Annotated in this window: 52 protein-coding genes (2 of these 52 only partly in view); 34 read left to right on the plus strand and 18 right to left on the minus strand. The window is 73.9% G+C overall.

The genetic code is table 11. The annotated features are described in order from the left end of the window. Positions 1-1467: the 3' portion of a DEAD/DEAH box helicase gene (locus ACIOFR_RS17020; protein WP_400997561.1), read on the plus strand. Its footprint begins 1404 nt before the window's first position; the window shows 1467 of its 2871 coding nt (coding positions 1405-2871); its start codon lies off the left edge, out of view; its stop codon occupies positions 1465-1467. A gap of 85 nt (positions 1468-1552) precedes the next feature. On the opposite strand, the gene ACIOFR_RS17025 is transcribed toward ACIOFR_RS17020, so the two are convergent. From ACIOFR_RS17025 to ACIOFR_RS17045, 5 genes are all read right to left on the minus strand, one after another. Continuing rightward, entirely contained in the window at positions 1553-2080 is a 528-nt protein-coding gene (locus ACIOFR_RS17025; protein WP_400997563.1) for a GNAT family N-acetyltransferase, read from the minus strand. A gap of 124 nt (positions 2081-2204) precedes the next feature. After that, positions 2205-3116: a 5'-3' exonuclease H3TH domain-containing protein gene (locus ACIOFR_RS17030; RefSeq protein WP_400997978.1), complete on the minus strand. Its 912-nt coding sequence runs from the start codon at positions 3114-3116 to the stop codon at positions 2205-2207. Positions 3117-3181: 65 nt separating this feature from the next. Continuing rightward, positions 3182-5173, minus strand: a complete 1992-nt coding sequence (locus ACIOFR_RS17035) for an esterase/lipase family protein (protein WP_400997566.1) — start codon at positions 5171-5173, stop codon at positions 3182-3184. Between the two features lie 710 nt (positions 5174-5883). Continuing rightward, positions 5884-6915: a cation diffusion facilitator family transporter gene (locus ACIOFR_RS17040; RefSeq protein ID WP_400997569.1), complete on the minus strand. Its 1032-nt coding sequence runs from the start codon at positions 6913-6915 to the stop codon at positions 5884-5886. A 250-nt stretch (positions 6916-7165) separates the two neighbouring features. Further along, entirely contained in the window at positions 7166-7936 is a 771-nt protein-coding gene (locus tag ACIOFR_RS17045; RefSeq protein WP_400997572.1) for a gamma-glutamyl-gamma-aminobutyrate hydrolase family protein, read from the minus strand. A 151-nt stretch (positions 7937-8087) separates the two neighbouring features. Here ACIOFR_RS17045 and ACIOFR_RS17050 point away from each other — a divergent pair, with 151 nt between their 5' ends. Next, on the plus strand, positions 8088-9149 hold the full coding sequence (locus ACIOFR_RS17050; RefSeq protein WP_400997575.1) for a DUF2510 domain-containing protein: 1062 nt from the start codon (positions 8088-8090) through the stop codon (positions 9147-9149). 153 nt (positions 9150-9302) lie between these two features. Here the strand turns inward: ACIOFR_RS17050 and ACIOFR_RS17055 are convergent, their stop codons facing one another. From ACIOFR_RS17055 to ACIOFR_RS17065, 3 genes are read right to left on the minus strand one after another with little or no spacing between them, the layout of a single operon-like run. Next, positions 9303-9725 carry a hypothetical protein gene (locus ACIOFR_RS17055; RefSeq protein ID WP_400997578.1) on the minus strand — a complete coding sequence of 141 codons (423 nt, stop codon included), beginning with the start codon at positions 9723-9725 and terminating at the stop codon, positions 9303-9305. Between the two features lie 58 nt (positions 9726-9783). Then, on the minus strand, positions 9784-10998 hold the full coding sequence (locus ACIOFR_RS17060) for an amino acid deaminase/aldolase (RefSeq protein ID WP_400997581.1): 1215 nt from the start codon (positions 10996-10998) through the stop codon (positions 9784-9786). 22 nt (positions 10999-11020) lie between these two features. Then, positions 11021-11902, minus strand: a complete 882-nt coding sequence (locus ACIOFR_RS17065) for a hypothetical protein (protein WP_400997584.1) — start codon at positions 11900-11902, stop codon at positions 11021-11023. A gap of 157 nt (positions 11903-12059) precedes the next feature. Here ACIOFR_RS17065 and ACIOFR_RS17070 point away from each other — a divergent pair, with 157 nt between their 5' ends. Further along, positions 12060-12803, plus strand: coding sequence for an SseB family protein (locus tag ACIOFR_RS17070; RefSeq protein ID WP_400997586.1), 744 nt, complete (start codon positions 12060-12062; stop codon positions 12801-12803). 219 nt (positions 12804-13022) lie between these two features. Here the strand turns inward: ACIOFR_RS17070 and ACIOFR_RS17075 are convergent, their stop codons facing one another. Continuing rightward, positions 13023-13403, minus strand: coding sequence for a DUF1844 domain-containing protein (locus ACIOFR_RS17075; RefSeq protein ID WP_400997589.1), 381 nt, complete (start codon positions 13401-13403; stop codon positions 13023-13025). A 414-nt stretch (positions 13404-13817) separates the two neighbouring features. Here ACIOFR_RS17075 and infC point away from each other — a divergent pair, with 414 nt between their 5' ends. From infC to ACIOFR_RS17120, 9 genes are all read left to right on the plus strand, one after another. Beyond that, a complete protein-coding gene (gene infC / locus ACIOFR_RS17080; protein WP_400997981.1) occupies positions 13818-14618 on the plus strand; it encodes a translation initiation factor IF-3 in 801 nt (266 codons plus the stop codon). 174 nt (positions 14619-14792) lie between these two features. After that, positions 14793-14987: a 50S ribosomal protein L35 gene (gene rpmI / locus ACIOFR_RS17085; RefSeq protein ID WP_400997592.1), complete on the plus strand. Its 195-nt coding sequence runs from the start codon at positions 14793-14795 to the stop codon at positions 14985-14987. 103 nt (positions 14988-15090) lie between these two features. Continuing rightward, positions 15091-15480 (plus strand): 50S ribosomal protein L20, encoded by a 390-nt coding sequence (rplT, locus tag ACIOFR_RS17090; RefSeq protein ID WP_033825492.1) that lies wholly within the window; start codon positions 15091-15093, stop codon positions 15478-15480. A 115-nt stretch (positions 15481-15595) separates the two neighbouring features. Next, positions 15596-16462: a TrmH family RNA methyltransferase gene (locus ACIOFR_RS17095; RefSeq protein ID WP_400997595.1), complete on the plus strand. Its 867-nt coding sequence runs from the start codon at positions 15596-15598 to the stop codon at positions 16460-16462. A 55-nt stretch (positions 16463-16517) separates the two neighbouring features. Next, entirely contained in the window at positions 16518-17621 is a 1104-nt protein-coding gene (locus ACIOFR_RS17100; RefSeq protein ID WP_400997598.1) for an ATP-binding protein, read from the plus strand. A 249-nt stretch (positions 17622-17870) separates the two neighbouring features. After that, entirely contained in the window at positions 17871-18992 is a 1122-nt protein-coding gene (gene pheS, locus ACIOFR_RS17105; protein WP_400997601.1) for a phenylalanine--tRNA ligase subunit alpha, read from the plus strand. Further along, positions 18992-21505: a phenylalanine--tRNA ligase subunit beta gene (gene pheT / locus ACIOFR_RS17110; RefSeq protein WP_400997604.1), complete on the plus strand. Its 2514-nt coding sequence runs from the start codon at positions 18992-18994 to the stop codon at positions 21503-21505. The genes pheS and pheT overlap by 1 nt, the downstream gene beginning before the upstream one ends. 301 nt (positions 21506-21806) lie before the next feature. Next, complete coding sequence (locus ACIOFR_RS17115; RefSeq protein WP_400997607.1) at positions 21807-22640, plus strand: chitosanase; 834 nt, start codon at positions 21807-21809, stop codon at positions 22638-22640. A 101-nt stretch (positions 22641-22741) separates the two neighbouring features. Continuing rightward, entirely contained in the window at positions 22742-23473 is a 732-nt protein-coding gene (locus tag ACIOFR_RS17120; RefSeq protein WP_400997610.1) for a hypothetical protein, read from the plus strand. A gap of 454 nt (positions 23474-23927) precedes the next feature. Here the strand turns inward: ACIOFR_RS17120 and ACIOFR_RS17125 are convergent, their stop codons facing one another. Beyond that, positions 23928-24728, minus strand: a complete 801-nt coding sequence (locus ACIOFR_RS17125; RefSeq protein WP_400997613.1) for an SDR family oxidoreductase — start codon at positions 24726-24728, stop codon at positions 23928-23930. Positions 24729-24867: 139 nt separating this feature from the next. Continuing rightward, on the minus strand, positions 24868-25737 hold the full coding sequence (locus ACIOFR_RS17130) for a 3-hydroxybutyryl-CoA dehydrogenase (protein WP_400997616.1): 870 nt from the start codon (positions 25735-25737) through the stop codon (positions 24868-24870). 254 nt (positions 25738-25991) lie between these two features. On the opposite strand from ACIOFR_RS17130, the gene ACIOFR_RS17135 reads away from it, so the two are divergent. Beyond that, positions 25992-26810, plus strand: coding sequence for an SDR family NAD(P)-dependent oxidoreductase (locus ACIOFR_RS17135; protein ID WP_400997619.1), 819 nt, complete (start codon positions 25992-25994; stop codon positions 26808-26810). A gap of 14 nt (positions 26811-26824) precedes the next feature. On the opposite strand, the gene ACIOFR_RS17140 is transcribed toward ACIOFR_RS17135, so the two are convergent. Together ACIOFR_RS17140 and ACIOFR_RS17145 are read right to left on the minus strand one after the other, a co-directional pair. Continuing rightward, a complete protein-coding gene (locus tag ACIOFR_RS17140) occupies positions 26825-27673 on the minus strand; it encodes a polysaccharide deacetylase family protein (protein ID WP_400997622.1) in 849 nt (282 codons plus the stop codon). Between the two features lie 60 nt (positions 27674-27733). Then, positions 27734-28615 (minus strand): arylamine N-acetyltransferase, encoded by an 882-nt coding sequence (locus ACIOFR_RS17145; RefSeq protein WP_400997625.1) that lies wholly within the window; start codon positions 28613-28615, stop codon positions 27734-27736. A 20-nt stretch (positions 28616-28635) separates the two neighbouring features. On the opposite strand from ACIOFR_RS17145, the gene ACIOFR_RS17150 reads away from it, so the two are divergent. Further along, positions 28636-29208, plus strand: a complete 573-nt coding sequence (locus ACIOFR_RS17150) for an HD domain-containing protein (RefSeq protein WP_400997628.1) — start codon at positions 28636-28638, stop codon at positions 29206-29208. A gap of 63 nt (positions 29209-29271) precedes the next feature. On the opposite strand, the gene ACIOFR_RS17155 is transcribed toward ACIOFR_RS17150, so the two are convergent. Together ACIOFR_RS17155 and ACIOFR_RS17160 are read right to left on the minus strand one after the other, a co-directional pair. Continuing rightward, positions 29272-30759: an alpha/beta hydrolase gene (locus tag ACIOFR_RS17155; protein WP_400997631.1), complete on the minus strand. Its 1488-nt coding sequence runs from the start codon at positions 30757-30759 to the stop codon at positions 29272-29274. An 82-nt stretch (positions 30760-30841) separates the two neighbouring features. Beyond that, positions 30842-31768: an EamA family transporter gene (locus ACIOFR_RS17160; protein WP_400997634.1), complete on the minus strand. Its 927-nt coding sequence runs from the start codon at positions 31766-31768 to the stop codon at positions 30842-30844. 69 nt (positions 31769-31837) lie between these two features. Between ACIOFR_RS17160 and ACIOFR_RS17165 the strand changes: the two genes are divergently transcribed. Further along, the gene (locus ACIOFR_RS17165; RefSeq protein WP_400997637.1) at positions 31838-33208 is read left to right on the plus strand and encodes a PLP-dependent aminotransferase family protein; all 1371 of its coding nucleotides are present in this window, start codon (positions 31838-31840) and stop codon (positions 33206-33208) included. A 136-nt stretch (positions 33209-33344) separates the two neighbouring features. Here ACIOFR_RS17165 and ACIOFR_RS17170 read toward each other — a convergent pair whose 3' ends face one another. The 3 genes from ACIOFR_RS17170 to ACIOFR_RS17180 all read right to left on the minus strand — a co-directional run bounded on the left by ACIOFR_RS17170 (position 33345) and on the right by ACIOFR_RS17180 (position 35142). Further along, a complete protein-coding gene (locus ACIOFR_RS17170) occupies positions 33345-33542 on the minus strand; it encodes a hypothetical protein (protein WP_400997640.1) in 198 nt (65 codons plus the stop codon). A 96-nt stretch (positions 33543-33638) separates the two neighbouring features. Then, the gene (locus tag ACIOFR_RS17175; protein ID WP_400997643.1) at positions 33639-34160 is read right to left on the minus strand and encodes a GNAT family N-acetyltransferase; all 522 of its coding nucleotides are present in this window, start codon (positions 34158-34160) and stop codon (positions 33639-33641) included. A gap of 16 nt (positions 34161-34176) precedes the next feature. Then, positions 34177-35142: a rhomboid family intramembrane serine protease gene (locus tag ACIOFR_RS17180; protein ID WP_400997646.1), complete on the minus strand. Its 966-nt coding sequence runs from the start codon at positions 35140-35142 to the stop codon at positions 34177-34179. A 225-nt stretch (positions 35143-35367) separates the two neighbouring features. Here ACIOFR_RS17180 and ACIOFR_RS17185 point away from each other — a divergent pair, with 225 nt between their 5' ends. From ACIOFR_RS17185 to cobA, 19 genes are all read left to right on the plus strand, one after another. Next, positions 35368-35694 carry an antibiotic biosynthesis monooxygenase family protein gene (locus ACIOFR_RS17185; protein WP_400997649.1) on the plus strand — a complete coding sequence of 109 codons (327 nt, stop codon included), beginning with the start codon at positions 35368-35370 and terminating at the stop codon, positions 35692-35694. A 36-nt stretch (positions 35695-35730) separates the two neighbouring features. Further along, positions 35731-36888, plus strand: coding sequence for a methyltransferase (locus ACIOFR_RS17190; RefSeq protein WP_400997652.1), 1158 nt, complete (start codon positions 35731-35733; stop codon positions 36886-36888). A 12-nt stretch (positions 36889-36900) separates the two neighbouring features. Then, complete coding sequence (locus ACIOFR_RS17195) at positions 36901-37827, plus strand: ADP-ribosylglycohydrolase family protein (protein WP_400997984.1); 927 nt, start codon at positions 36901-36903, stop codon at positions 37825-37827. A 132-nt stretch (positions 37828-37959) separates the two neighbouring features. Beyond that, complete coding sequence (gene argC / locus ACIOFR_RS17200) at positions 37960-38988, plus strand: N-acetyl-gamma-glutamyl-phosphate reductase (protein ID WP_400997655.1); 1029 nt, start codon at positions 37960-37962, stop codon at positions 38986-38988. Positions 38989-39002: 14 nt separating this feature from the next. Next, the gene (gene argJ / locus ACIOFR_RS17205) at positions 39003-40157 is read left to right on the plus strand and encodes a bifunctional glutamate N-acetyltransferase/amino-acid acetyltransferase ArgJ (protein ID WP_400997987.1); all 1155 of its coding nucleotides are present in this window, start codon (positions 39003-39005) and stop codon (positions 40155-40157) included. 13 nt (positions 40158-40170) lie between these two features. Beyond that, positions 40171-41103, plus strand: a complete 933-nt coding sequence (gene argB / locus ACIOFR_RS17210) for an acetylglutamate kinase (protein ID WP_400997658.1) — start codon at positions 40171-40173, stop codon at positions 41101-41103. Then, entirely contained in the window at positions 41100-42305 is a 1206-nt protein-coding gene (locus ACIOFR_RS17215) for an acetylornithine transaminase (RefSeq protein ID WP_400997661.1), read from the plus strand. The genes argB and ACIOFR_RS17215 overlap by 4 nt, the downstream gene beginning before the upstream one ends. A gap of 23 nt (positions 42306-42328) precedes the next feature. Next, the gene (locus tag ACIOFR_RS17220; RefSeq protein ID WP_400997664.1) at positions 42329-42877 is read left to right on the plus strand and encodes an arginine repressor; all 549 of its coding nucleotides are present in this window, start codon (positions 42329-42331) and stop codon (positions 42875-42877) included. A gap of 157 nt (positions 42878-43034) precedes the next feature. Further along, on the plus strand, positions 43035-44228 hold the full coding sequence (locus ACIOFR_RS17225; RefSeq protein ID WP_400997667.1) for an argininosuccinate synthase: 1194 nt from the start codon (positions 43035-43037) through the stop codon (positions 44226-44228). 72 nt (positions 44229-44300) lie between these two features. Further along, on the plus strand, positions 44301-45725 hold the full coding sequence (gene argH, locus ACIOFR_RS17230; RefSeq protein ID WP_400997670.1) for an argininosuccinate lyase: 1425 nt from the start codon (positions 44301-44303) through the stop codon (positions 45723-45725). Positions 45726-45948: 223 nt separating this feature from the next. Next, a complete protein-coding gene (locus ACIOFR_RS17235) occupies positions 45949-46455 on the plus strand; it encodes an RNA polymerase sigma factor (RefSeq protein ID WP_400997673.1) in 507 nt (168 codons plus the stop codon). Positions 46456-46726: 271 nt separating this feature from the next. After that, entirely contained in the window at positions 46727-47221 is a 495-nt protein-coding gene (locus ACIOFR_RS17240) for a GNAT family N-acetyltransferase (RefSeq protein ID WP_400997676.1), read from the plus strand. Between the two features lie 518 nt (positions 47222-47739). Further along, positions 47740-48762, plus strand: a complete 1023-nt coding sequence (locus ACIOFR_RS17245) for a methionine ABC transporter ATP-binding protein (protein ID WP_400997679.1) — start codon at positions 47740-47742, stop codon at positions 48760-48762. 8 nt (positions 48763-48770) lie between these two features. Next, positions 48771-49505: a methionine ABC transporter permease gene (locus ACIOFR_RS17250; protein WP_400997990.1), complete on the plus strand. Its 735-nt coding sequence runs from the start codon at positions 48771-48773 to the stop codon at positions 49503-49505. A 96-nt stretch (positions 49506-49601) separates the two neighbouring features. Beyond that, positions 49602-50438 (plus strand): MetQ/NlpA family ABC transporter substrate-binding protein, encoded by an 837-nt coding sequence (locus ACIOFR_RS17255; protein WP_400997682.1) that lies wholly within the window; start codon positions 49602-49604, stop codon positions 50436-50438. A 218-nt stretch (positions 50439-50656) separates the two neighbouring features. After that, positions 50657-51301, plus strand: coding sequence for a GNAT family N-acetyltransferase (locus ACIOFR_RS17260; protein WP_400997685.1), 645 nt, complete (start codon positions 50657-50659; stop codon positions 51299-51301). Between the two features lie 216 nt (positions 51302-51517). After that, positions 51518-52780 carry a precorrin-6y C5,15-methyltransferase (decarboxylating) subunit CbiE gene (gene cbiE / locus ACIOFR_RS17265; RefSeq protein WP_400997688.1) on the plus strand — a complete coding sequence of 421 codons (1263 nt, stop codon included), beginning with the start codon at positions 51518-51520 and terminating at the stop codon, positions 52778-52780. Positions 52781-53244: 464 nt separating this feature from the next. Then, positions 53245-56997 carry a nicotinate-nucleotide--dimethylbenzimidazole phosphoribosyltransferase gene (gene cobT, locus ACIOFR_RS17270; protein ID WP_400997691.1) on the plus strand — a complete coding sequence of 1251 codons (3753 nt, stop codon included), beginning with the start codon at positions 53245-53247 and terminating at the stop codon, positions 56995-56997. Between the two features lie 94 nt (positions 56998-57091). Beyond that, positions 57092-57671, plus strand: the 5' portion of a protein-coding gene (gene cobA / locus ACIOFR_RS17275; RefSeq protein ID WP_400997694.1) for a uroporphyrinogen-III C-methyltransferase. 653 nt of this gene lie beyond the right edge of the window; 580 of the gene's 1233 nt are visible here — the first part of the coding sequence; the start codon lies at positions 57092-57094; the stop codon falls past the right edge of the window.

A 57671-nucleotide genomic window follows, 5' to 3' on the forward strand; every position in this document is an offset into this window, starting at 1 on the left:
CTCTGGCAGCGCGGCCTCGACCCGGAGGCCCTGGCCGGCCTCGCCGGCACCCGCACCTATCCGCTGCGGTCCTCCTTCCGCCCCTCCTACAACATGGCCGTCAACCTGGTCGGCCAGTTCGGACGGCACCGCTCCCGGGAGCTGCTGGAGACCTCCTTCGCGCAGTTCCAGGCCGACCGCTCGGTGGTCGGCATCGCCCGCCAGGTCCAGCGCAACGAGGAGGGCCTGGACGGCTACCGCGAATCCATGACCTGTCACCTCGGCGACTTCGACGAGTACATGGGACTGCGCAGAGCCCTCAAGGACCGCGAGAACGAGCTCGCCCGCGAGGGCACCACCCAGCGCCGGGCCGCGGCCGTCGAGGCGATCGAGCAGCTCAAGCCCGGCGACGTGATCCACGTCCCGACCGGCAAGTTCGCCGGCCTCGCCCTCGTCCTCGACCCCGGACTGCCGCCGGTCAGCCGCTCCCCGCGGACCAGCCGCCACCCCGACTACCAGGACGGCCCGCGCCCGGTGGTGCTCACCGCCGAGCGGCAGGTCAAGCGGCTCGCGATGATCGACTTCCCGTACCCCGTCCAGGCCCTGGAACGGGTCAAGATCCCGAAGTCCTTCAACCCCCGCAGCCCGCAGTCCCGGCGCGACCTGGCCTCCGCCCTGCGCACCAAGGCCGGCCACCTGGAACCCGAGCGCTACCGCAAGGGCCGCACCGCCGCCGCCGACGACCACCGGATCGCCGAACTGCGCGCCGAACTGCGCCGCCACCCCTGCCACGGCTGCGACGAGCGCGAGGACCACGCCCGCTGGGCCGAGCGCTACCACCGCCTGCACCGCGACACCGAACTGCTCGAACGCCGGATGCGTTCCCGTACCCACACCATCGCCCGCACCTTCGACCGCGTCTGCGGCCTGCTCACCGACCTCGGCTACCTCACCGGCGACACCGTCACCGACGACGGCAAGCGGCTCGGCCGGCTCTACGGCGAGCTCGACCTGCTCGCCTCCGAGTGCATCCGCGAAGGCGTCTGGTCCGACCTCGCCGCCGCCGAACTCGCGGCCTGCGCCTCGGCGCTGGTCTTCGAGGCCCGGCAGTCCGACGACGCCACCGCCCCCCGGGTCCCCGAAGGGGCGGCCAAGGAGGCACTCGGCAAGATGGTCCGGATCTGGGGCCACCTCGACGCCCTGGAGGAACAGCACCGGATCTCCACCGCCGAAGGTGTCGGCCAGCGCGAACCCGACCTCGGCTTCGCCTGGGCCGCCTACCGCTGGGCGCTCGGCCACAACCTCGACTCGGTCCTGCGCGACGCCGACATGCCGGCCGGCGACTTCGTCCGCTGGACCAAGCAACTGATCGACGTCCTCGGCCAGATCCAGGACGCGGCCGGCGAGGACGCCGCCCTGCGCTCCACCGCCCGCAAGGCCGTCGACGGCCTGCGCCGAGGCATCATCGCCTACTCCTCGGTCGGCTGACCGCCCCGGGGGCGCGGGGACCGCGCGACGACGGCAGGCACCTACCGGCGCCCTGCCGCCGCGCGCGGTGGCGCGCCCCCGGGGGTCAGCGCGAGCGGACCATGACGGTGAGCCGGGGCGAGTCGGGCGTGGGCCGCTGGCTGTTGACGGCCCGGTAGCCCCAGGTCTCGTACAGGGCCCGGACCTTGCCGTCCCCGGCGAGCGGATTCACCATGAGGGTGACGCGGCCCTCGGCGCGGTGGGCGAGCAGTTCGTCGTGGATCCGGCGGGCGGTGCCGGTCCCGCGCCAGGCGGTGCGGACGCCGATCTCCTTGACGGCCAGCACGGGGGTGTCGGTGAAGCCCGCCGGCAGCGGTTCGGCCATGCGCCTCCAGTACCGGTCGCCGGCGTCGACGGTGTTGCCGTAGGCGTACCCGACCGGGACGTCGCCGTCGTAGCCGAGCACGAGCCCGAAGCCGGGCTCGCCGACATGCCGGTCGAGGCGCCCGACGAACGCCTCGACCCGGTAGTTGGCCAGGTGCAGCAGCGGTGCCCGCACCTCCGCGTAGACGTCCACCAGGTCCCGGCGGGCCCGGGCGGTGAGGTCGGTGTGGTGGCGGAGCTCTACGGTCACGCGGTGGTCCTCCCGTGTCGTGCGCCTCCTCGGCTCGGCCACCCGGCGAACGGGTACCGCCTTCACGTGGGGCGCCGCCGCGCCGGCCGAGCTGCCGGGGCACTGGTTCGCAGAACCGCAGGCGCTACGCGGTTCCCGCCTGGGCGAGGGTGTCGAGGAGGCGGGTGAGGGAGGCGCCGAGGCCCCAGCGGGTGGCGAGGTCTTCGAGGGTCATCGGGTCGAGGGGTTCGCGGGGGAGGGCCGGGTCGAGGTCGGGGACGGCGACGTCGGTGGCGACGCGGACGACGGTGGGGGCCACGTCCAGGTAGGGGGCGCCTTCGAGGATGTTCCTGCGGCGGGCGGGGGTGAGCTTGGAGAGCGGATCGGCGGCCGCGGCACGGATGCCGGGGAGGTCGCCGTACTCGCGGATGAGCTGGGCGGCGGTCTTCTCGCCGATGCCCTTGACGCCGGGCAGCCCGTCGCTGGCGTCGCCGCGCAGGGCGGCCATGTCGGCGTACTCGGCGCCGGTGACGCCGTACTTCTCGCGCAGGTCGGCCTCGTCGATGACCTGGGCGTTGCCGACGCCCTTGAGCGGGTACAGCACGGTGACCGCCCGGCCGTCGTCGACCAGTTGGAAGAGGTCGCGGTCGCCGGTGACGATCTGCACCGGCCCGGCCGCCCGCGTGGTGAGCGTGCCGATGACGTCGTCGGCCTCGTAGCCGGGGCAGCCGACCCGGGCGATGCCCAGGGCGTCCAGCACCTGTTCGATCACCGGCACCTGCGGCGCCAGGGTGTCCGGGACCTCCTCCTCGTTCCCGGTGGTCTCCGGGGCGAGCCGGTGGGTCTTGTAGGAGGGGATCAGGTCGACCCGCCACTGCGGGCGCCAGTCGGCGTCCATGCAGGCCACCAGGTGGTCCGGGCGGTGGTCGTGGACGAGCCGGGCGATGAAGTCGAGCAGCCCGCGGACGGCGTTCACCGGCTGCCCGTCGGGGGACTTCACGGACTCCGGCACGCCGAAGTACGCGCGGAAGTAGAGGCTGGCGGTGTCGAGCAGCATCAGTCGGGGTGCGGTCACCCTCAGATCATGCCGCACCGGACGGACACAACGGTGGTGGCTGTGCTTCAGTGCGGACAGGGCCCGAGGTAGGCCCACTCCCGAAGGCCCGCGCTGAACCCGTTGACCTGGCCACCGGTGACGTCGAAGACGATCACCTTTCCGGCGAACCGAGCCGCCGACGGCGCGAAGACGAGTTCGTCCAGACTGTTGTCGACATGGGCCGGACCTACCTCACCGGCATACGTCTTCTCGACCGCCGAAGCGGGGCTCCCGACTTTGATCCCTGAGGCAGTGGAAACTGACGCCGGTTGCCGGACCGATACGGCTACCAGCCGGTCCTGGACGAACCGCAGCGCCAGCCCGTCGGGCCCACCGGCCACCGCCAGGTCCTCGCAGGCGAGGCCGGCGTCGGGGATGGGGGCCCCGACCGCCTGTTCGGCCTGGGCGCGACTCATCCCGAGGGTGAGCGGACCGATTCCGTCGACAGTGACGTGCTGATCGCCGAGGACGCCCGGTGTGGCCGCTCCGGCTGACGGGTTGTTGCCTGCGTCCGCTGTGAACCGTCGGCCGTCCCAGGTCCAGCTGAGGTGGCGGTCGATGGACGGCCCGCTGGCGTGACTGTCGCCCGGCCCGTAGAACTTGGCCTCCACGGAGACGCGCCCGTGGTCAACGGTGAGCGACGGTGGCTGGTACTGCGGGGGCAGTTCCGGCCCGGTGCTGTCGGCGGCCGGCATCGGTACCTGTCCGATCTCGGTGCCGTCGGCCGTTCGGTAGACCCGGATCTCCTGCACGTACCAGTTGCTCGGCTGCGGACTGCAGTAGAACAGCACCGCGGTGACCTCGCCGGCTGGGCCGAGGGAGCCGGCGGCGGTCTGCTGGACCTGCACGTCCCAGTGGTCGGCCGAGCCGATCCCTGGACCGTGCACCGTCGCCTTTCCGTCCCTGACCGCCACCGGCACGGGGCTCGTGACGGTGTCGGAGCAGGTGAGGCCGTAGGTTCGGTTGTTCCAGTCGACCGGTGTGGCTGACCGGCTCGGCGAGGGTGTCGACGGGTGGTCCCTGACCGTGGCGACCACCTGGTCCAGGAGATCACGGTATCTGGGCTCGTTCCAGTGAGCGCAGACCAGGTCCAGTGAGGCCCAGAGCACCTGTGGGCCGGAGGTGCCGAGGCTGGATTCGCAGGTGCGTGTGTAGCCGGCACCGGACGGATTCTGCGACTGCTTACCGACGACCAGGTCGCCGACGCCCCCGAGGTCGAGGGACACCGGGAGCGGCCAGACCGGCCGCCACTGTCCGCGGGTGTCCGCGGCCAGGGTGTACACCGGAAGGCCTTGGGGCCAGCTCGGCAGCGCTCTGACCTTGGCGGATGCGTCGGTCCGCATGCCGGTGATCCCGGAGTCGTTGCGTTCCAGGTACGCCTTGCAGGGCAGCTGGTCGACGTGTTGCCAGCAGAAGGACGAGAGGCCGTCGTCGAGGAAGGCTGGAATGCCGTGGGCCGCGGGCCCCGCGTCGGCCACCGGCGCCCCCTCGAACGGCGTACCGAGGGTGAACACCGAGGCGATGTCCTCGGGGTGTTGGTTGCTCGCGAACTTCGTGAGCAGTCCGCCCATGGAGTGGGCGACGATCACGACCGGCCGTCCGGAGGCTTGGGCCAGGCAGTGGATCGCCTCGGCCAACCGGTCGCCGGTGCTGTGCTCACCACTGGCGGGCGGTGAGGGCTTGTCGTCCACCCACGGGATCGGGCCGCCAGGAGGCCCGGCCCTGTCCGACCAGTCGAAGGTGTAGCCGGTGGCCCGGTCGGCTCCGAGCTGACTCACCACGTAGGGCAGTGGCGCCAGATGGGATCCCTCGACCGTGCCGCTGGTCCAGGCGGCGGGACCGGAGTTGATGCCGTGGACGAAGAGCACAGGTGTGGTTCCGGTGGTGACGGCCGACGGCGCGCTGGGACAGGTGGCCGACGCCGTGACCGCGGTGGCCGGAGTCCACGGGAGTACGGCGAGCAGGAGAGCGAGAACGCATCCGAGGATCAGCGGGATTCGGTCATCAGGACGTGCCATCCTCCCTCCTCCCGGATCAGGTAGATCAGCACGGGAGCCGGCGCTTGCCCCGGAACGGACACCACGGCTGCCAGGGTGGCTCGGTCGCCGTCTTGGTGCCAGCTGCCCGGGGAGAGGTCGATTCGCGTACCGGGCGGTGCCAAGGTGTCGGCGTTCACCGAATCGGCCAGGCTGCCGACGAGCGCGGCCCGTACGGCTGCAGGGTCCTGCGAGACGGTGTCGGCGACGGCTTTGGCCGCCTCTGCGGGCGGTGCGTCCGAAGGCCCGGTCGGAGAGTCCGTGGGGCGTGGTGACGGGCTCCCGCCACGAGTCGCAGCCGAGCCGCCGGCCGTGGAGCCGCCGACCGAAGGTGAGACGGTTTGGTGGGATCCCGTGGAGCGTGTACCCGCCGCCGTACCGGGTTGCGCGGCCGTTCCCCCGGACAGCGGGGTGGGTGCGGTTGCCGTCGCGCTGCCCGAGGACAGCGACGAGGTGGGGGAGGAAGGGCGGTCTGACCGGGCCGACGCGCACGCGCCGCAGCCGATGACCACCGCCGTCGTGAGCGCCGCCACCGCTGCGGTGAGGCGTTTCATGCCGTCACCCGCCTCTCAGAGCCGGGGGTGAACCTGCTTCGGCGCCGAAAGAGAGGATGTGCCTGTCACATCCAGCATCCGTCCGGCTCTGCAGGCCTGCAACCGCTCATGTCTGACGACGGCTCAGCGGTGCAGATCTCAGTGCTCGTGCGGCCCGCTGCGGTGGACGGGGCCGTGGGCGTCCGCGCAGTGGTCCCAGGGTTCGGCGGCGTCGGGGCCGGTGATCTGGAGCAGTCCGTCGAACTCCTCCTCGCCGACGTGGTCGACCTGGAGGGTGCTGTGGCTGATCCGGTAGTCCTCGCGCAGCTGGCGCTGGAGCCGGCGGCGGACGGCGTGGCAGTCACCCCCGGGGGTGACGAGGATGTGGGCCGAAAGGGCGGGCTGGCCCGAGGTGATCTCCCAGATGTGCAGGTCGTGGATCTCTTCGACCTGCGGGTCGACCACCATCCGGTCGGCGACGGCGTCCGGGTCGATGCCGGCCGGGGCGGCCTCCAGGAAGATCCGTCCGGAGTCCCGGACCAGGCCGACGCCGGCCTTGAGCATCAGCACCACCACGATCAGCGAGGCGATCGCGTCCGCCTGCACGAACCCGGTGACGAGCATCACCGCACCGGCCACGGCGGTGGCGATGAAGGCGTAGAGGTCGGTGACCACGTGCTGGAAGGCGCCCTCGACGTTCAGTGAGCTGCGGTTGGCCCGGGACATGCACCAGGCGGCCGCGATGTTGACGACGATGCCGACCAGCGCGGTGATCAGCACCAGCGCGCCGGCCACCTCGGGCGGGTGGATCAGCCGCTGGACGGCCTCGTAGCCGAGCCAGGCGGACAGCACCAGCAGGGTGACGCCGTTGGCCTGCGCGGAGAGGATCTCCGCCCGCTTGAGCCCGTAGGTGTAGCCGCCGCGGGCCGGCCGGGCGGACAGCCGCATGGCGATCAGGGCCAGCACGATCGAGGCGGCGTCGGTGAGCATGTGCGCCGCGTCCGAGATCAGGGCCAGCGACTGGGCGGCGAAGCCGACCACCACCTCGCCGGCCATGAAGACGACGATCAGGGCCAGCGCGCTGAGCAGCCAGCGGCGGTCGGCGTCGGCGGCCACCGCGTGCGAGTGCCCGCTGTGCCCGCCGTGGCCGTCCTGGCCCTGGTGGTCGTGCTGGTGGTCGTGGCCGCCCATCGAGATCCTCTCCCGCACGCTTCGTCGCCGGGACGAACTGCCCGTCCACGAAGTGAACCCCAGATCGGACGAAGATCCAAAGGCTGCACTGGTGACCGTTGTCGTTCCCGTCGGACGGCCGTACGGGCGGTCGCACGGGTGTCAGTACGGCCTTGCGTACGGCCTTGCGTGCGGCCGCGTGCACCGCCGTGCGGACACCCGCTCGTACGGGAGTTCCGCGCCGAGGACGCCGAGCCGTGCGGCCGCCGGGTCAGCCGACCGGGACGGGCACGGCGGCCGGTGCCACGGCCGGCGCCGGCGCGGCGGGGCGCGCCGCCGCGGCCGCCCGGACCAGGGCCTGCATCACCCGCAGGTCCTCGCCCTGTTCGGGGTGCCACTGCACCCCCAGGACGAAGCAGCCGCCGGTGGTGTCCTCCACGGCCTCGACCGTGCCGTCCTCGGCCAGGGCGCCGACCGTCAGCCGTTCGCCGAGCCGGTCCACCGCCTGGTGGTGCGAGGTCGGCACCACGACGCTCTCCTCCGGCAGCAGGCCGCCCAGCAGCGTCCCGGCGACCGGCCGGACCGGGTGCCGGCCGTAGCTGCCCTCACCACCCGCATGGCCCTCGTGGTGCACCCGGTCGGGGAGGTGCTGGACCAGTGAGCCGCCGCGGACCACGTTGAGCAGCTGCATCCCCCGGCAGATGCCGAGCACCGGTACCCCGGCCGCCAGCCCGGCCCGCAGCAGGGCGGCCTCCCAGACGTCGCGCTCGGGGGCGACGGCCTCGGTGCGGGGGTGCGGCTGCTCGCCGTACAGGGCCGGATCGACGTCCTCGCCGCCCGCGATGACCAGGGCGTCCAGCCGGGCGACGGCGGTGGCCGCGTGCTCGGGTGCGTCCGGCGGGAGCAGGACGGCCAGGCCGCCGGCCGCCCGGACCAGGGCGGGGTAGCGCTCGGGCAGCATGACCGCGGGCCGGCGGTCGAAGCGGCCCCAGGCCGCCGTGGTGAGGTAGGTGCTGATGCCGATGACGGGCCGTTGGGTCATGCGGGAATTCTGCCGCCTCCCGGGGCGCGGCGCGGCTGCTGGGGCGATCCGGGTGAGGGGTGTGTCTTTCTCATCGGAATCTCATCGCGGAAAGACCGTTCTCAGGTCGAGCTGATTCCGTGTTTACCCGCGTGCGCCTAGATTCTCTGGCGTGAGCGAGCAGATTCCCGCCGGGTGGTACCCGGACCCGAAGGACACGACCACCGACCCGCGGCCGGAACGCTGGTGGGACGGCACCGGATGGACCACCACGACCCGGCCCGCGCAGGTCGAGGACGCCGCCGGCGGCCCCGAGGACCGGGTGCTGGAGGGACACGTCCTGGGCACCGAGCCGACCGTCCAGTACCCCGGGCTGCCGCTCGCCGCCGCCCAGGCGCCCGCGGCGAAGGTGCGGACCGGCCCGGGCCGGGCGGTGCTGCTGGCCGCGTCGGTGGCCGCGCTGATCGGCCTGGCGGTCGGTTCCGGCGTGACCTACCTGGTGATGGACGGACGCTCCGGTGACCACCGGGCGGTGGACCGTCCGGGCGGGCGTCCCGGCTCCCAGGACCTCCGAGGTCCGGGCGGCGGCCCCGGCGGCACGGACGGCGGCGGGGAGGGCGCCGGCCGGGGCGGGGGCAAGGGTGGCGGCCCCGGGAGCGGTCGCGGCGGCGGCCAGGGCGGCGGTCCCAACCAGGGCGGCCCGGGCGGTGGCGGCAAGGCCGGCGGGCCCGCCGTCGACTCGGTGAACCGGATCAGTCTGCCCGTCCCGGACGGCTGGAAGGGCGGCACCACCTCGGACGGCTTCGCGGCCCTCACCATCGGCGCGTACACCTGCTCCGACGGCACCGGCTCGTGCTCACTGGGCGGCGTGGTGACGGGGAAGCTGGCCGGCACCGACGCCAAGCAGGCGGCCCAGGCCGACATCGTGAACGCGGTGAAGGAGTCCTACGGGGACGTCAAGTCGCACGAGGAGCTGAAGTCGGAGCAGGTCACCGTGGCCGGCCACAGCGGGTACCTGGTCCGCTGGAAGGTCGACGCGGCGCAGGGCAACGACGGCTACGTCGAGACGGTGGTCTTCCCGACCGCCGACGGCAAGCAGCTGACCACCGTGCACCTGGGCTTCGACATCGACGGCAAGGCCCCGGACGTGAAGGTGATGGACACCATCGTCACCGGCATCGCCGCCTACGACGGCCCCGGCCCGGACGGCGGTTCGGGCGGCACCCGCACCTGACCGGCACCCGCCGCCGACACCGCGCGAACCGCACCCGCCGCACCCGCCGCACCCGCCGCACGTGCCGCGCGAACCGCACGGCCCCGGTCCCCGGCACTCCTGCCGGGGACCGGGGCCGTCGCACCGTCGGACGGCCTCACCGCCGGAACGTGTTCACTGCCCGGTGTGCAGGTTCTGGATGTTGCCGCTCTGGATCACGGTGCCGTGGTACCGGCCGTTCTCCACGGTGTTGTGGACGTTGGTGATGTGCACCGACGGGCCCGCCGCCGGGTCCTGCGCGGCCGGGCTGAGCTCGTCGAGCAGTGCCCGGAGCTTGGCCGCGGCCGCCGGGTCGGCCGCGAGCGCCCGCCGCAGCCGGTTGCTCCACTCGGCCTCCGTGCCGGCCGCCACGGCCGACGGGTCGTCGGAGGCCAGGAGTTCGGCCCGGGCCTCGTCGAGGTCCGCGCCGACGTCCTCGCTGCGACGGCCGAACAGCGACGCGAACCGGCCGCGCGCCTCCGACCAGAGCTCGGTCACCATCAGCGAGACCAGTGTGGTCGCTCCTGACGTGGCCAGTGCGACGATCTCTGCCTCCACAACCGCCCCTCCCGCTCGACTTCTGGACTGGCCGTCAGCCTAGGGCAGGCCACCGACGTCAGAGGAAGGTTTTCCCCTCACCGCGGTAGGTGGGCACGGTGTCGGTCACCCGGTCGCCCTCGATCAGGTGCAACTCGGCGAAGCGCTCGCACAGTTCGCCGGCCTTGGCGTGCCGGAACCAGACCCGGTCGCCGATCAGCAGGTCGTCGGCGGCGGAGCCGAGCAGCGGGGTCTGCACCTCGCCGGCCCCCTCCTGCGGGTCGTAGCGCAGCCCGGTGGGCAGGTACGGGACGGGGGAGCGGTCCGGCCCGGCCGCGCCCGAGGCGGGGTAGCCGCCGCCGAGCACCGTCACCACGCCGACGCCGGGCCGCCGGACCACCGGCTGGGCGAACAGCGCGGCCGGACGGCCCTGGAACGAGCGGTAGTTGTCGAACAGCCGCGGCACGTACAGTCCCGACCCGGCGGCCACCTCGGTGACCGCCCGCTCGGCCACCGTGCTCTCCACGCTCCCGGTGCCGCCGCCGTTGACGAACTCCAGCTCGGCGACCTGCCGCAGCCGCCGCACCACCGCGGCCCGCCGCTGGGCGAGCTCGGTCCTGGACCTGGCCTGCATCACCCGGATCGCCCGGGACCGCAGCGGCCGCCCGGGGATCCGGTCGCCCACCCCGGCGACGTGCCCCTCGTACGCCATCAGGCCGACCACCCTGAACCCGGGCCGGGTGTGCACCAGTTCGGCGAAGGCGCCGAGCTCCTCCGGCGTCCGCATCGGGGCGCGTCGCGCGCCGACGCGGACCCGGCCGCCCAGCAGGTGCAGGGAGGTGTCCAGCTCCAGGCAGACCCGGACCTCCTCGGTGCCCTCACGGGCGCGGTCGATCAGGTCCAGCTGGGACAGGTCGTCGACCAGGACGGTGACGGCGGCGGCCAGTTTGGGGTCGGAGGTGAGCTCGGCGTAGCCGGACCGGTCGGCGGACGGGTAGGCGAGCAGGACGTCCTCGAAGCCGGAACGGGCCAGCCAGAGGGATTCGGCCAGGGTGAAGCTCATGATCCCGGCGAAGCCGTCCATGCCCAGCACCCGTTCCAGCAGCGCCCGGCAGCGCACCGACTTGCTGGCCACCCGGATCGGCTTCCCGGCCGCCCGCCGGACCAGGTCGGCGGCGTTGGCGTCGAAGGCCGCGAGGTCGACGATGGCCAGCGGTGCGTCGAGGTGGGCGGTGGCCCGGTCGTAGCGGGCACGGTCCGAGGCGGGGCCCGGGGCGGGCGGCAGGTTGGCCATGGGCGCAGACTGCCACACGGGACTACTGCTGGGTAGGCCCCGAGCCGGAGATCTCGGCGGCCGGCCCGGCGGGCACCTCAGCGGTCACCTCGGCGGTCGACTCGGCGGTCAACTCCGCCGTCAGGAAGCCCGTGGCGGCGACGGCCAGCGACTCGACCACGGCGATGCCCCGGCTCAGGTCGGGCGAACCGTCGGAGAGCACGGCGACCAGCAGCCGGCGCTGCCCCACCGTCACCCGGCCGATGCTGTTGACCACCCAGAGCCCGGTGTCGTCGCGCGGCAGCCAGCCGTTCTTGAGCAGCGCCGGCCCGGCCGCCGAGACGCCCCAGCCCTGGCCGCCGCTGATCCGGCCCATCAGCCCCTGGAGGTACGCCTGCGCGTCGGCGTCCAGCGGCGAATCGGGGCCGAAGACGACCTGGAGCAGGCGCAGCTGGTCGGCCGCGGTGGTGCTGGTCAGCCCCCAGTAGCCGTCCGCGCCGGCCGAGGTCCCGGTGAGCCCGAACACCGCGTTGGCCTCGTCCAGTCCGGCCGCGCCGCCGATCTGCCGGTACAGCTCGCTCGCGGAGTCGTTGTCGCTCCGCTCGATCATCAGCTCGGCGGCCGTCCGCTGCGCCGCGGTGAGCCCGGTCTGCGGGGCGCGCAGCAGCAGGGCGGCCAGGATGTCCGCCTTGACGATGCTGGCGGTGACGAAGGCGTCCTCGCCGTGACTCGCGCCGGTGCCGGTGGCGAGGTCCAGCACGGCGACCGCGGCGTGCCCATCGGCGGCGCCCCGGAGGGCCTCGGCCGGCACGTCGGCCAGGTCCGGCGGGGCCGGTGCGGCAGCGACCGGTGCCGCGACCGGCGCGACCCGGCCGGGAACCAGGTGCGTGCCGTACGGGGCGCCGCCCGTCAGGCCGAGTACCACGGCCACCACCGTCCGTCCGATCTATCGCCGCCGTCTGCGCGCGGCCCGCCGCCCACCTGGCACGGCCCGGTGCGCGGCCGCGCGCCCTGCCGGGTGCCGAGCCCCGGGTGAGGGTGGGCCGAGAAGGCCGTTCCGTAAGGTGGCATACCCTCACGGGGTGGAGCGCAAGAACATCCCGAACCCCGGATTCTCGGACGACGACGGCACCGCCGACCTCCGCCTGGCCGCGGCCCTCGCGGCCTGGGCCGAGGACCGCGCGGCGGAGGGCGAGCTGCTGGACGCCCTGACGGCGAGCCGGCTGATGGTGCCGATCGTCGCCCTGCTCGGCGAGGTGGAGACCGGCCCCGACGGGCTCCGGCGCGAGAAGACCAGCGACATGGCCGTCCCGGTGGTCGAGGCGCCGGACGGGCGTCGCGCGCTGCCGGCGTTCACCTCGCTGGAGAGCATGGCCCGGTGGCGCGCCGACGCCCGGCCAGCCCCGGTGGCGGCCCCGCAGGCCGCCATGGTGGCGTACTCCGAGCGGGCCGACACGCTGCTGCTCGACCCGGCCGGTCCGGTGTCCTTCCAGCTGACCGGCGCCCGGCTGCGCGCGGTGGCGGAGTGCCGCCGCTACCTGCCGCCGGTCGCCGACCCGGAGGTGCGCGAGGCGGTGCGCGGGCTGCTGGCGGCCGAGCCCTCCGTGCTGGCCGGCCACCTGGTGCCCGGCCAGGGGGTGGACGGCACGCTGGCGGTGACCCTGGAGGAGGGGACGGCCGACGAGGTGGTCCGGGAGACGGTCGAGCGGCTGGCCGGGGGGCTGACCGGCGATCCGGTGCTCCGGGTCAGGCTGGACCGCGGCCTCCAGCTGGCGCTGGTGCCGGCCACCACCGCGCTGCCCGCCGACGCCCTCTACCGCCGCTGACCCGGACCCGGAACCGGAACCGGACCGGCCCCGGCACGCCGGCCGACCCGACACCGCCGCTGACCCGGAACCGGAACCGGACCGGCCCCGGCCCCGACCCGGACCGGCCGGAGCCGGACACGGCGATGCCCCCGGCACGGGTCCGGGGGCATCGGCGGTCGCGGGCCGCGGCAGGCGCCGGCCGCGTCGGGCTGGGGCCTCAGCGGGCGGGCGAGGGGCTCAGGAGTAGACCGGCCCGGTGAACTTCTCGCCGGGGCCGGAGCCCGGGGCGTCGGGCACCAGCGAGGCCTCGCGGAAGGCCAGCTGGAGCGAGCGCAGCCCGTCCCGCAGCGGGGCCGCGTGGAAGTTGCTGATCTCCGGGGCACCGGCGGTGACCAGGCCGGCCAGGGCGGTGATCAGCTTGCGGGCCTCGTCCAGGTCCTTGTCCTTCTCGCCGCCCTCGGCGAGCCCGCACTTGACGGCGGCGGCGCTCATCAGGTGGACCGCCACGGTGGTGATCACCTCGACGGCCGGCACCTCCGCGATGTCGCGGGTCAGGTCGTCGAAGCCGATGGCCCCGTCGCCGGGGTGCTCTTCGTGGTGCTCGGGCTGGCTGGTCAAGATGGCTCACTCCGTCGTGCCGGGTTGGGTACACAGCGAGCGTACCCAGGGGGTGGTCGGCCGGTGCGCCGCAGGTCGGCGGGCCCGGCCCGGAGGGGGCGGAATACCGGCGCGGGGGGAAAGGCTGTATGCTTCGAGACTGACCGGCCAGGTTCCCGCATGGGTTCGTGGCCAGCAAGTGGAGGCTCCACCCAGGAGGCCCGTCAGGGCCGCCGCGACAGTCTCCCACCCGCTTCGTCCTCGCGGTCGACGGGTACGGTCCGCGTCGGGCGCCCCCAGGGTCGCCGGTCGCCAGTGGCGCCCTCGCCGGGCGCCCGGGATTGTGTGGAGCCCCGCCTGTCACCGTGCGGGGCTTTTTTCGTGCTTGCGGTGCTGTTCGCAGCGCAGCATGAATGAAGCCCCGCCCAGTGGTCGATACCACTACGTGCGACCGCCGTCCGACGGCCGCATCGAAGAAGGTGCAACCGAGGAGGCCCCATCAGCACCGAGCCCCGCATCAACGACCGGATCCGCGTCCCCGAGGTGCGACTCGTCGGTCCCAGCGGCGAGCAGGTCGGCATCGTGCCGCTCGCCAAGGCGCTGGAGCTTGCCCAGGAGTACGACCTGGACCTGGTCGAGGTAGCCGCCACCGCGCGGCCGCCGGTCTGCAAGCTCATGGACTACGGCAAGTTCAAGTACGAGTCGGCCATGAAGGCCCGTGAGGCGCGCAAGAACCAGGCGCACACGGTCATCAAGGAGATGAAGCTCCGGCCGAAGATCGACCCGCACGACTACGACACCAAGAAGGGTCACGTCGTCCGGTTCCTCAAGCAGGGCGACAAGGTCAAGATCACGATCATGTTCCGCGGTCGTGAGCAGTCCCGCCCCGAGCTGGGCTTCCGACTGCTGCAGCGGCTCGCGGACGACGTCCAGGAGCTGGGCTTCGTGGAGTCCTCGGCCAAGCAGGACGGCCGAAACATGATCATGGTTCTCGGCCCGCACAAGAAGAAGACCGAGGCCATGGCCGAGGCCCGTGCCATTGCGGACGCCCGCAAGGCCGAGCGCCAGGGCCGGACCCCCGGTTCGGTCGCCGACGACACCGAGGACGACATCGAGGCCGACGAGGCCCTCGACCGGACCGAGGTCGTCGAGGGTGACGAGACCGCGGACGTCGAGGCCGTCGAGGCCCCGGCCGCCGAGGTCGAGCAGCCGGCCGAGACCGCCCAGGACGCCTGAGCCCCTGCGGGCTCACGGAACGTCCGAGCGACCGGCCACCAGGTACCGGGGCAGCCGCCCCGGTCACCGAGAACCGCCCTCCTGACCCGACACCGGGTGGGGAGGGGCCTGTGCCCCGGGACCCGCGCAGCAATGTGCGGGGCCGAGGGGCGGACGATGAGGAGAGACGGCGACATGCCGAAGCAAAAGACGCACAGCGGCGCCAGCAAGCGCTTCAAGATCACCGGCTCCGGGAAGGTGCTGCGCGAGCGTGCGGGCCGTCGCCACCTGCTGGAGCACAAGCCCTCGACGCTGACCCGCAAGCTGGCCGGCACCGTCGTGATGGCCCCGGCCGACGCCAAGAAGATCAAGAAGCTTCTGGGCAAGTGATCGCCCGCCCACGGTTCCGCCGTGGGACCGGCTGATCCTTCCCGACCCAATCGAATGACGGACCGCGTGAAGCAGTCCGCGGTCCAACCCAAGGAGTAATCAAGTGGCACGCGTCAAGCGGGCAGTGAACGCCCACAAGAAGCGCCGGGTCATCCTCGAGCGGGCCAGCGGTTACCGCGGCCAGCGGTCGCGCCTGTACCGCAAGGCCAAGGAGCAGGTCACCCACTCGCTCGTCTACAACTTCAACGACCGCAAGAAGCGCAAGGGCGACTTCCGCCAGCTCTGGATCCAGCGCATCAACGCTGCGGCCCGTGCCAACGGCATCACCTACAACCGCTTCGTGCAGGGCCTGAAGGCCGCCGGCGTCGAGATCGACCGCAAGATGCTGGCCGAGCTGGCCGTGCACGACGCGGGTGCGTTCGCCGTCCTCGTCGAGGTCGCCCAGAAGGCGCTGCCGGCCGACGTGAACGCGCCGAAGGTCGCCGCTGCCTGATCCCGCGCGGATCACAGCCGAGCTGTCCGGACCCGCAGGCCACACGGCCTGCGGGTCCGATTCGTCGGGGCACCCCCGGCGGCGCACCCCGCGGCCCTACCCAGAGAACGAGAGCATGCAGAGCACCGACACCCCCCTGCTCACCTCCCTGCGCTCCCCGCGGGTGATCGCCGCCCGCCGGCTCGCCAAGCGGAACCAGCGCGGCAAGGAGCGCCGCTTCCTCGCCGAGGGGCCGCAGGCCGTCCGGGAGGCCGTGGCGTACGGGCAGCTGCCGGGCTCGGCCGAGCACGCCGTGGTGGAGATCTACCTGACCTTCGAGGCGGCCGAGCGGCACGCCGAGATCGTCGAGGCGGCGCTGGCCGCCGGGCTGCCGGTGCTCACCGCCACCGACGAGGTGATCGCGGAGATCTGCGACACCGTCACCCCGCAGGGCATCGTCGCGCTCTGCCGCTTCATCGACACCCCCTTCGACCAGGTGCTGGCCGCCCGCCCGCAGCTGGTCGCCGTGCTCGCGCACGTCCGTGACCCCGGGAACGCCGGCACCGTGCTGCGGACCGCCGACGCGGCCGGCGCGGACGCCGTCGTCCTCACCGACGCCTCGGTCGACCTCTACAACCCGAAGGCCGTCCGGGCCTCCGTCGGCAGCCTCTTCCACCTGCCGTTCGCCACCGGCGTGCCGATCGAGGAGGCCGTCGCCCGGCTGCGCGCGGCCGGCGTGCGGGTGCTCGCCGCCGACGGCGCGGGGGAGCGCGACCTGGACCAGGAGCTGGACGAGGGCACCCTCGGCGCACCCGGGGCCTGGGTCTTCGGCAACGAGGCCTGGGGCCTGCCGGAGGAGACCCGGGCCCTGGCGGACGAGGTGGTGCGGGTGCCCATCCACGGGCACGCCGAGAGCCTCAACCTCGCCACGGCCGCCGCCGTGTGCCTGTACGCCTCCGCCCGCGCACAGCGCTCGCCCGGAGGCTGTCGCGCACGGGGGTAGGGGCGCTAGGGTCACCTCGGGGCGGCAACACGCTGGGTAAGCGGGAGGAACACCCATGGTGGGCAGTGCGGCACAGCTCGACCCGGACGAACTGCCGGACGGGCTCGTGGTCGCCGACGCCCGGGGCCTGGTGACCGTCTTCAACAGCGCCGCCGCCCGGATCACCGGCATCGCCCCGGCCGCCGCGCTCGGCGCCCCGCTGGAGCAGGCCCTGCCGCTGGAGGACCTCGACGGCCGGCGCTGGTGGCAGCTGACCGACCCGTACGGCGGCCTCGCCGTCCGCACCGGCCAGCCCGAGCGCAACCTGCTGCTGCCAGGAGGCCGCGAGCTACTGGCCTCCGCCCGGTACGTGCGCGGGCACCCGCGCGGCCGGGTCGAGCGGGTGGTGGTGTCGTTGCGCGGCACCGAGGCCCGCCGGCGCACCGAGCGCAGCCACGCCGAACTGATCGCGACCGTGGCGCACGAGCTGCGCTCCCCGCTGACCAGTGTGAAGGGCTTCACCGCGACCCTGCTGGCCAAGTGGGAGCGGTTCAACGACGGGCAGAAGCGGGTGATGCTGGAGACCGTCGACGCGGACGCCGACCGGGTCACCCGGCTGATCGCCGAACTGCTCGACATCTCCCGGATCGACGCCGGCCGGCTGGAGGTCCGCAAGCAGGTGGTCGACCTGCCGGCGGCGGTCCGCCGGCACGTCGAGGGCAAGGTCGCGGCCGGCATCCCGGCGGACCGTTTCCTCATCCGGATCGGCGAGCTCTCCGGCCCGCTGTGGGCCGACCCGGACAAGGTCGACCAGGTGCTGGCCAACCTGCTGGAAAATGCCGTGCGGCACGGCGAGGGGACTGTCACCATCGAGGTGGCGTCCGCCAAGGAAGTGGTGGAAGCGGCCGGTTGGGAGCCCCCGGGCACCCCGCCCCGGGTCCTGGAAGGAACAGCGGTCACCGTGAGCGACGAAGGCAGCGGCATCCCCGAGGAGTCGATGCCGCGCGTCTTCACCCGCTTCTGGCGCGGCTCCAAGCGCGGCGGCACGGGCCTGGGCCTCTACATCGTCAAGGGCATCGTCGAGGCCCACGGCGGCACCATCAGGATCAGCCGGGCGCCCGGTGGCGGCGCCCAGTTCCGATTTATCCTGCCCGCCGGAGTGCCGGACTTCATGCTCTGAGAGCGACTGGAGCGGCCGGCCCGGCGGGCTTCGCCGCGCGGGGGCCCTCCCGGCCCGAGACGGGCCCTGCGCGCGCTACGACTACACTCGACCTTTGGCGTTGTGGTACGCCCTGCGCGGCCGAGCCGCGGACACCCCTCCCCCGGTTCACCGGGATCGGCTGCCCGCGACCAGGCCACACCGGGCGTGACGCAGGGGCGAGCTGTTCGATCAGGACCCTTCACCAGCAGGAGCACGGGAAAGATAGAGATGTCGGCACCCAATAAGTCGTACGACCCGGTAGAGGTCGAGGCACTCAAGCCCGAGGTGGTGGAGCAGGCCAGGGACGAGGCGGTTGCCGCCTTCGCCGCGGCCGGCAGCCTCGACGAGCTCAAGGCCGCCAAGGTCGCCCACACCGGCGACCGCTCCCCGCTGTCGCTGGCCAACCGCGAGATCGGCGCGCTGCCGCCGCACGCCAAGGCGGCGGCCGGCAAGCTGATCGGCCAGGCCCGCGGCGCCGTCAACCAGGCGCTGGCCCGCCGCCAGGTCGAGCTGGAGGCGGAGCGGGACGCCCGGGTCCTGGTCGAGGAGGCGGTGGACGTCACGCTGCCGTACGACCGCGCCCCGCGCGGCGCCCGGCACCCGCTGACCACGCTGGCCGAGCGGATCGAGGACACCTTCGTGGCCATGGGCTACGAGGTCGCCGAGGGCCCCGAGGTGGAGGCCGAGTGGCTCAACTTCGACGCCCTCAACCTGCACCAGGACCACCCGGCCCGCTCGATGCAGGACACCTTCTTCGTCCAGGCCCCGGACGGCACGCCGGACTCCGGCGTGGTGCTGCGCACCCAGACCTCCCCGGTCCAGGCCCGCACCATGCTCGACCGCGAGCCCCCCGTCTACGTGGTCTGCCCCGGCCGGGTCTACCGGACCGACGAGCTGGACGCCACCCACACCCCGGTCTTCCGGCAGGTCGAGGGCCTGGCGGTGGACGAGGGGATCACCTTCGCCGACCTCAAGGGCACCATCGAGCAGCTGGTGTCCAAGCTGATCGGCGACGGCCTGGAGCTGCGCTGGCGGCCCTCGTACTTCCCGTTCACCGAGCCGAGCGCCGAGATCGACCTGCAGTGCTTCGTGTGCCGCGGCGAGAGCGTCGGCAACCCCGACCGCCCGTGCCGGACCTGCTCCTCCGAGGGCTGGATCGAGCTCGGCGGCTGCGGCGTGGTGAACCCGCGGGTGCTGGTCGCCTGCGGCGTCGACCCGAGCCGCTACAGCGGGTTCGCCTTCGGCCTGGGCCTGGAGCGAATCCTGATGAACCGCCACAACGTCGCCGACATGCGCGACATGGTCGAGGGTGACGTCCGCTTCACCCTCCCGTTCGGGATGGAGATCTGATGCGCGTCCCGCTCTCCTGGCTGCGCGAGTACGTCGACCTTCCGGCGGGTGAGACCGGCCGCGACGTGGCGGCCCGTCTGGTCCGGGCCGGGCTGGAGGTCGAGACCGTCGAGCAGCTCGGCGCCGACCTCAAGGGCCCGCTGGTGGTCGGCCAGGTCCTCTCCATCGAGACGCTGACCGGTTTCAAGAAGCCGATCCGGCACTGCTTCGTCAACGTCGGCGACGCCAACGGCACCGGCGAGCCGCAGGAGATCGTCTGCGGCGCGACCAACTTCGCCGTCGGCGACAAGGTCGTCGTGGTCCTGCCGGGCGCCGTGCTGCCCGGCCCGTTCCCGATCTCCGCGCGGCAGACCTACGGCCACACCTCGGCCGGCATGATCTGCTCCGCCCGCGAGCTGGGCATGGGCGACGACCACGACGGCATCATCGTGCTGCCGCCGGAGTACGAGCCCGGCACCGACGCGATCGAGCTGCTCCAGTTGGTCGACGAGGTGCTGGACATCGCGGTCACCCCCGACCGCGGCTACTGCCTGTCCCTGCGTGGCGTGGCCCGCGAGGCCGCCGCCGCGTACGGGCTGCCGCTGGCCGACCCGGCGCTGCTGGACGTCCCGCCGGCGAACTCCTACGGCCACCCGGTCAAGGTCGCCGACCCGGCCGGCTGCGACCGCTTCGTGGCCCGCACCGTCACCGGCGTGGACCCGGCCGCGAAGTCCCCGATCTGGCTCCAGCGCCGGCTGCAGAAGTCGGGCATCCGTCCGATCTCGCTGACCGTCGACATCACCAACTACGTGATGCTGGAGGTCGGCCAGCCGCTGCACGCCTACGACCGCGACCGGGTCGACGGCCCGATCCAGGTCCGCCGCGCGGCCCAGGGCGAGACCCTCACCACGCTGGACGGGGTCACCCGCAAGCTGTCCACCGAGGACCTGCTGATCTGCGACAACAGCGGTCCGATCGGCCTGGCCGGCGTCATGGGCGGCGCCACCACCGAGATCCTCGACCCGGTCGTGGACCCGGAGACCGGCCTGGTCGGCGGCTCCACCGAGGTGATCATCGAGGCCGCGCACTTCGAGCCGGTCAGCATCGCCCGCGCCGCCAAGCGGCACAAGCTGCCCTCCGAGGCGTCCAAGCGCTTCGAGCGCGGGGTCGACCCGGAGGCCGCCCGCGCCGCCGCCCAGCGCGCCGTCGACCTGCTGGTCCTGATCGCCGGCGGCACCGCCGAGGCCGGGGTCACCGACATCGCGGCCCCGCACCCGCTGCGTACGATCGCCATCGACGCGGACCTCCCGGACCGGGTGGCCGGCACCGGCTACGGCCGCGAGACCGTGACCCGGCGGCTGCAGGAGATCGGCTGCTCCGTGGTGGGCGCCGACATCCTGGAGGTCACCCCGCCGACCTGGCGGCCCGACCTCACCGACCCGTACGACCTCGCGGAGGAGGTCATCCGGCTGGAGGGCTACGACAACGTCCCCGCCCGGATGCCGACCGTCCCGCCGGGCCGCGGTCTGACCGAGGCCCAGCGCTTCCACCGCCGGGCCGGCGTGGCGCTGGCAGGGGCCGGCTACGTCGAGGTGAACAACTACCCGTTCATCGGCGAGGCCGTGCTGGACGCCCTGGGCTTCGAGCAGGACGACGAGCGCCGCCGTACGGTGACGCTGGTCAACCCGCTCAACGACGAGGAGCCGGGCCTGCGCACCACGCTGCTGCCCGGGCTGCTCGGTGCCCTGCGCCGCAACATCGGCCGCGGCAACACCGACCTGGCGGTCTTCGAGACCGGCACGGTGTTCCTGCCGAAGGCGGAGCTGCGGGTCGCCCCGCGGCTCCCGGTGGACCGCCGCCCGAGCGAGGCCGAGCTGGCCGAGCTGGACGCCGCGCTGCCGCACCAGCCGCGCCGGATCGCCGTCGCCCTCGCGGGCGAGCGGCTGCCGTCCGGCTGGTGGGGCAAGGGCGCGGGCGCGAGCTGGGCGGACGCCGTGGAGGCGGCCCGTACGGTGGCCCGCGCGGCCAACGTCGAACTGACCGTCCGGCAGGCCCAGCGGGCCCCGTGGCACCCCGGCCGGTGCGCCGAGCTGCTGGTCGGCGAGCGCGTGGTCGGCCACGCCGGTGAGCTGCACCCGCGGGTGATCAAGGCGCTGCACCTGCCCGAGCGCACCGCGGCGATGGAGATCGACGTGGACCTGCTCTTCGCCGACGGCGGGCAGCGGGTCGGTGGCCCGGCGGTGTCCTCCTACCCGGTGGCCACCCAGGACGTCGCGCTGATCGTCGACTCCGCCGTCCCGGCCGCCGAGGTCGAGTCGGCGCTGCGCGACGGTGCGGGCGAACTCCTTGAGGCCATCCGGCTGTTCGACGTCTTCACCGGCGAGCAGGCGGGCGAGGGCAAGAAGTCGCTGGCGTACTCGCTGCGCTTCCGCGCCGCCGACCGCACGCTGACCGCGGACGAGGCCTCGGCCGCCCGCGCGAACGCGGTCGCGGCGGCGGGCGAGCGCACCGGCGCGGTGCTGCGCGGCGCCTGACCGCATCCGACGGCCTGACAGGGCCCCGCCCCCGGAATCGTTCCGGGGGCGGGGCCCTTCGGCGTTCGGGCGAGCGGCGGCGTGACCCCGGAGGTGCCGGAGCCGCCATCGGTGCAGGTGACCGGCGGTGCGGGGGCCGGTGGCGGCCCGGTGGCGGTGCGCGGGCCGGACGTTCCGTCAACTCCTTTCCGCGGCAGGGGCCTTGCGGGTGGGGCCGGAGGGGCGCTTCAATCAGTTAGGAAAGTTTCCTAACTCGTTCTGTGGGTTCCTCCATGCCCGCAGCCGGCCGACGGAGCGTCACATGGCATCTCGACACCGCACCACCCGTACCGCGTTGGCGATCGTCCTCGCCGCCGTCCCGCTCGCGGCCGCCACCGCGGGCATCGGCCACGCCGCAGAGACCTCGGTGGTCTCGGTGGCGGGTGTGGGGCTGGACGACGCCCACAAGAAGGACATCGCGATGCAGCTGGTGTCCAGCGCGGAGAACTCCTCGCTGGACTGGAAGGCGCAGTACAAGTACATCGAGGACATCGGTGACGGGCGCGGCTACACCGCCGGGATCATCGGCTTCTGCTCGGGCACCGGCGACATGCTCGACCTGGTCGAGCACTACACGGACCTCAAGCCCGGCAACGTCCTCGCCAAGTACCTGCCGGCGCTGCGCAAGGTGAACGGCTCGGAGTCGCACGCGGGCCTCGGCACGGCGTTCGAGAAGGACTGGGCGGCCGCCGCCAAGGACACCGTCTTCCAGCGCGCCCAGAACGACGAGCGCGACCGCGTGTACTTCGACCCGGCGGTGCAGCAGGCCAAGGCGGACGGGCTGCGTGCGCTCGGGCAGTTCGTCTACTACGACGCGATCGTCATGCACGGCCCGGGCACCGACTCCGACAGCTTCGGCGGGATCCGCAAGGCCGCGCTCAAGAAGGCCAAGTCGCCGGCGCAGGGCGGCGACGAGACGGCGTACCTGAAGGCCTTCCTGGACGCCCGCAAGGTGGTCATGAAGAAGGAGGAGGCGCACGCCGACACCAGCAGGGTCGACACCGAGCAACTGGTCTTCCTCAACGCGAAGAACTTCGACCTCAACCCGCCGCTCAAGTGGAAGGTCTACGGCGACCCGTACAGCATCAACAGCTGACCCCCGGTTCCCGTCCGGCCCGGACCGCCGGGCCGGACGGCAGCCGTCACCGCCGCACAAATCGCACGACAGTACGTCAGGCGGCTGATACCGTTCCGGACGTGGCGAAACTCAACCAGATCATCGCGGTCGAAAAGGGCGTCAAGTCCAAGTCCTTCCAGGAGCTCACGCAGGCCCATCACGGCCTGCAGAAGCCGGCCCTGCTGGCGGGCATCTCCCGCACCTACCAGCCCAAGGACGAGGAGGGCGAGCAGCTCCCGCCCGAGTCGACCCGGGTCCAGGTCAAGGCCGAGGACATCCTGCGGGCCACCGCCACCTCGCTCACCCGGCTGTTCGACGTCACCGCGACCAAGGACTGGGCCAACTGCTCGGCCCGGGCCGACGTGGTCGTCGACGGGCGCCCGCTGATCAAGGACGTGCCGGTCACCTACCTGCTCTTCCTGGAGAAGCAGCTCGCCGACCTGTACACCTTCGTGCGCAAGCTGCCGGTGCTGGACGCCTCCGAGGCGTGGAACCTCGACCCGTCCACCGACGCCTGGAAGACCGACGCCGTCCGCACCATCCGGACCAAGAAGGTGCCGCGCAACCACGTCAAGGCCGAGGCGACCGAGAAGCACCCGGCGCAGGTCGAGGTGTACTACGAGGACGTCCCGGTCGGGTACTGGACCACGGTGAAGTTCTCCGGCGCGCTCCCGGCCCGGCGGGTGAACGAGCTGGTCGAGCGGGTCGAGAAGCTCCAGCAGGCCGTGCAGTTCGCCCGCGAGGAGGCCAACGGCGCCGAGATCACCGACCGGCGCGCCGGCGACGCCGTCTTCGGCTACCTGTTCGGGTAGTCTTCTGATCGCCCCTCGTGAGAGCGAAGGGGTGCGCTGGCAACAGCGCAAGCTGACACTGATGTTGAAGCTGACACAGGGGTAACGGTGGAGGTTCGAATCCTCCCCCCGGCACCACGCGCCGGGGTGGCCCAAGCGGAAGAGGCAGCCCCTTGAAACTCAGACTCTCGCTCCAGTCTCAGTATTCGCCACCGAGCGCCGGATCGACCGGGCGCGGACCGAAGCGTCGGATGCGGGTTCAAGTCCCGCCTGTGCCTCTCCTCCTGGCACGGTAGTTCAAAGGCAGAACACGGCACTGTCAGAATGATCCGCTGCTCTTAAACGTGCCGGCGCGAACACTTGGGTGGCACCTCAGGGGCCCGGGAGCCGGATACCGCTCCCGGGTCCCGTCACGTTCCCGGCCGCTCGCCAGGAGCCTGCGGCCCGCGCACCGGGGCCCGGTCCGGCCGATCCCTCACTGCGGCCCGTGCGTGCCCAGCCAGGCCGACCAGGTGGTGTCGCCGCGGCGCCCGTGCGGCGCGGTCATCATGTGCCCGGCCCGCATCAGACCGGCCGGCGCGGGCAGGTTCAGCACCCGGCGGTGCCTGCCGCGGGCCCACTGCCACTGGTCGACCAGCTCGCCCAGGGTCAGCACCTCGGGCCCGGCGAAGTCCTCGCACCGCCCCGCCGGACCGCCGGCCACGCACGCGGCGACGTACGCCGCGAAGTCCGCCGAGTCCACCGGCTGCGTCGGCATCCGGGTGGGCAGCGGCAGCACCGGCAGCCGGGCGGCCCGGCCCAGCATCCGGTCCAGCAGCCAGTGGAACTGGGTGGCCCGCAGGATCGACCACGGCACCTCGGACTCCCGCACCAGCTCCTCGGCGGTGAGCTTCAGCCGCAGGTACGGCCCGCGCGGCCGGTCCACGCCCACGATCGAGACGTACGCCAGGTGCTCGACCCGCTCCCGGGCGGCCGCCTCCAGCAGCCGCCGGGTCCCGTCCACGTCCACCTCCGGCGGGCTGCGCCACAGGTCCGCCGGTCGCGGGTAGCCGCGCTGCGCGGCCGGGGAGTACGTCGCCGCGTGCACCACGGCCGACACCCCCGACACCGCCTCGGCGACCCCGGCGCCGGTGGCGAGGTCGCCCCGGACCCACTCCACGCCCTCGTCGTCCCCCGGCGACCTGGCCAGCACCCGCACCCGGTGGGTGGCCCCCAACCGGGCCACCACGTCCCGGCCCAGGTGCCCGGTCCCGCCCGTGACCAGCACGATGTCCATCGCCGCCACCTCCAGCCGGTGAGACGGCCTCCCTACGAGACTCCCACCACCTCGAGGGCCGCGTCGACCGGACGGCCGCGAACGGCCCGGCGCGGACCGAGGTCCGGGCCGGGCCGCCGCCCCGCGTACGCGCCCTGGGTCAGGCCGTCACGGTGTAGTCGTAGAAGCCGCGGCCGGACTTGCGGCCCAGCAGGCCCGCGTCGACCATCCGGGAGAGCAGCGGGGGAGCGGCGTACAGCGGCTCCTTGTACTCCTCGTACATCGACTCGGCGATCGAGACGATGGTGTCGAGACCGATCAGGTCGCACAGCCGCAGCGGGCCCATCGGGTGGGCGCAGCCGGCCTCCATGCCCTTGTCGATGTCGGACGCGGTGGCGACCCCGGTCTCGAACATCCGGACGGCGGAGAGCAGGTACGGCACCAGCAGGGCGTTGACCACGAAGCCGGCCCGGTCGCGGGCGCGGATCGGCTCCTTGCCCAGCGACTGGACGGCGAACTCCTCGATCCGGGCGGTGGTCTCGGCGGAGGTGGTCAGCGTCGGGATGACCTCGACCAGCTTCTGCACCGGCGCCGGGTTGAAGAAGTGCAGGCCGATGACCTGCTCCGGACGGGAGGTGGCGGCGGCCAGCTTCACGATCGGGATGGAGGAGGTGTTGGAGGCCAGGATCGCGTCCCGGCGCTGCACGACCTGGTCCAGGGTCTGGAAGATCTGGACCTTGATGTCCTCGCGCTCGGCGACGGCCTCGACCACCAGGTCGCGGTCGGCGAAGTCGGCGAGGTCGGTGGTGAAGGAGAGCCGGGCCAGGGCCTCGTCCCGCTGCTCCTCGCTCAGCTTGCCGCGCTTGACCGCGGTCTCCAGGGAGTTGGTCAGCCGGGTACGGCCGAGCTCAAGGGCCTCGCCGCTGGCCTCGGAGACCAGGACGTCCAGGCCGGAGCGGGCGAAGACCTCGGCGATGCCCGACCCCATCAGGCCGCAGCCGATCACTCCGACGCGCGCGATGTCACTCACTCAGTTGCCCTTCACGGTGGTGCTGGGGGTGACCCAGCCGGCTGCTCTGCGGACGGAGCACCGGGTGTTGTGGCCCGGTGTGCCGCCCGGACGACGGTACTACCTGGCTTAACGCACGTTCACCTCCGGGCGCTCCCGGGTGCCCGGCCGGGTCCGCTGAGCCGTCCGGGTGATGCGCCCGCGGCCCCGGGTGTGCTCCCCCGAACGGCGTCCGGGCGGGGCGAGAATGCGGGCAGACCCGAGGAGGCACAGGGATGGCGACGGGATCGCTGGTCGGCCAGGTGGCGCTGGTCACCGGGGCGGGGCGCGGGATCGGGCGGGAGATCTCGGTCGGGCTGGCCGCCGAGGGCATGGCGGTCGGTCTGCTCGGGCGCAGCCACGACGCGCTGATCGACACCCTCCGGGAGTGCGTCCGCCACGGTGCCCGCGGCGTCGCCGTCACCGCCGACGTGACCCGGCCGGGCGCCGTCCGGGAGGCGGTCCGCGCGGTCGAGCGCGACCTCGGCCCGGTGGACCTGCTGGTCAACAACGCGGGCCTGGTCGACCCGGTCGAGGCGCCGATCTGGGAGACCGACCCGACCCAGTGGTGGCAGGTGGTGGAGACCAACCTGCGCGGCCCGTACAACCTGCTGCGCAGCGTGCTGCCGGGGATGGTGTCGCGCCGCCGCGGCCGCGTGGTCAACCTCAACTCCGGCTTCGCCCTGCGCCCGGACGGCCGCTACACGGCGTACGCCACCTCCAAGGGCGCACTGCTGCGGCTCTCCGACAACATCGCCGACTCGGTCGGCGCGCACGGGGTGGTGGTGCTGGACATCAGCCCCGGGGCGGTCGCCACGGACATGACCGCCGGGATGCCGATGTTCGCGGACATGAAGGAGTGGGGCTCCCTCCCGTACGTGGTGGCCGTCGCGGTGGACGCCGCCCGCGGCCGGTTCGACGCCCTGCACGGGCGGTTCGTCCACGCCGGCCGGGACAACCTGGAGCAGTTGGTCGCCCGCGCCGAGGAGATCCGCGCGGCCGACGCCCGGACACTGCGGCTGCGCCCGTACGGGGACGACGACCCGCTCGGCTGAGCGGCCGCGGGACGTCAGCTGCAGAGCTGGCTCGCCGTCACCGCCGTCAGGCCGCGGGCGTCGAGGCCGGCCAGGATCGCGGGGAGGGCGTCGGCGGTGCCGCGGTGCCCGAGGTGCAGGGCCACCACCGAGCCGGCGGTGGCGGCGCCCAGCACCCGGCGCTGCACCAGGTCGGCCCCGGGGTCGGCGTAGTCGCGCGGGTCGACGTCGAAGGACAGGCAGTGTTCGTAGCCGACCAGCCGGGCCTGCTCGCGCACGGTCGCGGTGGCGTACTGCGCGGAGGACGGCCGGAACCAGCGGCCGATCGAGCCGGTCAGCCGCAGCAGCCGGTCGGCGCACTCGGCGATCTCGGCGTGGGCCTGGGCGGCCGGCAGGGCGCAGATGTTGCGGTGGTTCTGGGTGTGGTTGCCCAGTTCGTGGCCGCCGTCGAGGATCCGGCGGGCCATCTGCGGCTGCTCGTCCAGCCAGCTGCCGACCACCAGCACGGTCAGCCGGGTGCCGTGCTGCTCGGCCGTCCGCAGCACGGCCTCGGCGATCGCGGGGTCGCCCTGCCCGTGGAAGGTGAGCGCGAGCTGCGGGCGGGTGCGCGGGCCGGTGACCACCTCCGCCGGGGTGCCGGCGGCCAGCGGCGGCAGGGCGGGCAGCGGGTTCGCGACGGCGGTCGGTCCGGCCGGCGGGCTGTCCGAGGAGCCCGCCGAGGGGCTGCCGGAGGCGGTCGGCCGGACGGGTCCGAGCCGGGCCACGGGAGTGACCCGGCCCGGCCCGGTGCGATCGCCGCCGCAGGCGGTGAGCATCGCCGAACCCGCGGTCAGCCCCGCCAGCCGCGCGGTCGCCCGCAGCACGGTGCGTCGGTCGAGTGTCATCGGGCGCCAGCCTAGACAGCGTCGCCGCAGGCGGCGACCGCACGGGTGCCCGGGGCAGCCTCAGCCGGCGGCCGGCTCCTTCGCCGCCTGCGCCTGGGCCTGGGCCTGCTGCCAGGCCCGGTGGACGGCCTGCACCCGGTCCCACAGCCCGGCCCGCTCGGCCGGTCCGACGTCGTCGAGCGCGAGCCCGAAGCGGCTGTCCAGGACGTCGAACCACTCCTCGGCGGAGCCGAGTTCGCGGACCTGCCGGCCCGCCTCGTCCAGTCGGATCAGGACCAGGCCGCGCAGCATCTCGAAGCCGTCGGCGTGCCGGCGCTGGACGACGGCCGCGCGGACGAACGGGGAGTCCGCAGCGGTGGACAGCCGCTCGTGCTGGGCGGCGAAGTCGGCCGGTGCGGCGGGTTCGAGCGAGAAGTCCATGCCGAGGAAGGAGCCGCGCGGGTCGTGCTGGAGCCGCCAGCCGCCGGGCACCGCCTCGGAGGGCGCCATCCGGTAGTCCAACCGGGCCTGGTGGTAGCTGCCTTCGCGCAGCGGCAGCGGCTCGTACAGGCCGTCGCCGAGCGCGACGTCGACGAGCAGCCGTTCGCCCTCGCACAGGACGGTGAGCGCCAGGTGGTTGCCGTCGGCGCCCGGCGGCTGCTCGGCCGGCGGGGTGTGCACCCCGGCCAGGTGCCAGCTGACCTGGTACCCGAGGGCGTCGAGCAGGGCGGAGAACGCCCCGTTGAGGTGGTAGCAGTACCCGCCGCGGCCGCGCAGGATCCGGTCGATCGACTCCTCGGGGTCGATCGAGGTCGGCCGTCCCAGCTGTATCTCCAGGTTCTCGTACGGCACGTGCTCGACGTGCGCGCGGTGCAGGCGCCGCAGGGCGTCCGGGCCGGGCGCACCGGGGTGCGGCAGGCGGAGGCGGTGCAGATAGCGTTCGACGGTCTCACGAGTGATCACGTGATGGCAGCCTAGTGGCCATGACTGACGGTGTGTTGGATCTTCGACCGATTCCCGAACGTGCGAGCGACCTGCTGGCGCGGGCGGGTGCCCAGCCTCGGCTGCGCGCGCACCTGGAGCTGGTCCACGACGTGGCCGTCCGCCTGCTCGACGGCATCGGCGCGCACTGGCCGCAGCTGGTGCTCGACCGGCCGGGCGTGCTGTTCGGGGCGGCCACCCACGACATCGGCAAGGTCCGCCACCCCGAGGAGCTGACCGGCCCGGGGCACGCCCACGAGGAGGCCGGGTACCGGCTGCTGCTCGAACTCGGCGTCCCGGAGGGGGAGGCGCGCTACGCCCGCACCCACGCCTCCTGGACGCTGCCGGGGATCGGCCTGGAGGAACTGCTGGTCAGCCTGGCCGACCAGGTCTGGAAGAACAGTCGCCGGCCCGACCTGGAGGACCTGGTGGTGTCCCGGCTGGCCGTGGCCTGCGGTCGGGAGCCGTGGGAGGTCTTCCTGCCCCTGGACGACCTGCTCGCGGCCCTCGGTGCCGACGCCGACCGGCGGTTGGCCCACCAGTCGGCGTTCGGACTCACCGCGCGCAGCGGCTGACCGGGCGCACCGGCCGACCGCTGGGAACGACCCACCGCGGGGAACGACCCACCGCGCGAACGGCTACCCGGCCGCCGGGCAGCGGGTGTCCGCGGCCGGGCGGCGGCCGGTGACCAGGAAGTCCGTCACCAGCGCGTCGCCGCAGGCGTTGCCGTTGGCGAGGTAGGCGTCGTGCCCGCCGGAGTCCACCGCGACCATCCGGGCCCGGCCGCCGAAGGCCTGCCGCAGCTTCAGCGCGCCCGCGTACGGGGTGGCGGGGTCGCGCAGGTTCTGCACCAGGAGGACGTTCGACGGCCCGTGGGAGGTCACCACCACCGGCGGCTCGGCGGGCTGCGGCCATAAGGCGCACGGCATGACGTTGACCGGCATGCCCGCCGTCAGCGGGTGCGCGGCGCGCTCCTCGGCGACCGCCCGGGCGTAGCCGCCGGCCGGGCGCGGCCAGGCCACGTCGTTGCACAGGGTGCCGACCGAGACCGCGACGGTGTTCTGCAGGACCGCCTCCGGCGGGCCCTGCACGGCGGGCATCGGGCGGCTGCCGAGCCCGGCCAGGACCAGCCGGGCCAGTACGGGGAAGCGCTCGTCGTCGTACAGGGCGTCGACCATGGTCTGGCGCAGCACGTTGCCGTCCAGGACGGCCGGGTTGGCCCCGGGCCAGGGCAGCGGCTCGCGGTCCAGCCGGGCGGCGAGGTCGAGGAGGAGCGGCCGGACCTCCGCCGCGGTGGCGGCGAGCCGGTCCGGGTTGCCGGGCGCGGCGGCCCAGGCGGCGAAGTCCGGGAAACGGTCCTCGACGCCGGTGCCGTACGCGGCCAGCCAGCCGCGGCCGACCTTCGCCGGGTCGGGGTCGTCGTTGCTGTCCAGCAGGATCCGGTCGGTGTGCTGCGGGAACATGCTCGCGTAGACCGCGCCGGCGTAGGTGCCGTAGGAGACGCCCCAGGCGGAGATCCGGCGCTCGCCGAGGGCCTGGCGGATCCGGTCGAGGTCGCGGGCCTCGTTGGCGGTGGAGATCGAGCGCAGCACCGGCCCGCCGTTGTGCAGGCAGGTCTCGGCGATCCGGCGGGCGGTGGCGGTGTTCCGGTCGACCGAGCCGTCCGCGGCGGGCCACGGACGCAGCCGCACCATGGCCAGGTCCTCGTGCGCCAGTCCGCAGTCGACGGGCGTGCTGCGCCCCACTCCGCGCGGGTCGAAGCCGATCAGGTCGTAGCGGTCGCGGACCTCCTGCGGCAGCTTGCCGAGCACGGCGGACGGGGTGTTCAGCCCGGTGCCGCCGGGTCCGCCGGGGATCAACACCAGGCTGCCCCGGCGCAGTTCGGGGTTGGCGCTGGCGATCCGGGAGACCGCGAGGTCGATCCGCTGCCCGCCGGGGTGCCGGTAGTCGAGCGGGACGGAGACGGTGGCGCACTGCTGCTGCGGGGCGCCGCCGCCGGCGCAGCCGCCCCAGACCAGCGGCTCGGTGCGGGGTGCAGCCGGCGCGGCCTGCGAGGCGGGGGCGGTGACGGCGAGGACGGCGGTGGCGGCGGTGAGCAGGGCCGCCGTGCGGTTGATGATTCCCATGCGGAGAAGTCTGTTCGGGCCGGCGGCCCGATCCCATGGGGGCGGCGGGCCGGTCCGGGGTGGGGAGTTCCCCACCTCCGGATCACCGGGCCGCCGGTGACTCCGCCGTTTCGGGGCACAACGACGCTTCCGAGGAGGGTTTCTGACGGATCATCAGTCCGACGCAGACGCCGAGCCCGACCAGCGCGCTGCCGAGCAGCTCGCCCGGGTGCAGCCCGCCGGTGCCGAGCGCGGCCCCGGACAGTGCGGCCGTCACCGGGATCAGGCCGGCGAACAGCCCGGCCCGCTCCGGGCCGAGCCGGCCGAGTGCGGTGTACCAGAGCAGGAAGGCGACCACGGTCAGCAGGACCGCGAGGTAGAGCAGCGCGGCCGCCTCCCCGGGCGTCGGGACCCGCAGCATCCGGCGGCCCTCCACGACCAGGCCGGCCAGGGCGAACATCGGCACGGCGAGCGCCGTCGTGTACGCGGACACCCGCACCGGGCCCAGCCGGGGCAGCAGGTCGACCGCGAGCAGCGAGAACGCGGCCTCGCAGGCCAGCGTGCCGAGCGCGAGGAGGAAGCCGAGCGGATCGCCGGGCCCGAACCCCTGGGTCACCGCGGCGCCCGCCACCACCACCGCGGCGGCGCCGAGCAGCCGGGCCTGCGGTCGGCGGCGGGCCAGCAGCGGCCCCAGCACGGCCAGCAGCAGCGGAGTGCAGCCGACGACGCTCCCGACCGCCGCCGGGTCGGTCCGCCGCAGGGCCTGGATCAGCAGCACGTTGAAGGCGAACAGCCCGGTGGCGGCCAGCAGCCCGAGCCGGGCCAACTCGCCGCGGTCCGGTCGGGGCCGCAGCGGGCCGCCGCGCCGGGCGAGCGGCAGCAGCAGGGCGGCGGCCAGCAGGTAGCGCAGGGCCTGCCCGCCGTACAGCGGGTAGTCGGTCAGGCCGGCGGTGGCGCCGGTGGAGCAGCCGAGCACGGTCATGGCGGCGGCGGCGCGGACTCCGCCGGAGGCGGTGGGGGAGAGCGGCATGTCTGGCACGCTAGAAGCAGAAGTGGTCCGCCGGACAGGACCACTTGCCATGCTGGATGGAGGACCACTGTGGCGGAGCTGCTCGTCCCGGTCGACCACGCGCTGGGCGACCTCACCGGTCAGCTGACCCGAGGCCTGCGCACGGCCGTGCGCGACGGCCGGCTGGTCGCCGGTGCCCGGCTGCCGGCCACCCGCGCCCTGGCGGCCCAACTCGGGCTCTCCCGCGGGGTGGTGGTGGAGGCGTACGCGCAACTGGTCGCCGAGGGCTACCTGGTGGGCGCGCACGGATCCGGCACCCGGGTCGCCCCCGGGGTCGAGACGCCCGGCCCGGCCCGCCCGGCCGAGCCCCCGGAGCCGGTGCCCGACCACGACCTGAAGCCGGGCACCCCCGACCTGGCGGCCTTCCCCCGCGCGGCCTGGCTCGCCGCCACCCGGCGCGCCCTCGCCGCCGCCCCGCACGGCAGGCTCGGCTACGGCGACCCGGCCGGCCTGCCGGAACTGCGGGCCGAACTCGCCGGCTACCTCGGTCGGGTCCGCGCGGCGGCCGCCGGCCCGGGCGAGCCGGTGGTGGTCGACGGCGTGGCCCAGGGCCTGGCCCTGCTGATCCGGGTCCTGGCCGCCCGGGGGCACCGGCGGTACGCCGTCGAGGACCCGTGCTCGCCCGGCACCCTCGCCCTGCTGCGCGCGTACGGCGTCGAGCCGGTCGGCGTCCCGGTCGACGGCGACGGGCTGGACGTGCCGGCGCTGGCCGCCACCGGCGCCACGGTGGTCCTGGTCACCCCGGCCCACCAGTACCCCACCGGCGTGGTGCTGGCGCCCCGCCGCAGGGCCGAACTGCTCCGGTGGGCGCGGTCGAACGACGCGTTGGTGATCGAGGACGACTACGACGCCGAGTTCCGCTACGACCGCGAACCGGTCGGCTGCCTCCAGGGCCTCGCCCCGGACCACGTCGTGCACCTCGGCTCGCTCAGCAAGTCCCTCGCGCCCGGCCTGCGGCTCGGCTGGGCCGTCCTCCCGGCGCCGCTGGCCGGGGAGTTCGTCGAGGCCAAACGCTACGCCGACCTCGGCACCGGGGTGATCGAGCAACTGACCTTCGCCGAACTGCTCGCCGGCGGCGGCTTCGACCGGCACCTGCGGACCGTCCGGGCCGGCTACCGGCGGCGCCGGGACGCCCTGGTGACCGCGCTGCGCGCCCACCTGCCCGCGGCCCGGGTGCACGGCGTCGCGGCCGGCCTCCACCTGTACCTCGAACTCCCGCCCGGCAGCCGGGAGGAGGCCGTCACGGCCGGGGCCGTCGCCCGCGGCGTCCGGGTCGAACCGGTCGCCCCGATGCGGTTGAGCCCCGGCCCCGCGGCCCTGGCCCTCGGCTACGGAGGCCTCCCCGAACGCCGGCTGGTCCGCGCCGCCGAGCTCCTGGCGCAGGCCGTCCACGACACCTGATCCCGGGGCCCTGCGGCCGGGATCGCCACCGGCGGCGGCCCCGGCTGCCGGGTTCGGAGCCGACGACCATCTCCGCCCCGCTCGCCGTGGGGCCGGGCCGGCCGGGCCGGCGTTCAGGTCCCGCAGCGGGACCGCGTCACACCGTGAGGTCCGCCCGGTAGGGACGCTCGCCGACGACGCAGTGGTAGCACCGCGCGGTGACCCCGTCGTGGTTGTACCAGTCGTGAGCGCCGCAGTCGCCCGTGCCCTTGCCCGCCAGCCCGAGGTCGAGGAGGAACCAGGACAGGCGCCGACGGATCTCCGTGCGCCACCGGTATCGGCCCGTTCGCGTCATCCCCGGAGGGTATCGCGGGTGGTCCCGCGGCCCGACGACGGCGGTGGCGGTGGTCGTGGTGACGGCCGGCCGGCCGGCCGTGCGGGACGGGCCCGGTCAGGTCAGCTCGTCGGCCAGCAGGTCCATCAGCAGGCCGTCGTGCCAACTCCCGTCCGCCCCGCGCTCGTAGCGCCGCATCACGCCGACCGGGCGGAAGCCGACCTTGCGGTAGCAGGCGATGGCGGCGGCGTTGTCGGCGGCCGGGTCGATCACCAGGCGGTGATGGCCCAGGTCGGTCAGCAGGTGGCGGGCGAGGGTGCGGACGGCGTCGGCGCCGAGGCCCCGGCCGTGCACCGCGGGGTCGAGGTAGATGTCGATCCCCGCGTGCCGGTAGTCCGGTTCCTCCTCGGTGTACCACTGGACCGCCCCGACCACCCGGCCGCCGTACTCGACGGCGAGGGTCGGGGTGTCGGGATCGGCGAGTTCCTCGGCGACCTCGGCCGCCAGGTCGGGCCCGCCGCGCCAGCGCTCGTACACCTCGGGCGTGGCGCGGACGGCGGCCAGGGCCGGGATGTCCGCCGCGGTGGCGGGCCGCAGGGTCAGGGCGTGGCCGTGCAGGGTCGGCCGAACGGTGTCCATGGGCCCGACGCTAGTCCTATCCGGCCAGCCACGGGTTGGCGTCGGCGAGGTCGACGGTCTTGAGCACCACCACGGTCACCAGGACCGCCAGGGTGGCCGCCAGTCCGGTCACCTGCACGACGGTGCGCTGCTTCGCCGGGGCGAAGGCCAGCACCGCGCCGGTGGCGAGACCGGTCAGCAGGCCGCCCAGGTGGCCCTGCCAGGAGGTGATGCCGGCCGAGACGACCAGCCAGATCACCAGGCTGACCATCTGCCGGTTGCCGCCGAGCGGGTCGTGGTGCAGCCGCCGGCTCAGCACGAAGTACGCGGAGGTGAGACCGAAGATCGCCCCGGAGGCGCCGACGGCCGCACCGGTCGGGTCCAGCAGGTAGACCAGGGCCGATCCGCCCAGCGCGGACAGCAGGTAGACGGCCAGGTACCGGACGGCGCCCAGGCGCTCCTCGACGACCCGGCCGATCACCCACAGCGAGAACATGTTCATCAGGATGTGGGCGATCCCGAACCGCCCCTCGGTGGGCGGCTGGTGCAGGAACGCCGAGGTGATCAGCCGGTACCACTCGCCGTCCGCGACCCCCACCGCCCGGAAGTCGGACGGCAGCACGAAGCCGTGGAAGAGGTAGTAGCCGCCGTCCGGGCCGATCACCGCGAGCCCGCGCATCGCGAAGTCGTCGATCACCGTCGACTTCGCCAGCTCCGCGAGGTAGGCCAGCACGTTCAGGACGATCAGCCCGTACGTGACGTAGGGCGCGCCGCCCACCCGGCCGCCGAACTGCGTCCGGGCCTGCCGCATGCCCTGGTTGCCGGCTTTGACGCACTCCGGGCACTGGTAGCCGACCGCGGCCTCGCGCATGCAGTCCGGGCAGATGTAGCGGTCGCACCGGGTGCACCGCACGTGGGACTCCCGCGAGGTGTGCCGGTAGCAGACCGGGTCCGGCCGGGCCTCGGGGGTCTGCGGGGTGTCGGCGGGCTGGGTGGCGTCCATGGGAGGCGGTGTTCTCCGTCGTGTGCGGGCGGCTGATCTGCGGTGTCGGCGAACAAACTAGCGAATGACCCGCGGCGGCGGCAGCCCGGCGTCCCACCGCCCGGCCTGACGTCCCGACCCCTGACGTCCCGTCCGGCCCGCCGCCGCGCGCCCCACCGCGATCGGGCCCGGCCCGGCGTACCGTGCGGTTGCGGTGGCGGAGCCGAGCGGCGCGAGGAGGCGGCGGTGTACGTCCTGGTGTACGAGTACGAGGTGGCCGAGGAGCAGCGGTCCCGCTTCGAGGAGGTGTACGGCGCCGCGGGCGCGTGGGCCGGGCTGTTCCGCCGCGGCCGCGGGTACCTCGGCACCGACCTGTACGAACGGGTCGGCGGCGGCCGCTACCTGCTGCTGGACCGCTGGGCCGACGAGGCGGCGTACCGGGCGTTCCAGGAGGCGTTCGGCGAGGAGTACCGCGACCTCGCCGGGCGGACCCGCGACCACTACCGGACCGAGACCCGGCTCGGCGTCGTCCCGGACGGCCCGGGGCTCGGCCACGGCGTCCCGCGGCCCTGAACCGCCGGCCCCCGGCTCGGCTAGCCTGAGGGCACGATGAACCGTTTCACGACGCCCTGGGGCGAGCTCGACCTCACCCGTTTCCCCGAGGACCCCCGCGACCAGCTGCGCGCCTGGGACGCCGCCGACGACTACCTGCTGCGCCACCTCGCCGGGACGGACGACGGACCGCCCACCGACCTGACCGGCACTGTCGTCGTGGTCGGCGACCGCTGGGGCGCGCTGGCCACCGCGCTGGCCGCCCACCGGCCGGTGCAGATCAGCGACTCGCACCTCGGCCAGCAGGCCACCCGCGCCAACCTGCGGCGCAGCGGCGCAGACCCGGACGCCGTCCGGCTGCTGTCGACCCGGGACGAGGTGCCCGGACGGATCGACGTGCTGCTGGTCCGGGTGCCCAAGAGCCTGGCCCTGCTGGAGGACCAGCTGCACCGCCTGGCTCCGGCCGTCCACCCGGGCACGGTGGTGGTCGGCACCGGCATGGTCACCGAGATCCACACTTCCACGCTGAACCTGTTCGAGCGGATCCTCGGGCCGACCCGCACCTCCCTGGCGGTCCGCAAGGCCCGGCTGATCCACTGCACCCCGGACCCGAAGCCCGCCCCGACGGCCAACCCCTGGCCGCACAGCTACCCGCTGCCCGCCGGCATCGGCCCGCTCTCCGGACGGACCGTCACCAACCACGCGGGCACCTTCTGCGCCGAGCGCCTCGACATCGGCACCAGGTTCTTCCTCCAGCACCTCCCGCAGCACCGCGGCCCGCTGGACGTGGTGGACCTCGGCTGCGGCAACGGCGTGGTCGGGACGGCCGCGGCGCTGGCCAACCCCGAGGCCCGGCTGCTGTTCGTCGACGAGTCCCACCAGGCGGTGGCCTCCGCGGAGGCCACCTTCCGGGCCAACACCGACTCCGTCGCGGCGGCGGAGTTCCGGGTCGGCGACGGCCTGTCGGGCGTCGCGCGCGGCTCGGTGGACGTGGTGCTCAACAACCCGCCCTTCCACAGCCACCAGGCGACCACGGACTCCACCGCCCGGCGGATGTTCCTCGGCGCCCGCGACGTGCTGCGCCCCGGTGGCGAGCTCTGGGTGGTCGGCAACCGTCACCTGGGCTACCACGTGAAGCTGCGGCGCGTCTTCGGCAACTGCGAGGTCGTCGCGAGCAATCCGAAGTTCGTCGTCCTGCGCGCCGTACGGACCTGACCGGTGACCACGGTGCTCCGCCCCGGGCGCGCCGCCGGCGCGGTGGTGGGATCGGCGGTGGGCGACGCCCTCGGTGCGCCCTTCGAGTTCGGTGCGGCCGGGGTGTTCTCCGGACGTTTCCCCGCCGCGGGCGGCGAGATGTGCGGGGGCGGCGGCTGGGCCCCGGGCGAGGCCACCGACGACACGCAGATGGCGGTCCACCTGGCGGAGTCCCTGCTGGAGCGCGGCGGGCTCGACCTGCCGGACGTGTTCGCCCGCTTCCAGCGGTGGGCCGCGGCGGACCCGAAGGACATCGGGATCCAGACCGAGTCCGTGCTGACCGGCGGGATGCCCTGGGACCTCGCCGCGGACCTCCACTTCCAGAGCACCCTCCGGGCCGCCGGCAACGGCTCGCTGATGCGGGCCACCACCTCCGCCGTCCGCTTCGCCCGGTCCGGCCGGGCGGCGACCATGGACGCCGCCCGCCGGATCGCCGCGCTCACCCACGGTGACCGTGCCGCGTGGGAGGGCACCGCCGTCTTCCACGAGCTGGTCCGGGTCGCACTGGACGGCGCGGACCCGCTCGCGGCCCTGCCGTCCGTGCTGGAGGACGTCCATCCCGAGCACCGCGGCCGGTACGCGGTGGTGCTGGCGCCCGACTGGCACCCGGGCCTGGCGACCGAGTTCAACGGCGCCGTCTGGCCGTGCCTCGGTTCGGCGGTGTGGGCCGTGCGGACCACCGGCTCCTTCGAGGACGCCCTGCGGGCGGCGGTGGACCTCGGCGGGGACACCGACACCGTGGCCGCCGTGACCGGCGGTCTCGCGGGGGCGGTGTACGGGCTCGGCGCCGTGCCCGCCCGGTGGACCGGGCCGCTGCACGTCCCGCTGCCGGGTTCGGGCGGCCGGGTGCTGCGCCTGCCCGAGCTGCTGGAGCTGGCCGACCGCCTGGAGCGGGTCTGAGCCGGCCCAGGTCGACGCCGCGGGCCCCGGCAACCCCCTCCCAGGTGCATACTTAGGGTACCCTTACATGTGGGTTCTTGCATGAATGTTCCGTGCTGCGTATATTCATGCCAAGTTCGAGAGAGGAACGCCATGGCATTGCGAGTCGCCGTCGCCGGCGCGAGTGGGTACGCGGGTGGCGAGGTGCTGCGCCTGCTGCTCGGCCACCCGGAGATCGAGATCGGGGCGCTGACCGGAGGCTCCAACGCCGGGGCGCGATTCGGCGGGCTGCAACCGCACCTGCTCCCGCTGGCGGACCGGGTGCTGGAGCCGACCACCCCCGAGGTGCTCGCCGGGCACGACATCGTCTTCCTCGGCCTGCCGCACGGCCAGTCCGCCGCCGTCGCCGAGGCCCTCGGCGAGGACGTGCTGGTCGTCGACTGCGGCGCGGACTTCCGGCTGAAGGACGCCGCCACCTGGGAGCGGTTCTACGGCTCCCCGCACGCCGGCACCTGGCCGTACGGCCTGCCCGAGCTGCCCGGCCACCGGGCCGCGCTCAAGGGCAGTCGGCGGATCGCCGTCCCGGGCTGCTACCCGACGGCCGTCTCGCTGGCGCTCTTCCCGGCGTACGCGGCCCGGCTCGCCGAGCCCGAGGCCGTCGTCGTGGCGGCCTCCGGCACCTCCGGCGCGGGCAAGGCGGCCAAGGCGCACCTGCTCGGCAGCGAGGTGATGGGCTCGATGAGCCCGTACGGCGTCGGCGGCGGCCACCGGCACACCCCGGAGATGGCGCAGAACCTCGGCCCGGTCGCGGGGGAGGAGATCACCGTCTCGTTCACCCCGACGCTCGCCCCGATGCCCCGCGGCATCCTGGCCACCTGCAGCGCCAAGGCCCGTCCCGGCACCACCGCCGCCTCGCTGCGCGCCGCGTACGCCGAGGCGTTCGCGGGCGAGCCCTTCGTCCACCTGCTGCCCGAGGGGCAGTGGCCGCAGACCAGCTCGGTCTACGGCTCCAACGCCGCGCTGGTCCAGGTCGCCCTGGACGAGCACGCCGGGCGGATCATCGCGATCAGCGCGATCGACAACCTGGTGAAGGGCACCGCCGGCGGCGCGGTGCAGAGCATGAACATCGCCCTCGGCCTCCCCGAGGAGCTGGGCCTTCCGCTGAACGGAGTCGCACCGTGACCGACAGTCAGAACGTGGGCGTGACGGCAGCGAAGGGCTTCCGCGCCGCCGGGGTCACCGCCGGCATCAAGGCCTCCGGGACCCCGGACCTCGCGCTGGTCGTCAACGACGGCCCGTCGTTCGCCGCGGCCGGTGTCTTCACCTCCAACCGCATCAAGGCCGCGCCGGTGCGCTGGTCCGAGCAGGTGCTGAAGGCCGGCCGGCTCGCCGCCGTCGTCCTCAACTCCGGTGGCGCCAACGCCTGTACCGGACCGCTCGGGTTCCAGGACACCCACGCCACCGCCGAGAAGGTGGCCGAGCAGCTGGACACCGGCGCGGGCGAGGTGGCGGTCTGCTCCACCGGCCTGATCGGCGAGCGGCTGCCGATGGACATCCTGCTGCCGGGCGTCGAGCAGGCCGTGGCGGCCCTCAGCGCGGACGGCGGCCGGTCCGCCGCGATCGCCATCAAGACCACCGACACCGTGCACAAGACCGCCGAGGTCACCAGCCCGGCGGGCTGGACGGTCGGCGGGATGGCCAAGGGCGCGGGCATGCTCGCCCCGGGCCTGGCCACCATGCTGGTGGTGATCACCACGGACGCCGCCGTCGAGGCCCCGGCGCTGGACGCCGCGCTGCGCGCCGGCACCCGCACCACCTTCGACCGGATCGACTCCGACGGCTGCATGTCGACCAACGACACCGTGCTGCTGCTCGCCTCCGGCGCCTCCGGCACCGTGCCGGACGAGGTCGAGTTCGCCGAGGCCGTCCGGGCCGTCTCGGCCGACCTGGCCCGCCAGCTGATCGGCGACGCCGAGGGGGCCAGCAAGGACATCCGGATCGACATCGTGAACGCCGCCACCGAGGAGGAGGCCGTCGAGGTCGCCCGCACGGTGGCCCGCAACAACCTCCTCAAGTGCGCCATCCACGGCGAGGACCCGAACTGGGGGCGGGTGCTGGCCGCGATCGGCACCACCTCCGCCGCCTTCGACCCCGACCGGCTGGACGTCGCGATCAACGGCGTCTGGGTGTGCCGTGACGGTAGCGTCGGCGAGGACCGCGACCTGGTCTCGATGAAGGACCGCGAGGTGGTCATCACCGCGGACCTCAAGGCCGGTCCGGCCGCGGTCAGCGTCTGGACCAACGACCTGACCGCCGACTACGTGCACGAGAACAGCGCCTACTCGACCTGATCCGGGGGACACCGTGCAGATCGCACCCAAGGGCGAACAGGCCCGTAACAACACCGCGTTGCCCAAGGCCCGCACGTTGATCGAGGCGCTGCCCTGGCTGGAGCGCTTCCACGGCAAGACCATCGTGATCAAGTTCGGCGGCAACGCCATGGTCGACGAGGACCTGAAGGCGGCCTTCGCCCAGGACGTCGTCTTCCTGCGCTACGCCGGCCTGCACCCGGTCGTCGTCCACGGCGGCGGCCCGCAGATCAGCGCCCAGCTGGAGAAGCTCGGACTGGAGTCGTCCTTCACCGCGGGTCTGCGGGTCACCACGCCGGAGACCATGGACGTGGTGCGGATGGTGCTGGCCGGCCAGGTGCAGCGCGAGCTGGTCGGGCTGCTGAACGGGCACGGCCCGTTCGCGGTCGGCATGACCGGTGAGGACGCCCACACCATGACGGCCGTCAAGCGGTACGCCGTGGTCGGGGGCGAGCAGGTCGACATCGGGCTGGTCGGCGACATCGTCCACATCGAGCCGGGCGCCGTGAAGGCGCTGATCGGCGACGGGCGGATCCCGGTGATCTCCTCGATCGCCCGCGGCGCCGACGGGCACGTCTACAACATCAACGCGGACACCGCGGCCGCCGCCCTGGCGGTGGCGCTCGGCGCCGAGATGCTGGTGATCCTCACCGACGTCGAGGGCCTGTACCGCGACTGGCCGGACTCGGACGACGTGATCAGCAAGCTCTCCGTCACCGAGCTGGACGAGATGCTGCCCGGCCTGGCCAGCGGCATGCTCCCGAAGATGGAGGGCTGCCTGCGGGCCGTCCGCTCCGGCGTGGGCACCGCCCGCGTGCTGGACGGCCGGGTGCAGCACAGCCTGCTCCTGGAGATCTTCACCGACGAAGGCATCGGCACCATGGTCGTCCCCGACGACGAGGTGCCCGTACTGGGGGGACTGGCATGACCGGCGGCAACGGCGGGATCACCGAACGCTGGCAGGGCGCGCTGATGGACAACTACGGCACCCCGCGGGTGGCGCTGGTGCGCGGCGCGGGCTCGCGGTTCTGGGACGCGGACGGCAAGGAGTACCTGGACCTGGTCGGCGGCATCGCGGTGAACGCGCTCGGCACCGCCCACCCGGCCGTCGTCGAGGCCGTCACCGGCCAGATCTCGACCCTGGGTCACGTGTCCAACCTGTTCATCGCCGAGCCGACCGTGCGGCTCGCGGAGCGCCTGCTCCAGCTGTTCGGCCGCGAGGGCCGGGTGTTCTTCTGCAACTCCGGCGCGGAGGCCAACGAGGCCGCGTTCAAGATCAGCCGGCTGACCGGGCGGACCCAGCTGATCTCCGTCCAGGGCGCCTTCCACGGCCGCACCATGGGCGCGCTCGCGCTGACCGCCCAGCCGGCCAAGCAGGACCCGTTCCGCCCGCTGCCCGGGGACGTCCTGCACGTGCCCTTCGGCGACGTCGAGGCGCTGCGGGCGGCCGTCACCACCGAGACCGCCGCGGTCTTCCTGGAGCCGATCCAGGGCGAGAACGGGGCGGTCCCGCTGCCCGACGGCTACCTGCGCGCGGCCCGCGAGATCACCCGGGCCACCGGCACCCTGCTGGTCCTGGACGAGATCCAGACCGGCGTCGGCCGCACCGGCCACTGGTTCGCCCACCAGGCCTTCGAGGGCGTCGAGCCGGACGTCGTCACCCTGGCCAAGGGCCTCGGCGGCGGTCTGCCGATCGGTGCCGCGGTCGCCTTCGGCCCGGCGGCGGACCTGCTCCACCCGGGCCACCACGGCACCACCTTCGGCGGAAACCCGGTGGTCGCCGCGGCCGGCCTGGCGGTGCTCGACACCATCGAGTCCGAGGGCCTGCTGGACCACGTGCGCAAGGTCGGCGAGCAGCTGCGGGCCGGCATCGAGGCGATCGGGGACCCGCTGGTCGCCCACGTCCGCGGCGCGGGCCTGCTGCTGGGCATCGTGCTGACCGAGCCGGTGGCCGCCCGGGTGCAGGCCGCCGCCCAGCAGGCCGGCTTCCTGGTCAACGCGGCGGTACCGGACGCCGTACGGCTGGTGCCGCCCCTGGTCCTGACCGAACAGGAGGCGGACGGCTTCCTGGCCGCCCTGCCGGCGATCCTCCGGTCGGTGCGGGAGTCCGCCCCCGACGCGAACAGCTGAGCGCAGTCCAGGAGAATCATCGTATGACCGCTCCCCACCCCGACCAGTCCGCCTCCGGGCCGACCTCGCAGGTCCCGCAGACCCGTACCGCCCGTCACCGGCGGATCGTGGACCTGCTGACCCGTCAGCCCGTCCGTTCGCAGAGCCAGCTGGCCAAGCTGCTGGCCGACGACGGACTGGTGGTCACCCAGGCCACCCTCTCCAGGGACCTGGACGAGCTGGGCGCGGTGAAGATCCGCAACCGGGACGGCGCGCTCATCTACGCCGTCCCGGCCGAGGGCGGCGACCGCACGCCGCGCGCACCGATGGGCGAGTCCGCCAGCGAGGGCCGGATGGCCCGGCTGGCGGGCGAGCTCATGGTGTCCGCCACCGCCTCCGGCAACCTGGTGGTGCTGCGCACCCCGCCGGGCGCGGCCCAGTTCCTCGCCTCGGCGATCGACGCCGCCGAGGTGTACGAGGTCATCGGCACCATCGCCGGTGACGACACCGTGCTGCTGATCAGCCGGGACCCGGCCGGCGGCCAGGCCCTGGCCGACCACCTGATGCAGCTGGCCCAGGCCAAGGTCCAGTAGTCCGTCCCGGCCGGCCGTCCCGGCCGGGACGCACCCCACCGGAAAACGGGGTTTGGCGTTTCATACGCAGTGATGCATACTTATGCCTAACGCCGCATGGGATCCCGCACAGCGCCGTTCCCCTGCCCTGTACGCACCCTTTGTGAAGGAGAAAGCCGTGACCGAGCGCGTCGTACTCGCCTACTCGGGCGGTCTGGACACGTCCGTCTGCATCGGCTGGATCGCCGAGGAGACCGGCGCCGAGGTCATCGCCGTCGCGGTCGACGTCGGCCAGGGCGGCGAGGACCTGGAGAAGATCCGCCAGCGCGCGCTGGACTGCGGCGCCGTCGAGGCCGAGGTCGCCGACGCCCGCGAGGAGTTCGCCGACGAGTACTGCCTGCCGGCGCTCAAGGCCAACGCCCTCTACCAGGGCCAGTACCCGCTGGTCTCGGCGCTGTCCCGGCCGACCATCGTCAAGCACCTGGTCGCCGCCGCGCAGAAGCACGGCGCCACCACCGTCGCCCACGGCTGCACCGGCAAGGGCAACGACCAGGTCCGCTTCGAGGTCGGCATCAACTCGCTCGCCCCGGGCCTCAAGTGCATCGCCCCGGTCCGCGACTACGCGATGACCCGCGACAAGGCGATCGCCTTCGCCGAGGCCAAGGGCCTGCCGATCGCCACCACCAAGAAGTCGCCGTACTCGATCGACCAGAACGTCTTCGGGCGGGCCGTCGAGACCGGCTTCCTGGAGGACATCTGGAACGCCCCGATCGAGGACGTCTACGAGTACACCCAGAACCCGGCCACCCCGCGCGAGGCCGACGAGGTGGTCATCACCTTCGAGGCGGGCGTCCCGGTCGCGATCGACGGCCGCAAGGTCACCGTGCTCCAGGCCATCGAGGAGCTCAACAAGCGGGCCGGCGCCCAGGGCGTCGGCCGCCTCGACATGGTCGAGGACCGCCTGGTCGGCATCAAGTCCCGCGAGATCTACGAGGCCCCCGGCGCGATCGCCCTGATCACCGCCCACCAGGCCCTGGAGAACGTCACCGTCGAGCGCGAGCTGGCCCGCTACAAGCGGCAGGTCGAGCAGCGCTGGGCCGAGCTGGTCTACGACGGCCTGTGGTTCTCCCCGCTCAAGCGCGCCCTGGACGGCTTCGTCAACGAGGCCAACCAGTCCGTCTCCGGCGACATCCGGCTCGTCCTGCACGGCGGCCGCGCGGTGGTCAACGGCCGCAAGTCCGAGCAGTCGCTGTACGACTTCAACCTGGCCACCTACGACACCGGCGACACCTTCGACCAGTCGATGTCCAAGGGCTTCATCGAGATCTTCGGCCTTTCCTCCAAGATCGCGGCCCGCCGCGACCTCGCCTGACCAACCCCTCCCGGTCCCGGCTGCTCCCCCCGGCAGCCGGGACCTCCCCCTACCCAGCAAGGAGCCCACGCGATGTCGTCCGACCAGAACGCAGACGTCCGACTCTGGGGCGCGCGCTTCGCCGACGGCCCCTCCGAGGCACTGGCCCGGCTCTCCGCCTCCGTGCACTTCGACTGGCGCCTCGCGCCGTACGACATCGCGGGCTCCAAGGCCCACGCCAAGGTGCTGCACAAGGCCGGCCTGCTGAGCGACGAGGAACTGGCCGCCATGCTGGCCGGCCTCGACCAACTGCTCGCCGACGTCGACGCGGGCACCTTCACCGGCACCATCGCCGACGAGGACGTGCACACCGCCCTGGAGCGCGGCCTGCTGGAGCGGCTCGGCCCGGACCTCGGCGGCAAGCTGCGCGCCGGCCGGTCGCGCAACGACCAGATCGCCACCCTCTTCCGGATGTACCTGCGGGACCACGCGAAGATCATCGGCGGCCTGGTGCTGGACCTCCAGCACGCCCTGGTCGGCCTCGCCGAGGCCCACCCGGACACCGCGATGCCGGGCCGCACCCACCTCCAGCACGCGCAGCCCGTCCTCTTCGCCCACCACGTCCTTGCGCACGTGCAGGCCCTCGGCCGGGACGCCGAGCGGCTGCGCCAGTGGGACACCCGCACCGCCGTCTCCCCGTACGGCTCCGGCGCCCTGGCCGGCTCCTCGCTCGGTCTCGACCCGGAGGCCGTCGCCGCCGACCTGGGCTTCGAGCGCGGCTCGGTCGGCAACTCCATCGACGGCACCGCCTCGCGGGACTTCGTCGCCGAGTTCGCCTTCGTGACGGCGATGATCGGGATCAACCTCTCCCGGATCGCCGAAGAGGTGATCATCTGGAACACCAAGGAGTTCGGCTTCATCACCCTGCACGACGCCTTCTCCACCGGCTCCTCGATCATGCCCCAGAAGAAGAACCCGGACATCGCCGAGCTGGCCCGGGGCAAGTCCGGCCGCCTGATCGGCAACCTCACCGGCCTGCTGGCCACCCTCAAGGCCCTGCCGCTCGCGTACAACCGCGACCTCCAGGAGGACAAGGAGCCGGTCTTCGACTCCTGCGACACCCTTGAGGTCCTGCTGCCCGCCTTCACCGGCATGATGGCCACCCTCACCGTGCACCGCGAGCGACTGGAGGAGCTGGCCCCGGCCGGCTTCTCGCTGGCCACCGACATCGCCGAGTGGCTGGTCAAGCAGGGCGTCCCGTTCCGGGTCGCGCACGAGGTGGCCGGCGCCTGCGTCAAGGTCTGCGAGGGCCTGGGCATCGAGCTCTCCGACCTCACCGACCAGCAGTTCGCCGAGATCTCCGAGCACCTCACCCCCGAGGTCCGCTCCGTCCTCAGCGTCCACGGCGCCATCGCCTCCCGCAACGGCCGCGGCGGCACCGCCCCCACCGCCGTCGCCGCCCAACTGGCCGAGATCAAGGCCGACCTGGCCACCCAACAGGACTGGACCACCCGCTGACCCCGCAGCCCACCCCCTCCCCGCGCCCGCCCCTCAGGGGCGCGGGGAACTGCGCGCCCAGCCACCGCCCCACCGCCACGGGGCCTCCAGCGCCCGCCCCTCGCACCCTCCGAGGCCCGGGATCGTCCCGCCCCTCCCGGCCGGCAGGCCCCCCGCGCCCCCGTCCGAGTGATCAACCCCCACCCCCCGTGCCCCACCCACCCCCCACCGGGTCATACCGGGTGTGATCCCCGTCTCCGACCTGCGCCGCGACCTGCTGTCCTTCCTGCTGCCGCTCGCCCGCGGCAGCGGAACGGATCCCGAGGATCTGGAGCAGGCGGTCTGGCTGACGGCCCTGGAGCGCGCCGCCCCCGGCCCGCTCCCCGCCGCCCCCGTCGCCTGGCTCCGCGGCCTGGCCGTCCGCGAGGTCCTCGCGGCCCGCGCGGCGGCCCGGGAGCTCCCCGTCCCGAAGGTGACGCAGCGTCACCCCGACCCGGCGCTGCACCTCGCCCGAGCCGAACTCCACCGCGCCGTGCGGCGTGCGCTCGCCGCCCTGCCCGGCCGCTGCCCGGAGCTGCTGGCGGCGCTGGCCGAGTCGCCCGAGCTGACGTACCGGCAGCTGGCCGGCCGCCTCGGTGTGCCCCGCGGTTCGCTGGGTCCGACCCGTTCGCGGTGCCTGGCCTGCCTGCGGGCGCTGCTCGCGGCCTGGCGGGAGGAGTGGCGGGAGGGGTGGCGACCCGGTGAAGGGTGAGTGACGCTCGCCACGTCGCGCGTCCGGAAGGTTGAGAGCGGTCGACGGCTGGGTAGAGCGGTGGCGAACGTCGCTCTTGACGGTCGTCCCCGGTTCCGGATACTGAGCGTGAGCGCTGGTCCGGTCCCGGCGGGCGGTCGTGCCGTCCGGAGGGGCGTCCGCGCGCTTTCCCCCGGGCCGGGCAGATCCCCGTCCGGGCACACCTCGGCAGGCGGCCGGTGCGAGACCCTCACTCGTCGCGCCGGACACGATCCATGGGGAGGCCCCGTACATGGGCATGAGTGTGAGCATCTCGGCGGCGACCGAGCAGGACGCGGAGCAGATCCTCAAGCTCCAGTACCTCGGCTACCAGAGCGAGGCGGAGCTGTACTCGGACTGGTCGATCGACCCGCTGACGCAGACCCTGGACAGCCTCCGCGAGGAGATCGCCGAACGGCACGTACTGGTGGCGCGTCTCGGTGACGAGGTCGTCGGTACGGTGCGCGGCTGGGCGGACGAGCAGGGCGTCGGGCACATCGGGCGCCTGGTGGTGCACCCGCGGATCCAGCGGCACGGTCTGGGCCGCCGCCTGCTGGACGCCGTCGAGCGCCGGCTGACCGCCGAGCACGAGGTCAGTGCGTTCGCCCTGTTCACGGGCCACCGCAGCCTCGCCAACCTGCGCCTGTACGCCCGCCAGGGCTACCGGCAGACCGAGGTGCGCGAGGTCTCCCGCCGCCTCAGCATCGTCACCCTGGAGAAGCCGGTCGCGACCTCGCTCGCCGCCTGAGCTCCGCTGAGCTCCGCCGAGCTCCGCCGGACTCTGCCGAGTTCCGCCGAGTTTCGCCCCGCCGACGGCGCCCGCCCCCTGTGGCCGGGCGCCGTCGGCCTTGGCGCACAAGGGTCGTGTCCGTATTCCGGACAGCAAGTCCTGGCCATTGGGACTGCGCCCATATGTCTGATTTACTTGCACCCATGACTGCGACGACGAAATGCATCCCCACCGGCACCGTGCCGGCAGGCGAGCGATGCGTGTGCCGTCGAATGTGTCACTGCTGAGGGCCACCGTCCCCCGACTCGCGCCCCGAAGCGAGTAATCCCGTCCGCGCCGTTCCCGGCGTATTTTCCCACCGGTCCCTGATGGCCGGGCGGAGCCTGTCCACGTGCGTCGCCGCAGCTCAGCGGCCGCGACCACCGTACGGCAGAAGCTGACCCCCATTTCGCCTGCACCGGCGTGCCCCGCATGCCGCTGACCGCCTTCGGCGTACCGCCTTCCGGGCCGTCCGCCCACGAACAACGGAAGCAGCTGTGATCACCACCAAGGACCTGAGAAAGGTCTACAGCTCCCGGGGCCGCGAGGTCACCGCTCTCGACGGCGTCGACCTGCACGTCCGCCAGGGCGAGGTCTACGGAGTCGTCGGCACCAGCGGCGCCGGCAAGTCCACCCTCATCCGCTGCGTCAACATGCTGGAGCGGCCCAGCTCCGGCACGGTCACCGTGGACGGCCTCGACCTCACGGCGCTCTCCGGCAGCGAGCACCGCGCCGGACGCGAGCTGCGCGAGGCCCGCCGCCGGATCGGCATGGTGTTCCAGCACTTCAACCTGCTCTCCTCGCGCACCGTGCAGGAGAACGTCGAACTCCCGCTGGAGATCATCGGCCAGGACGGCACCCAGCGCCGCCGCCGCGCGGCCGAACTGCTGGACCTGGTCGGTCTCGCCGACAAGGCGCGCAGCTACCCGAGCCAGCTCTCCGGCGGCCAGAAGCAGCGCGTCGGCATCGCCCGCGCCCTGGCCGGCGACCCCAAGGTGCTGCTCTCCGACGAGGCCACCTCGGCGCTCGACCCGGAGACCACCCGCTCGATCCTCGCCCTGCTGCGCGACCTCAACCAGCAACTCGGCCTGACCGTGCTGCTGATCACCCACGAGATGGACGTCATCAAGTCCGTCTGCGACTCCGCCGCCCTGATGCGCGGCGGCCGGGTGGTCGAGTCCGGCGCCCTGAACGACCTGCTCGCCACCGAGGGCTCCGAGCTCGCCCGGGAGCTCTTCCCGCTCGGCGACTTCGGCTCCGGCCACCCCGGTCACACGGTCGTCGAGGTCACCTTCCAGGGCGACACCCCGGCCCAGCCGTTCATCTCCCAGCTCGCCCGCACCTACCAGATCGACATCAACATCCTGGGTGCCGCGGTCGAGACCATCGCCGGCCGGATGGTCGGCCGGATGCGGGTCGAACTGCCCGGCGGACACCAGGACAACGTGGTGCCGATCGGTTTCCTGCGCGAGCAGGGCCTCCAGGTGGACGTCCTCGCGGCGAGCGGAGCGGCGGCATGAGCAACACCCTGACCTGGGACCAGATGCAGGACCTGATGTGGCCCGCCACCTGGGAGACCCTCCAGATGGTCGGCGTCGCCTCGGTCGCCACCGTGATCCTCGGTCTGCCGGTGGGCCTGCTCCTGGTGCTGACGGACCGCGGCGGCCAGTTGGAGAACCTCCCGCTGAACCGGGTGGTCGGCGCCGTGGTCAACATCGGCCGCTCGCTGCCGTTCATCATCCTGATCGTGGCGCTGGCGAGCTTCACCAAGCTGATCGCCGGCACCAGCATCGGGTGGCAGGCGGCGACGGTGCCGCTCACGGTGGGGGCCATTCCGTTCTTCGCCCGGCTGGTCGAGACCTCCGTCCGCGAGGTCGACCCCGGCCTGGTCGAGGCCGTCCAGTCGATGGGCGGCTCGACCTGGACGACCGTCCGCAAGGTGCTCCTCCCGGAGGCGCTGCCCGCGCTGGTCGCCTCGGCCGTCACCACGGTGATCGCCCTGATCGGCTACTCCGCGATGGCGGGCGTGGTCGGCGGCGGCGGCCTCGGAGACCTGGCCTACCGCTACGGCTACCTGCGCTTCCAGACCACCTTCATGTGGGTGATCGTCGCCGAACTGGTCGTCATCGTGACGGTGCTCCAGCTGATCGGTGACCGGATCGCCCGCCACCTCTCCCACCGCGGCTCGTACCCCAGCCCGCTCGGCCTGCTCTTCGGCGGACGCCGCCGCAGCGCCGACGACGACGAGCTCGTCTCCCACTGACCCCGCCGGCCCGACCCGGGCCCGGCGAGAACCAGGCCGCACGTCCGTCACCCACGGCCCGGACGGCCGAACGCAACCCGCAGAAAGGCACTTTTCGTGCGTAACGTCCTGAAGACCACCGCCATCGTCGCCACCGCCGGCCTCGCCCTCTCCCTCGCCGCCTGCAGCAGCTCCGGCTCCTCGCCGGCAGGCGCCTCGGCCGACCCGAACAAGGCGCTGACCGTCGTCGCCAGCCCCACCCCGCACGCCCAGATCCTCCAGTACGTGAAGGACAACCTGGCGGCGAAGGCCGGGCTCAAGCTGGACATCAAGGTGGTCAGCGACTACGTGACGCCCAACACGGCGGTCCAGGACGGCTCCGCGGACGCCAACTACTTCCAGCACGTGCCCTACCTGGACGACTTCAACCAGAAGAACGGCACCACCATCGTCCCGGTCGGGCCGGTCCACCTGGAGCCGCTCGGCGTCTACTCCAAGAAGGCCAAGGCCGTCGGCGACCTCAAGGACGGCGCCCAGGTCGGCGTCCCGAACGACGCCACCAACGAGGGCCGGGCGCTCAAGCTGCTCGCCGACAACAACGTCATCACCCTCAAGACCGGCGCGGGCACCGCCGCCACCGTCCAGGACATCGCCACCAACCCGAAGAACCTCAAGTTCAAGGAGCTGGAGGCGGCCCAGCTGCCGCGCGCCCTGGACGACCTGGACGCCGCCGTCATCAACGGCAACTACGCCCTCGACTCCGGCCTCAAGCCCGCCACCGACGCCATCCTGCTGGAGAAGGCCGAGGGCAACCCGTACGCCAACATCCTCGCGGTCAAGAAGGGCAACGAGGCCGACCCGCGGGTCAAGAAGCTCGCCGAGCTGCTGCACTCCGCCGAGGTGAAGAAGTACATCGACGACACCTTCCAGGGTTCGGTGATCGCGGCCTTCTGAGCCGTCCGCGCACCCTGACGACCAGGCCCCCGCCGACACCCGGCGGGGGTCCGGTCGTGCAGTATGCAGGGGAGGCGGCTCCGTCGGGGACGGATCTGACGGGCCGTCGCCACAACGGCGGCGTACCTGACGGGCCGTCGACGGACAGCGGGTACCCTGGCACGCCCGAGGAGGGGCGCGGCGTACCGTGTGTCCACGACCGGCGAGGAGAGACGGCAATGGCAGCGAGCTTCCCCGAGACAGCCATCAGCACCGACCGGTTGCTGCTGCGCCCGCCCGCGGACTCCGACGCCGCCAGCCTGGTGTCGATGATGGCCGACGACCAGGTCAACGCCTGGACGGCCGTCCCGCAGCCGTTCACCGAGACGCACGCCCGGGCGTGGATCCGGCAGCTGTCACCGGCCCGCCGGTCCGAGGGCCGGGGCATCGCCTTCGTCGTGACCGAGCACCTCACCCAGCGGGTGGTGGGCACGGTCGAGCTCGACGGCACCGACTGGCGTCTCGGCTCCACCGGGATCACCTACATCACCGCACCCTGGGCACGCGGTGAGGGTTACGCCCCCGAGGCCGTCCTCGGAGTCGCCCAGTGGCTGTTCGAGGACCGCGGCTTCCACCGCCTGGAACTGCGGACCGCCGCCGGGAACACCGCCGCCCAGCAGGTCGCCCAGAAGATTGGCTGCATCAGCGAGGGCGTGCTGCGCAGCGCCTGGACGGTCCGGGACGACCTCGCCCAGGGCGACCGGGGCACCTCCCGCCGCGGCAGCGAGTCCCGGACCGACCTGATCCTGTGGAGCCTGCTCCCGGAGGACCTGGACGTGCCCGAACCGGACTGGGCGGAGCAGCGCCACCTGCTGAGCGACTGACCTGCGGGTACGGCCGCCGGCGACTGCGCGGGGCGCACGGCCGGACGGTCCGGCGGCGCGCGGGGGAGCGCACCCGGTAGCCTCTCCTGGGGCGTGCCGCGACCGGCCGCCCGAGGGTCCGGTCGTACGGTTCCCGGGCGTCGAGTCGCTCCGCCGAGAACCGTCATCAGCCGGCCCCTGCAACGGGGCGGATCAGGCGAGGGAGAACAGCCGCAGATGGCTGACCGGATCACGGTCATCGGGTGGGACGGAACCCCGCTCACGGAGGCGGCGGCATCCGCGCTCGCCGGCGCGACCCTGGTGGCGGGGGCGCCCTACCAACTCAACGCCCTGCCGGTCCCGGCCGGCGCCGAGCGGATCGCGCTCGGCAGCATCGCCGCCGCCGCGCACCGCCTCGCCGAGCACCGCGGCACCGCCGTGGTGGTGGCGGAGGGCGACCCCGGCTTCTTCGGGGTGGTCCGCACGCTGCGCCGCCCCGAGTACGGGCTGGAGCTCGAAGTGCTGCCCGCCGTCTCCTCGGTGGCCACCGCCTTCGCCCGGGCCGGGATGGCCTGGGAGGACGCTCAGGTGGTCTCGGCGCACGGCGGGCGGCTGCGGCGTGCCGCCAACGTCTGCCGGGCGTACTCCAAGGTCGCGGTGCTCACCACCGCCGACGCCGGGCCGGCGGAGCTCGCGCTGATGCTCCGCGGGGTGCACCGCACCTTCGTGGTCTGCGAGGCGCTCGGCACCCCGGAGGAGGACGTCACCGTCCTGACGTCCGACCGGGTGCCGGACCGCGACTGGCGTGATCCCAGCGTGGTGCTGGTGATCGGCGGCCACGTGCCGAGCAACGTCACCGAGGCGGCCGGCTGGCTGGCCGGTCGCCCGGTCTCCTTCCCCGCGCCGGAGCGGGGCTGGGCCCTGCCCGCCCCGGCGTACGCGGGCGCCGAGCCGTCGCCCGAAGCAGAAGGGGGCGCGCGGGACGACGAACGCGCCCTGCCCGAGCACGTCCGTGCGCTGGCACTGGCCCGGCTCGGGGCCGTCCCCGGCGACCTGGTCTGGACGGTCGGCGGCAGCAGCGCGGCACTCGCCGTCGACGCCGCGCGGTTCGGCGCGGCCGTCGTCGCGGTCCAGGCCGACCCGGCCGTCCGCGCCGGGATCGCCGCCGCCGCCCGCCGCCACGCGGTCGAGGTGGAGGTCGTCCCGGGGGAGGGGCCCGAGGCGCTGGGCGGACTGCCGGAGCCGGACGCCGTCCTGGTCGAGTCCGGCGGGGCCGAGCTGGTCAGGGCGGTCGTCGCCCGGCGGCCCGACCGGCTGGTCGCGCTGGCCCGCAACCTGGCCGAGGCCGGTGAGCTCCGGAGGATCGCCGAGACCGCCGGGTACCGGGTCGACGGCGCGCTGCTCCAGTCCGCGCCGCTCACACCGGCGCGCGCCGAGCACGACCGCCCCTCCTTCGGTCCGGCGGACCACACCCTGCTGCTCTGGGGCAAAGCCGGATGAGCCGCCCCCGCGGGGCGGCCCCGGACGGTGATCCACGTCGCATCCTGCGGCCGGGCCGGGAGAGCGTCGGCCCCGGCCGGTAGGGTGGCGTCCGGGCTGTGCTCATGGGTGGGTCGTGTCCGATCCGGACTGGTTGACACCTATTTGACGCGGTGCAACCTGTATCGACACATCTTGGACGCATTCGACGCGATGCGGGCCGGGCCGGAAGAATGTCGCAGGGAGCCGGTGGGATCGTGCCGGTTGCCCCGTGCGGTCGTTGTTCCTGACGGTGCGCCGGCCCGGCAGGGCCGCCGCGCCGCCAGGGGTGGAGCAGCGCGCCGGAGCCGACGGCCGCCGTGTGCGCGGCGGCCGCCAGTAGGTGCAGGGGCGGGCCGTCCACGGTTCCCGTCCCAGCGGAGTTGGGCGCTGCGGTCGTGGCCGTGCCGCCGAGGGCGCGGAAGCGGCCTGGAAGGAGCTTTGACATGACCGATGGCGGCCACGTCCCGAGCGCGGGAGTACCGGAGCAGCCGTACGGCGGAGCCGACCCGCTCGGCTCGCCGGAGGGCATCCCCATGCCCGGCGCGCAGCCACCCGGCCAGACCTGGGCCGCCGAGCCCCGCCCCGCGTACACCTTCCTCGACCAGCTGGACGAGGAGGAGGACGAGCTGCTGATGCCCGGCCCGCAGGGGTCCTGGGGCGAGCAGCTGATCGGGGCGGTGGAGACCGTCAACGTCATCGAGCACCCGGTCGTCGTGCCCGTCCAGCCGCAGGCCGCGATGCCGGTCCACGAGACGATGCCGCTGCGGACGATCCCCGAGGCGCAGCCCGCGGGCGTTCCGGTCGAGCCGTCCTGGCCGCCGCTGAACCCGCCGATGCCGGTCGCCGAGGTGTTCGCCCCCGAGTCGCAGGCCCAGCCCCTCCCCGCAGAACCGGTTGTCCCGCAGGCGCAGGCGCAGGCACCGGAGCAGGCCCAGCCCCAGAGCCAGGACCAGCATCGGCAGCAGGACCCGACCCAGGTTCACCCGCAGGTGCAGGCCCAGCCGCAGGAGCCGGTCGCCGCCCAGGCGCCCGCCGCACCGGCCGTCGAGGCCCAGGCACCGCTGACGGCCGCTCAGCCGGTCCGGCGCCCGCTGCACGCCGGACCGCCGATCCCGGACGCCTCGCTGATGACCGGCCACGTGCCGGTCCGCTCGCTGGCCGACCGCGGCCCCTCCGGCGGCACGGACCCGCAGGCGTACCCGGGCCGCCCCGGCACCACCCCGGCGTTCGGCACCCCGGTCGGGATGGCGCAGCCGGTCGCCGAGCCGGTCGCCGCGCCCGTGCAGCCCGTCCAGCCGGCGGCGGAGGCCGCCGTCGAGGCGCCCGCCCCGATCGAGGCGCCCGCGGTGGCCGCCCCCGTCGCCGAGCAGCCGGCCCCGCAGGCCGTCGAGCCGGTGGCCGCGGCCCCGGTGGCACCGGAGGCCGCGCCCGTCGAGGTCCCCGCCGAACTGCCGGCGGAGACCGTCGTCGAGGCCCAGCCCGAATCCCAGGCCCCGCCCCAGGTCCAGCCCGAGGCCCCGGCACCGGTCGAGCTCCCGGCCCACCCGGAGCCGGTCACCGAGCCGGTCGCCGAAGCACCGTCCGAGGCGGTGGCCGAGACCGCCGCCGAGGCCCCGGCGCCGGTCGCCGTGCCGCTCGCGCCGGTCGCCCCGGTCTTCGTCGAGCCGGTCTACGCCGCCGCGACCGCACCGGCGTCCGCGCCGCTCGCCGAGGCCCAGCCGGTCGCCCCCGTCGTGGCCGTGGCCGTGGCCGAGCAGCCCGAGGCCCCCGCCGCCGAGACCGTCCAGGCGACGATCCCCGCGCAGGCCGCCCCGCCCGCCCCCCAGCACCGCCGGATCTCGGCCTTCCTGGCCGCCCCCGCGCCGCACGGCCTGCCGATCGTCGAGCCCGCGCCGCCCGCGGACGGCGCCGGCGACCCGACCTCCCCGCTGGCCGCGGGCACCGGTGACCTGCTCACCGGGCCCGTCGCCGCCGAGGCCCCCGCGGAGCCGGTGGCCGCCGAGCCCGTACCCGTGCCGGACCCCGAGCCCGTCGTGGCCGAGGCTGCCCCGGAGGCCGTCCAGCCGCAGCCCGAGCCGGCCGCCGCCGAGGCCGCTGTCGAGGCCCCTGCCGCCGAGGTCCCCGCCGCCGAGCCCCGAGCGGTGACCGAGCCCGGTTCCGAGCCCGAGGCCGCCCCGGCCGAGCCCGTGGATCAGCCCGCCGAGCAGCCGGCCGAGGCCGCCGAGCCGACCGCCGAGGCCCAGCCGGCCGAGGCGGAGCAGACCGCCGCCGTCGCCCCGGCCGAGCCCGCTGACGGGTGGGAGGCCGCCGAGACCGGCGAGGTCGGGGAGCCCACCGTCGAGGCCGACCGGTCCACCGCCGAGGCTCCCTCCGGCGAGGCGGCCTCGGACGAGACGTCCTCCGGCGAAGCCTCCGCCGAGGAGCAGCCCGAGGTCGACCGCGGCCCCGCCGCCCCCGGCTACGACGAGGCCGGCCGTGAGGCCGTCCACCAGGTGATCCGCGAGCGCCGCGACATCCGCAACGGCTTCCGCCCCGACCCGATCCCGCACGAGGTGCTGATCCGCGTCCTGGAGGCGGCCCACACCGCCCCGAGCGTCGGCTACTCGCAGCCGTGGGACTTCGTGGTCATCCGCTCCTCGAAGACCCGTCAGAAGATGCACCGGCTGGCGGAGCGCCAGCGGGCTGCCTTCGCGGACTCGCTGCCCAAGGGCCGGGCCAAGCAGTTCAAGGAAATCAAGATCGAGGCCATCCTCGAGACCCCGGTGAACATCGTGGTCACCGCCGACCGCACCCGCGGCGGCCGGCACACCCTCGGCCGGCACACCCAGCCGCAGATGGCCCCCTACTCCGCCGCGCTGGCCGTCGAGAACCTCTGGCTGGCCGCCCGGGCCGAGGGCCTCGGGGTCGGCTGGGTGAGCTTCTTCGACGAGGAGGAGATGATCCGCGAGCTCGGCCTGCCCGAGCACCTGGACGTCGTCGCCTACCTCTGCGTCGGCTACGTCGACGCCTTCCCGGACGAGCCCGAGCTCCAGCAGCAGGGCTGGGCGAAGAAGCGCCCGCTGGCCTGGGTCGTCCACGAGGAGCAGTACGGCAACCGCGCGCTGCCCGGCGAGGAGCCGCACAGCCTGCTCTCCGACACCCTGCGCGGCATCCGTCCGCTGGACGCCAAGTCCCTCGGTGAGGCCTGGGACCGGCAGAAGCGGATGACCAAGCCGGCCGGTTCGCTCGGCATGCTGGAGATAATCGCCGCGCAGCTGTGCGGCCTGTCCCGCAAGTGCCCGCCGCCGATCCCCGAGCCCGCCTGCGTGGCGATCTTCGCCGCCGACCACGGTGTGCACGCCCAGGGCGTGACCCCCTGGCCGCAGGAGGTCACCGGCCAGATGGTGGCCAACTTCCTGGCCGGGGGAGCGGTGGTCAACGCCTTCGCCGCCCAGGTCGGCGCGGAGGTCTGCGTGGTCGACGTCGGCGTCAAGTCCGATCTGCCGGAACCCGTCCAGCAGGGCCGCACCACCGGCCTGCTGCCCCGCAAGGTCAAGCCCGGCACGGACGACATGACGCAGGGCCCGGCGATGACCCGGGAGGAGGCGCTCAAGGCGATCGAGATCGGCATCGAGACCGCCCGCGACCTGGTCGCGGCCGGCAACAAGGTGCTGATCACCGGCGACATGGGCATCGCCAACACCACCGCGTCCGCCGCGCTGATCTCGGTCTTCACCGGCACCGACCCGGCCGAGGTCACCGGCCGCGGCACCGGGATCGACGACGAGACCCACGCCCGGAAGGTCGAGGTCATCCGCCGGGCCCTCGCCCTGCACCAGCCCGACCCGGCCGACCCGATCAGCGTCCTGGCGGCGGTCGGCGGTCTGGAGCACGCGGCCATCGCGGGCTTCCTGCTCGGGGCCGCCTCGCTGCGCACCCCGGTCGTCCTGGACGGCGTGATCGCGGGGTCCGCCGCGCTCGCCGCCAAGGCGATCGCCCCCGAGGTCCTGGCCGCCTGCATCGCGGGCCACCGTTCCGCCGAGCCGGGCCACCAGGCCGCGCTGGCCAAGCTCGGCCTGCGTCCGCTGATCGACCTCGACCTGCGGCTCGGCGAGGGCACCGGAGCCCTGCTGGCCCTGCCGCTGGTGCAGAGTGCGGCCCGGGCGATGCACGATGTAGCCACCTTCGACTCCGCCGGGGTCACCGAGAAGGCCTGACGCCTCCCGCAGTCCCCGTACCGGCCCGAGGGCGCGCCGGTACGGGGCACCGCCGTACGCCGTACCGACCTCCACCCACCCAGGAGCACCGCCGATGACCGCGCCCAAGCCCCACCCCAGCACCGAGGGCCTCACCCCGTACCCCGTCGGCCTGCTGCTCGACGGCCGCCGCGTGGTCGTGGTCGGCGGCGGCCAGGTCGCCCAGCGCCGGCTGCCCGCGCTGATCGCCGCCGGTGCGGACATCCAGCTGATATCGCCGGCCACCACCCCCGCCGTGCACGCCATGGCCGACGCCGGCGAGCTGACCTGGCACCGCCGCGGCTACGCCGACGGCGACCTGGCCGGCAGCTGGTACGCCCTGGTCGCCACCGACGACCCGGCCGTCAACACCGCGGTCTCCGCCGAGGCCGAGCGCCTGCGGGTCTTCTGCGCCCGCAGCGACGACGCCTCCGCCGCCACCGCCTGGACCCCGGCGAGCGGTCGCGACGGCGGTGCCACCGTCGCCGTGCTCACCGGCGACCCGCGCCACTCCGCCGGGCTCCGGGACGCCATCGTGGACGGTCTGCGGGACGGCTCGCTGACCGCCCGCCAGTACCGCGAGCGGGTCCCCGGCGTCGCCCTGGTCGGCGGCGGCCCCGGCGACCCGGACCTGATCACCGTGCGCGGCCGCCGCC

This window comes from Kitasatospora sp. NPDC088346 (assembly GCF_044740765.1).
Classification (GTDB): Bacteria; Actinomycetota; Actinomycetes; order Streptomycetales; family Streptomycetaceae; genus Kitasatospora.

What these genes read in the sequence shown, in the direction of transcription:
- ACIOFR_RS17030 (WP_400997978.1), bottom strand. Translation starts at nt 3,116, where the DNA reads ATGCTGCTCGACACCGCCAGCCTCTACTTCCGCGCGTACTTCGGCGTG.
- ACIOFR_RS17260 (WP_400997685.1), top strand. Translation starts at nt 50,657, where the DNA reads ATGGCAGCGAGCTTCCCCGAGACAGCCATCAGCACCGACCGGTTGCTG.
- ACIOFR_RS17155 (WP_400997631.1), bottom strand. Translation starts at nt 30,759, where the DNA reads ATGGGAATCATCAACCGCACGGCGGCCCTGCTCACCGCCGCCACCGCC.
- pheS (WP_400997601.1), top strand. Translation starts at nt 17,871, where the DNA reads ATGTCGGCACCCAATAAGTCGTACGACCCGGTAGAGGTCGAGGCACTC.
- ACIOFR_RS17170 (WP_400997640.1), bottom strand. Translation starts at nt 33,542, where the DNA reads ATGACGCGAACGGGCCGATACCGGTGGCGCACGGAGATCCGTCGGCGC.
- ACIOFR_RS17215 (WP_400997661.1), top strand. Translation starts at nt 41,100, where the DNA reads ATGACCGGCGGCAACGGCGGGATCACCGAACGCTGGCAGGGCGCGCTG.
- argH (WP_400997670.1), top strand. Translation starts at nt 44,301, where the DNA reads ATGTCGTCCGACCAGAACGCAGACGTCCGACTCTGGGGCGCGCGCTTC.
- ACIOFR_RS17140 (WP_400997622.1), bottom strand. Translation starts at nt 27,673, where the DNA reads ATGACACTCGACCGACGCACCGTGCTGCGGGCGACCGCGCGGCTGGCG.
- argC (WP_400997655.1), top strand. Translation starts at nt 37,960, where the DNA reads ATGGCATTGCGAGTCGCCGTCGCCGGCGCGAGTGGGTACGCGGGTGGC.
- ACIOFR_RS17045 (WP_400997572.1), bottom strand. Translation starts at nt 7,936, where the DNA reads ATGACCCAACGGCCCGTCATCGGCATCAGCACCTACCTCACCACGGCG.
- ACIOFR_RS17190 (WP_400997652.1), top strand. Translation starts at nt 35,731, where the DNA reads ATGAACCGTTTCACGACGCCCTGGGGCGAGCTCGACCTCACCCGTTTC.
- ACIOFR_RS17125 (WP_400997613.1), bottom strand. Translation starts at nt 24,728, where the DNA reads ATGGACATCGTGCTGGTCACGGGCGGGACCGGGCACCTGGGCCGGGAC.
- ACIOFR_RS17115 (WP_400997607.1), top strand. Translation starts at nt 21,807, where the DNA reads ATGGCATCTCGACACCGCACCACCCGTACCGCGTTGGCGATCGTCCTC.
- ACIOFR_RS17160 (WP_400997634.1), bottom strand. Translation starts at nt 31,768, where the DNA reads ATGCCGCTCTCCCCCACCGCCTCCGGCGGAGTCCGCGCCGCCGCCGCC.
- ACIOFR_RS17100 (WP_400997598.1), top strand. Translation starts at nt 16,518, where the DNA reads ATGGTGGGCAGTGCGGCACAGCTCGACCCGGACGAACTGCCGGACGGG.
- ACIOFR_RS17150 (WP_400997628.1), top strand. Translation starts at nt 28,636, where the DNA reads ATGACTGACGGTGTGTTGGATCTTCGACCGATTCCCGAACGTGCGAGC.
- ACIOFR_RS17220 (WP_400997664.1), top strand. Translation starts at nt 42,329, where the DNA reads ATGACCGCTCCCCACCCCGACCAGTCCGCCTCCGGGCCGACCTCGCAG.
- ACIOFR_RS17040 (WP_400997569.1), bottom strand. Translation starts at nt 6,915, where the DNA reads ATGGGCGGCCACGACCACCAGCACGACCACCAGGGCCAGGACGGCCAC.
- ACIOFR_RS17240 (WP_400997676.1), top strand. Translation starts at nt 46,727, where the DNA reads ATGGGCATGAGTGTGAGCATCTCGGCGGCGACCGAGCAGGACGCGGAG.
- pheT (WP_400997604.1), top strand. Translation starts at nt 18,992, where the DNA reads ATGCGCGTCCCGCTCTCCTGGCTGCGCGAGTACGTCGACCTTCCGGCG.
- ACIOFR_RS17135 (WP_400997619.1), top strand. Translation starts at nt 25,992, where the DNA reads ATGGCGACGGGATCGCTGGTCGGCCAGGTGGCGCTGGTCACCGGGGCG.
- ACIOFR_RS17175 (WP_400997643.1), bottom strand. Translation starts at nt 34,160, where the DNA reads ATGGACACCGTTCGGCCGACCCTGCACGGCCACGCCCTGACCCTGCGG.
- cobT (WP_400997691.1), top strand. Translation starts at nt 53,245, where the DNA reads ATGACCGATGGCGGCCACGTCCCGAGCGCGGGAGTACCGGAGCAGCCG.
- ACIOFR_RS17035 (WP_400997566.1), bottom strand. Translation starts at nt 5,173, where the DNA reads ATGGCACGTCCTGATGACCGAATCCCGCTGATCCTCGGATGCGTTCTC.
- rpmI (WP_400997592.1), top strand. Translation starts at nt 14,793, where the DNA reads ATGCCGAAGCAAAAGACGCACAGCGGCGCCAGCAAGCGCTTCAAGATC.
- ACIOFR_RS17180 (WP_400997646.1), bottom strand. Translation starts at nt 35,142, where the DNA reads ATGGACGCCACCCAGCCCGCCGACACCCCGCAGACCCCCGAGGCCCGG.
- cbiE (WP_400997688.1), top strand. Translation starts at nt 51,518, where the DNA reads ATGGCTGACCGGATCACGGTCATCGGGTGGGACGGAACCCCGCTCACG.
- ACIOFR_RS17060 (WP_400997581.1), bottom strand. Translation starts at nt 10,998, where the DNA reads ATGGCCAACCTGCCGCCCGCCCCGGGCCCCGCCTCGGACCGTGCCCGC.
- ACIOFR_RS17095 (WP_400997595.1), top strand. Translation starts at nt 15,596, where the DNA reads ATGCAGAGCACCGACACCCCCCTGCTCACCTCCCTGCGCTCCCCGCGG.